This is a genomic window from Acinetobacter piscicola (assembly GCF_015218165.1).
GTDB classification, from domain to species: Bacteria; Pseudomonadota; Gammaproteobacteria; order Pseudomonadales; family Moraxellaceae; genus Acinetobacter; species Acinetobacter piscicola_A.
In genome coordinates this window covers 57,672-115,342 of record NZ_CP048660.1, presented here as the reverse complement: position 1 = coordinate 115,342, position 57,671 = coordinate 57,672, and the positions used below count along the sequence as shown (strand labels likewise).

The 57,671-nt window shown below is 38.0% G+C and carries 43 protein-coding genes, 19 pseudogenes and 2 other annotated features (2 of these 64 cut by a window edge); of the genes and pseudogenes, 25 read left to right on the top strand and 37 right to left on the bottom strand.

What is annotated here, in order from left to right; all coding sequences use genetic code 11:
- Positions 1-576, bottom strand: a pseudogene (locus G0028_RS19625) (IS3 family transposase) (its annotated part extends 86 nt beyond the left edge of the window); the annotation flags it as partial.
- Positions 577-612: 36 nt separating this feature from the next.
- Between G0028_RS19625 and G0028_RS19620 the strand changes: the two are divergent.
- Together G0028_RS19620 and G0028_RS19615 are read left to right on the top strand one after the other, a co-directional pair.
- Positions 613-918 (top strand): IS630 transposase-related protein, encoded by a 306-nt coding sequence (locus tag G0028_RS19620; RefSeq protein ID WP_087547287.1) that lies wholly within the window; start codon positions 613-615, stop codon positions 916-918.
- A 47-nt stretch (positions 919-965) separates the two neighbouring features.
- Positions 966-1,451, top strand: coding sequence for a transposase (locus G0028_RS19615; RefSeq protein ID WP_227554803.1), 486 nt, complete (start codon positions 966-968; stop codon positions 1,449-1,451).
- Positions 1,452-1,455: 4 nt separating this feature from the next.
- On the opposite strand, the pseudogene G0028_RS19610 reads toward G0028_RS19615, so the two are convergent.
- Positions 1,456-2,027, bottom strand: a pseudogene (locus G0028_RS19610) (IS3-like element ISAba34 family transposase); the annotation flags it as partial.
- Positions 1,636-1,752 (bottom strand) — a sequence feature (AL1L pseudoknot). (Overlaps the previous pseudogene by 117 nt.)
- 58 nt (positions 2,028-2,085) lie before the next feature.
- Here G0028_RS19610 and G0028_RS19605 point away from each other — a divergent pair.
- Positions 2,086-2,193: pseudogene (locus G0028_RS19605) on the top strand (IS3 family transposase); the annotation flags it as partial.
- Positions 2,194-2,237: 44 nt separating this feature from the next.
- Here G0028_RS19605 and G0028_RS19600 read toward each other — a convergent pair.
- A complete protein-coding gene (locus G0028_RS19600) occupies positions 2,238-3,500 on the bottom strand; it encodes a type II toxin-antitoxin system HipA family toxin (protein WP_227554839.1) in 1,263 nt (420 codons plus the stop codon).
- Positions 3,490-3,828 carry a helix-turn-helix domain-containing protein gene (locus G0028_RS19595; protein WP_111886070.1) on the bottom strand — a complete coding sequence of 113 codons (339 nt, stop codon included), beginning with the start codon at positions 3,826-3,828 and terminating at the stop codon, positions 3,490-3,492. Before G0028_RS19595 ends, G0028_RS19600 begins: the two co-directional genes overlap by 11 nt.
- 190 nt (positions 3,829-4,018) lie before the next feature.
- On the opposite strand from G0028_RS19595, the gene G0028_RS19590 reads away from it, so the two are divergent.
- Positions 4,019-4,819 carry a hypothetical protein gene (locus G0028_RS19590; RefSeq protein WP_152873596.1) on the top strand — a complete coding sequence of 267 codons (801 nt, stop codon included), beginning with the start codon at positions 4,019-4,021 and terminating at the stop codon, positions 4,817-4,819.
- 89 nt (positions 4,820-4,908) lie between these two features.
- Here the strand turns inward: G0028_RS19590 and tnpA (G0028_RS19585) are convergent, their stop codons facing one another.
- Complete coding sequence (tnpA, locus tag G0028_RS19585; RefSeq protein ID WP_152873595.1) at positions 4,909-5,307, bottom strand: IS200/IS605 family transposase; 399 nt, start codon at positions 5,305-5,307, stop codon at positions 4,909-4,911.
- A 54-nt stretch (positions 5,308-5,361) separates the two neighbouring features.
- Here tnpA (G0028_RS19585) and G0028_RS19580 point away from each other — a divergent pair, with 54 nt between their 5' ends.
- Positions 5,362-6,564 carry a transposase gene (locus G0028_RS19580; protein WP_227554838.1) on the top strand — a complete coding sequence of 401 codons (1,203 nt, stop codon included), beginning with the start codon at positions 5,362-5,364 and terminating at the stop codon, positions 6,562-6,564.
- Between the two features lie 96 nt (positions 6,565-6,660).
- Here G0028_RS19580 and G0028_RS19575 read toward each other — a convergent pair whose 3' ends face one another.
- Positions 6,661-7,533 (bottom strand): tetratricopeptide repeat protein, encoded by an 873-nt coding sequence (locus tag G0028_RS19575; protein ID WP_180047581.1) that lies wholly within the window; start codon positions 7,531-7,533, stop codon positions 6,661-6,663.
- Between the two features lie 113 nt (positions 7,534-7,646).
- Here G0028_RS19575 and G0028_RS21315 point away from each other — a divergent pair, with 113 nt between their 5' ends.
- The 3 genes from G0028_RS21315 to G0028_RS19560 all read left to right on the top strand — a co-directional run bounded on the left by G0028_RS21315 (position 7,647) and on the right by G0028_RS19560 (position 10,610).
- Positions 7,647-8,255, top strand: coding sequence for a calcium-binding protein (locus G0028_RS21315; RefSeq protein ID WP_218946374.1), 609 nt, complete (start codon positions 7,647-7,649; stop codon positions 8,253-8,255).
- A gap of 322 nt (positions 8,256-8,577) precedes the next feature.
- Positions 8,578-9,912 carry an ISNCY family transposase gene (locus tag G0028_RS19565; RefSeq protein WP_180047583.1) on the top strand — a complete coding sequence of 445 codons (1,335 nt, stop codon included), beginning with the start codon at positions 8,578-8,580 and terminating at the stop codon, positions 9,910-9,912.
- Positions 9,913-10,352: 440 nt separating this feature from the next.
- Complete coding sequence (locus G0028_RS19560; protein ID WP_078194516.1) at positions 10,353-10,610, top strand: helix-turn-helix domain-containing protein; 258 nt, start codon at positions 10,353-10,355, stop codon at positions 10,608-10,610.
- Positions 10,611-10,963: 353 nt separating this feature from the next.
- On the opposite strand, the pseudogene G0028_RS19555 reads toward G0028_RS19560, so the two are convergent.
- The 6 genes and pseudogenes from G0028_RS19555 to G0028_RS19530 form a co-directional block, all read right to left on the bottom strand.
- Positions 10,964-11,191: pseudogene (locus tag G0028_RS19555) on the bottom strand (GNAT family N-acetyltransferase); the annotation flags it as partial.
- Positions 11,181-11,447 carry a DUF1778 domain-containing protein gene (locus G0028_RS19550; RefSeq protein WP_130075521.1) on the bottom strand — a complete coding sequence of 89 codons (267 nt, stop codon included), beginning with the start codon at positions 11,445-11,447 and terminating at the stop codon, positions 11,181-11,183. The pseudogene G0028_RS19555 and the gene G0028_RS19550, both read right to left, overlap by 11 nt.
- Positions 11,448-11,704: 257 nt before the next feature.
- Complete coding sequence (locus G0028_RS19545) at positions 11,705-13,024, bottom strand: sensor histidine kinase (protein WP_130075522.1); 1,320 nt, start codon at positions 13,022-13,024, stop codon at positions 11,705-11,707.
- Between the two features lie 4 nt (positions 13,025-13,028).
- On the bottom strand, positions 13,029-13,697 hold the full coding sequence (locus G0028_RS19540; RefSeq protein WP_130075523.1) for a response regulator transcription factor: 669 nt from the start codon (positions 13,695-13,697) through the stop codon (positions 13,029-13,031).
- A 133-nt stretch (positions 13,698-13,830) separates the two neighbouring features.
- Complete coding sequence (locus G0028_RS19535) at positions 13,831-14,193, bottom strand: NirD/YgiW/YdeI family stress tolerance protein (RefSeq protein WP_130075524.1); 363 nt, start codon at positions 14,191-14,193, stop codon at positions 13,831-13,833.
- A 104-nt stretch (positions 14,194-14,297) separates the two neighbouring features.
- A pseudogene (locus G0028_RS19530) lies at positions 14,298-14,607 on the bottom strand (type II/IV secretion system protein); the annotation flags it as partial.
- 403 nt (positions 14,608-15,010) lie between these two features.
- On the opposite strand from G0028_RS19530, the pseudogene G0028_RS19525 reads away from it, so the two are divergent.
- The 4 pseudogenes from G0028_RS19525 to G0028_RS19510 form a co-directional block, all read left to right on the top strand.
- Positions 15,011-15,702: pseudogene (locus tag G0028_RS19525) on the top strand (IS3 family transposase); the annotation flags it as partial.
- 82 nt (positions 15,703-15,784) lie between these two features.
- Positions 15,785-16,682 (top strand): annotated as a pseudogene (locus G0028_RS19520) (IS982 family transposase).
- A gap of 13 nt (positions 16,683-16,695) precedes the next feature.
- A pseudogene (locus G0028_RS19515) lies at positions 16,696-17,132 on the top strand (transposase); the annotation flags it as partial.
- Positions 17,133-17,731: 599 nt separating this feature from the next.
- Positions 17,732-17,882 (top strand): annotated as a pseudogene (locus tag G0028_RS19510) (VF530 family DNA-binding protein); the annotation flags it as partial.
- Between the two features lie 44 nt (positions 17,883-17,926).
- Here G0028_RS19510 and G0028_RS19505 read toward each other — a convergent pair.
- From G0028_RS19505 to G0028_RS19475, 7 genes and pseudogenes are all read right to left on the bottom strand, one after another.
- Positions 17,927-19,198 (bottom strand): annotated as a pseudogene (locus G0028_RS19505) (IS3 family transposase).
- Positions 18,748-18,863: a sequence feature (AL1L pseudoknot), on the bottom strand. It overlaps the preceding pseudogene by 116 nt.
- Before the next feature lie 362 nt (positions 19,199-19,560).
- Positions 19,561-20,627 (bottom strand): annotated as a pseudogene (locus G0028_RS19500) (2,3-butanediol dehydrogenase).
- Between the two features lie 21 nt (positions 20,628-20,648).
- Positions 20,649-21,434, bottom strand: a complete 786-nt coding sequence (locus G0028_RS19495) for an acetoin reductase (RefSeq protein WP_130075506.1) — start codon at positions 21,432-21,434, stop codon at positions 20,649-20,651.
- 11 nt (positions 21,435-21,445) lie between these two features.
- Positions 21,446-22,846, bottom strand: a complete 1,401-nt coding sequence (gene lpdA / locus G0028_RS19490; RefSeq protein WP_180047817.1) for a dihydrolipoyl dehydrogenase — start codon at positions 22,844-22,846, stop codon at positions 21,446-21,448.
- A gap of 11 nt (positions 22,847-22,857) precedes the next feature.
- The gene (locus G0028_RS19485; protein ID WP_005105901.1) at positions 22,858-24,393 is read right to left on the bottom strand and encodes a 2-oxo acid dehydrogenase subunit E2; all 1,536 of its coding nucleotides are present in this window, start codon (positions 24,391-24,393) and stop codon (positions 22,858-22,860) included.
- A 1-nt stretch (position 24,394) separates the two neighbouring features.
- Positions 24,395-25,414, bottom strand: a complete 1,020-nt coding sequence (locus tag G0028_RS19480; protein WP_048881927.1) for an alpha-ketoacid dehydrogenase subunit beta — start codon at positions 25,412-25,414, stop codon at positions 24,395-24,397.
- Between the two features lie 15 nt (positions 25,415-25,429).
- A complete protein-coding gene (locus tag G0028_RS19475; RefSeq protein ID WP_180047819.1) occupies positions 25,430-26,392 on the bottom strand; it encodes a thiamine pyrophosphate-dependent dehydrogenase E1 component subunit alpha in 963 nt (320 codons plus the stop codon).
- 342 nt (positions 26,393-26,734) lie between these two features.
- Here G0028_RS19475 and lipA point away from each other — a divergent pair.
- The 4 genes and pseudogenes from lipA to G0028_RS19455 form a co-directional block, all read left to right on the top strand.
- Positions 26,735-27,709 (top strand): annotated as a pseudogene (lipA, locus tag G0028_RS19470) (lipoyl synthase).
- Positions 27,710-27,942: 233 nt separating this feature from the next.
- Positions 27,943-29,034, top strand: coding sequence for a transcriptional regulator (locus tag G0028_RS19465; protein ID WP_130075504.1), 1,092 nt, complete (start codon positions 27,943-27,945; stop codon positions 29,032-29,034).
- A gap of 242 nt (positions 29,035-29,276) precedes the next feature.
- A protein-coding gene (locus G0028_RS19460; protein ID WP_194088746.1) for an IS5 family transposase occupies positions 29,277-30,099 on the top strand; the annotation gives its coding sequence in 2 pieces (ribosomal slippage) (positions 29,277-29,657 and positions 29,659-30,099; 822 coding nt in all).
- A 162-nt stretch (positions 30,100-30,261) separates the two neighbouring features.
- Positions 30,262-30,594 (top strand): annotated as a pseudogene (locus G0028_RS19455) (hypothetical protein); the annotation flags it as partial.
- Between the two features lie 817 nt (positions 30,595-31,411).
- Here G0028_RS19455 and G0028_RS19450 read toward each other — a convergent pair.
- Positions 31,412-32,113 carry an IS1 family transposase gene (locus G0028_RS19450; protein WP_180047887.1) on the bottom strand — a complete coding sequence of 234 codons (702 nt, stop codon included), beginning with the start codon at positions 32,111-32,113 and terminating at the stop codon, positions 31,412-31,414.
- Positions 32,114-32,171: 58 nt separating this feature from the next.
- Positions 32,172-33,177: pseudogene (locus tag G0028_RS19445) on the bottom strand (IS3 family transposase); the annotation flags it as partial.
- A gap of 601 nt (positions 33,178-33,778) precedes the next feature.
- Between G0028_RS19445 and repM the strand changes: the two are divergent.
- The 4 genes from repM (at position 33,779) to G0028_RS21160 (ending at position 36,187) form a co-directional block, all read left to right on the top strand.
- Entirely contained in the window at positions 33,779-35,095 is a 1,317-nt protein-coding gene (gene repM / locus G0028_RS19440; protein ID WP_130075518.1) for a replication initiation protein RepM, read from the top strand.
- A 259-nt stretch (positions 35,096-35,354) separates the two neighbouring features.
- Positions 35,355-35,609 carry a type II toxin-antitoxin system Phd/YefM family antitoxin gene (locus G0028_RS19435; protein ID WP_130075519.1) on the top strand — a complete coding sequence of 85 codons (255 nt, stop codon included), beginning with the start codon at positions 35,355-35,357 and terminating at the stop codon, positions 35,607-35,609.
- Positions 35,606-35,863, top strand: a complete 258-nt coding sequence (locus G0028_RS19430; RefSeq protein ID WP_130075520.1) for a Txe/YoeB family addiction module toxin — start codon at positions 35,606-35,608, stop codon at positions 35,861-35,863. Before G0028_RS19435 ends, G0028_RS19430 begins: the two co-directional genes overlap by 4 nt.
- Before the next feature lie 186 nt (positions 35,864-36,049).
- Complete coding sequence (locus G0028_RS21160) at positions 36,050-36,187, top strand: hypothetical protein (RefSeq protein ID WP_227554846.1); 138 nt, start codon at positions 36,050-36,052, stop codon at positions 36,185-36,187.
- A 529-nt stretch (positions 36,188-36,716) separates the two neighbouring features.
- On the opposite strand, the pseudogene G0028_RS19420 reads toward G0028_RS21160, so the two are convergent.
- A pseudogene (locus G0028_RS19420) lies at positions 36,717-37,665 on the bottom strand (IS5 family transposase).
- 100 nt (positions 37,666-37,765) lie between these two features.
- On the opposite strand from G0028_RS19420, the gene G0028_RS19415 reads away from it, so the two are divergent.
- Positions 37,766-38,197 carry a PPC domain-containing protein gene (locus G0028_RS19415; RefSeq protein ID WP_111861135.1) on the top strand — a complete coding sequence of 144 codons (432 nt, stop codon included), beginning with the start codon at positions 37,766-37,768 and terminating at the stop codon, positions 38,195-38,197.
- A gap of 410 nt (positions 38,198-38,607) precedes the next feature.
- On the opposite strand, the gene G0028_RS19410 is transcribed toward G0028_RS19415, so the two are convergent.
- Positions 38,608-39,246: a glutathione S-transferase family protein gene (locus tag G0028_RS19410; protein ID WP_130075529.1), complete on the bottom strand. Its 639-nt coding sequence runs from the start codon at positions 39,244-39,246 to the stop codon at positions 38,608-38,610.
- A 16-nt stretch (positions 39,247-39,262) separates the two neighbouring features.
- Positions 39,263-40,282, bottom strand: a complete 1,020-nt coding sequence (locus G0028_RS19405; protein ID WP_180048031.1) for an NADP-dependent oxidoreductase — start codon at positions 40,280-40,282, stop codon at positions 39,263-39,265.
- A gap of 142 nt (positions 40,283-40,424) precedes the next feature.
- On the opposite strand from G0028_RS19405, the gene G0028_RS19400 reads away from it, so the two are divergent.
- The 3 genes and pseudogenes from G0028_RS19400 to G0028_RS21310 all read left to right on the top strand — a co-directional run.
- Positions 40,425-41,024, top strand: a complete 600-nt coding sequence (locus tag G0028_RS19400) for a TetR/AcrR family transcriptional regulator (protein WP_130075527.1) — start codon at positions 40,425-40,427, stop codon at positions 41,022-41,024.
- Positions 41,025-41,181: 157 nt separating this feature from the next.
- Positions 41,182-42,130: pseudogene (locus G0028_RS19395) on the top strand (IS5 family transposase).
- A 54-nt stretch (positions 42,131-42,184) separates the two neighbouring features.
- Positions 42,185-42,845: pseudogene (locus G0028_RS21310) on the top strand (RNA-guided endonuclease InsQ/TnpB family protein); the annotation flags it as partial.
- A 37-nt stretch (positions 42,846-42,882) separates the two neighbouring features.
- On the opposite strand, the gene G0028_RS19385 reads toward G0028_RS21310, so the two are convergent.
- The 5 genes from G0028_RS19385 to G0028_RS19365 all read right to left on the bottom strand — a co-directional run bounded on the left by G0028_RS19385 (position 42,883) and on the right by G0028_RS19365 (position 48,897).
- On the bottom strand, positions 42,883-44,238 hold the full coding sequence (locus G0028_RS19385; protein WP_130075526.1) for a hypothetical protein: 1,356 nt from the start codon (positions 44,236-44,238) through the stop codon (positions 42,883-42,885).
- Positions 44,239-45,128: 890 nt separating this feature from the next.
- Positions 45,129-46,052 carry an IS5 family transposase gene (locus G0028_RS19380; protein ID WP_130075525.1) on the bottom strand — a complete coding sequence of 308 codons (924 nt, stop codon included), beginning with the start codon at positions 46,050-46,052 and terminating at the stop codon, positions 45,129-45,131.
- Positions 46,053-46,125: 73 nt separating this feature from the next.
- Positions 46,126-46,899: an IS21-like element ISAba8 family helper ATPase IstB gene (gene istB / locus G0028_RS19375; RefSeq protein ID WP_180047922.1), complete on the bottom strand. Its 774-nt coding sequence runs from the start codon at positions 46,897-46,899 to the stop codon at positions 46,126-46,128.
- A complete protein-coding gene (gene istA, locus G0028_RS19370; protein WP_180047924.1) occupies positions 46,899-47,927 on the bottom strand; it encodes an IS21-like element ISAba8 family transposase in 1,029 nt (342 codons plus the stop codon). The genes istB and istA overlap by 1 nt, the downstream gene beginning before the upstream one ends.
- Positions 47,928-47,964: 37 nt before the next feature.
- A complete protein-coding gene (locus tag G0028_RS19365) occupies positions 47,965-48,897 on the bottom strand; it encodes an IS5-like element IS17 family transposase (RefSeq protein ID WP_174894013.1) in 933 nt (310 codons plus the stop codon).
- Positions 48,898-48,946: 49 nt separating this feature from the next.
- Here G0028_RS19365 and G0028_RS19360 point away from each other — a divergent pair.
- A pseudogene (locus tag G0028_RS19360) lies at positions 48,947-49,594 on the top strand (IS5 family transposase); the annotation flags it as partial.
- Positions 49,595-49,660: 66 nt separating this feature from the next.
- Here G0028_RS19360 and G0028_RS19355 read toward each other — a convergent pair.
- The 8 genes and pseudogenes from G0028_RS19355 to G0028_RS19320 all read right to left on the bottom strand — a co-directional run.
- On the bottom strand, positions 49,661-50,164 hold the full coding sequence (locus G0028_RS19355) for a tetratricopeptide repeat protein (RefSeq protein ID WP_180048033.1): 504 nt from the start codon (positions 50,162-50,164) through the stop codon (positions 49,661-49,663).
- A 342-nt stretch (positions 50,165-50,506) separates the two neighbouring features.
- Positions 50,507-52,111, bottom strand: a complete 1,605-nt coding sequence (gene tnpC / locus G0028_RS19350; protein ID WP_180048037.1) for an IS66 family transposase — start codon at positions 52,109-52,111, stop codon at positions 50,507-50,509.
- Between the two features lie 74 nt (positions 52,112-52,185).
- On the bottom strand, positions 52,186-52,521 hold the full coding sequence (tnpB, locus tag G0028_RS19345) for an IS66 family insertion sequence element accessory protein TnpB (RefSeq protein WP_043974827.1): 336 nt from the start codon (positions 52,519-52,521) through the stop codon (positions 52,186-52,188).
- A complete protein-coding gene (gene tnpA / locus G0028_RS19340) occupies positions 52,518-52,901 on the bottom strand; it encodes an IS66-like element accessory protein TnpA (RefSeq protein WP_004863613.1) in 384 nt (127 codons plus the stop codon). Before tnpA (G0028_RS19340) ends, tnpB begins: the two co-directional genes overlap by 4 nt.
- Before the next feature lie 386 nt (positions 52,902-53,287).
- The gene (locus tag G0028_RS19335) at positions 53,288-54,031 is read right to left on the bottom strand and encodes a tetratricopeptide repeat protein (protein ID WP_180047930.1); all 744 of its coding nucleotides are present in this window, start codon (positions 54,029-54,031) and stop codon (positions 53,288-53,290) included.
- A gap of 43 nt (positions 54,032-54,074) precedes the next feature.
- The gene (locus G0028_RS19330; RefSeq protein ID WP_163146125.1) at positions 54,075-54,953 is read right to left on the bottom strand and encodes a tetratricopeptide repeat protein; all 879 of its coding nucleotides are present in this window, start codon (positions 54,951-54,953) and stop codon (positions 54,075-54,077) included.
- Positions 54,954-54,968: 15 nt separating this feature from the next.
- A pseudogene (locus G0028_RS19325) lies at positions 54,969-57,449 on the bottom strand (RHS repeat-associated core domain-containing protein); the annotation flags it as partial.
- 114 nt (positions 57,450-57,563) lie between these two features.
- Positions 57,564-57,671, bottom strand: partial view of a hypothetical protein gene (locus G0028_RS19320; RefSeq protein WP_111886095.1) — the 3' end only. 342 nt of this gene lie beyond the right edge of the window; the window shows 108 of its 450 coding nt (coding positions 343-450); its start codon lies off the right edge, out of view; the stop codon is at positions 57,564-57,566.

Below are 57,671 nucleotides of genomic sequence, written 5' to 3'. Positions count from 1 at the left end.
CACGCTTTTTGTTGAACCAATCTACCCAATTTAATGTCGCAAGTTGTACATCCGCTAAACCTTGCCAGTCTGCTTTTAAATATTCAATCACCTCTGTTTTGTATAAGCCATTCACTGTTTCAGCCAAAGCGTTATCGTATGAATCACCGGTCGTACCGACTGATGCTCGTAAATTTGCTGCTTCTAAACGATTGGTATAGCGAATTGAAAGATATTGAACACCTCTATCTGAATGATGAATCACATTCTTAGGCATACCTCGGTCATGCAATGCTTGCTCTAGTGCATCGAGCACCATGTCTGTATTCATACGTGTTGATACTTTCCATCCAACAATCGCTCGTGAGAACACATCAATAATAAAGGCGGTATAGACCCAGCCTGAATGAGTTTGAATATACGTGAAGTCACCGACCTGAGAAGCATCGCTTCGCAAGGGTTTGGATAATCAGCAGTAAAATTACGTTTCACTAAATCATCCGCTCTTTTTTGATCATCTCGGCTACGGGTGGTGTATTTATTCTTCCCACGCCAAACACCCTGTATACCTAGCTTCTTCATCAAGCGAACCACTGTATAGCCAAATCCTAAAAACTATAGAACAATAGAGATATGGGATATTCAAAAGATTTTAAAGACAAAGTCATAGAAATTATGATTCGAGATGAAATGTCTGTGCGAAAAGCAGCACAGCATTTTAACATCTGTATACAAACGATTCAGAACTGGAAAAAGTCCACTACAAACAAACCTATTCCTGGCCGTCCAGCTAAAATTAGCAGAGAGCAAATATTGAAGGATGTTGAACAATATCCTGATGATTATCAGTATGAGCGAGCTGAACGTTTAGGAGTAAGCACTCATGCGGTATTTAATGCATTACATGCCGCAGGAATATCGCGTAAAAAAAGACGTTAAAGCATCCTAAAGCAGATCAAAATCAACGTCAGCAATTTCAAAATCTCATAGAGTGTTTAGAAGGGAAATTGCCTCTGATTTACATAGATGAAAGTGGTTTTCAAAGTGAAAGTACCAGAACTCATAGTTATAGCCTTCAAGGAACACGTGCTGAAGGTGAATTTAACTGGCAGTTGAAGAATTGCAGTAATGCGATCGGTGCAATTATCGAAAATAGATTGTTGACAGTTGGTGTGTTTAATTGTTCTGTGAATACAGAAGTATTTGAATGTTGGATTGAACAGGATTTATTACCTAAGTTGAAAGAAAGCAGTGTTTTGATTATGGACAATGCGACCTTTCACAAAGGGAAAAGACTTCAGGAGTTGATACGTTGTGCAGGCCATTACATTGTGTGGCTTCCTAAATATAGTCCAGATTTAAATCCAATAGAAAATATGTGGTCACGAGTCAAGGCGATTCGAACTAAGTTTAGAGTTAAAGATATTGATAAATTATTTAAAGATTACTGTAATGATTTATTTGGTATTTAGCTATACAGCGTGCAATAACATAACCTTCACGTTTCAGTTGTTGCCAAACTTTACGTACACCATATCGACCTGAACTTTCTTTCCAAATTCGTTTAATTTGTTCAGCATGATGCAAATCATGTAGATCTCGCTTTGCTCGATGTTCTGGGTTTTCAGCAATATCTAGTGTTCGATAATAGGTAGAAGCTGAGATCGGTAAAATCCTACAAATCGCCTCAACACCATATAACGCCTTATTGTTATGGATGAAATCCACCATTATTTGTGTGGGCGGTCGAGCTCCGCCTGGGCGAAAAAAGCGGCTGCTTTACGCAGAATTTCATTGGCACGCTTTAATTCTTTGATTTCACGTTCCATTTGCTTCATTTTTTCTTGATCAGAGATCTGTTGTACTTTGATAGGATTTTGCTCATCTAAATGCTTTTGATGCCAAGCACGAAGTGTTTCAGGAGTACAACCAATCTTAGGCGCAATAGCTGTGATCGCAGCCCAATTAGATGGATAGTCTTTTTCAGATTCAATCAATAATTGAACCGATCTTTCTCTGATTTCAGGGGTATATTTTAATTTGGTCATCGGAACATTCTCTCAGAATACTGAGTCTCCGACAAACCCGGTACGGTTCACCTCAATGATGCAACGGACAATTCATGATTACATCTATTATTATAATCATGAAAGAATACAACTAAATTTAAAAGGATTGAGCCTTGTTCAATTCAGAACTCAATCCTGTTGTTAACTAAACTGTCCAAGATTTGGGGTTCAGTTCAAATGGGCGGTTTTTTAGTTGCCTAGATTGTAGTAATGGTCCAGTTGTCTCATTTGGTAGTCGCTCATTTCAGCATCCTTAAAGAATTCATCTCTTGACTCAAGTACATCTCGAACATTCTTTATGATCTCTTTTGCCTGAAACTCGGTTAACCCAAAGGCATTGCAGCGACTCAATAGATTTTGCGCCGTTCCGATTCGGCCTTCTTCTCCCACGGCGATCGCATGTTCTTTTGGGTAAGATGCGCGAGATCCGTGCGGTAGAACATCAAATAGAGGGCTGAGTGAATAATGATGATTTTTCATGTCATGCATTAAGAAGCCATGGTTTTTTAAATGATCATCTGTATTACTGATCATCACATTCAAGACCATGCGCTTATATAGCTCTAATTGATTGCTGATTGCGTCATGGCAAATTTGACTGCAGATCTTAGACAAATGCATATAAGACATCTTTAAGTCGTCTACGCGCACTTTACGGATGTTCATAAGGCTGTGTGCGCTGATGTAGTGTTTCTTTCGCTCAGGGCAGTTACGATCAAAGCGCTCAACAAGCAAAATAGGGTTGCCTTCAACTTCTTCAAGCTCGACATTGCTGACATTCAAACCTAAAGCTTGCGCCATCTTCATTGATGCATATTCAACTTTTGCATTATCAAAGAGGTCATCGGATTTATTGAATTTCGCAATCCACTCAATGCCTTTGTGCTGTACGACCACTTTAGGTCGCGCACCCCCCATTGATGACCCATGGTGAATGAGTTTTGATAAATAATTATCGGTCATCATGCTGATCATGTTCGGGTCTTGGTGCTGATCAACTGCTTTAGATAATTTTAAGTAAGCCTGTAAGTCAGAGAATTTAACAAAGGATTCTTTGCCAACGGTTTTGACCGCTTTAGAAGACAAACTCGCCACTAAGCACCCAACTGCATTACCACGTGCCGCAATAAGCCATTCAATTTGATTGAGTGGTACGCGAGTGTGCTGGGTTAACGTAAGCTTACGACCCCAATTGTCGGGCGTAGCATCTGCAAGTACGCCAAAGCCATCTTTAGCTGCAGTGGTGTACGCCGTGTTGGGTGTAATAAATGGTAGGTTAATTGGATCAAGCTCAAATGAGTTATTGAGATCCAAATAGCTCTTACCATAAATAAAATTATAGATTGAATCTTTGAGCGCATATTGAGCAACAACTTGCGGCGTATCGCCTGTATCCAAAAAAATGTAGCAGCTCTTAATTTCTTCTTGCATGGATAGGTTTTTAGAAGTCATCACTCATATCCTCTGATTTATTATTAGCGCGGACTCGAACTTTTTTGGTAGCGAGTGCTTTTCCAACTTCGTCATTTTGTGGGTTCGCAATACTAAGCAAACTGTCTTCCAAGCCAAATACAACGAGAATGGAAATAAGATTTTTTAGGTTAGAGCTGGGTTTGCCGCTTTCAAGTCGTGAGATTGTCTTTTCATCCACATGCACACGGTTAGCCAATTCGCTAATCGTCATATTCCGGTTCATGCGTGCTGTTTTGATGTTACTCCCGATCTGAACCAACAGATCTTCAACACCCTCAAGCATAAAATCACTTGCTGCTCTTTTCATGAAAAATCTCCTCAATAAGGTCATTATATACCGATTAACCGACTTAAGCAGTATTTTATGGGTGTTTATTCAAGGTATATTTTAAGGGCTTTTATGCTATTGAGCCTATTTGCAGGGTTGGTGCATAATTTAAATTGACTTGAGAGGAAGTGCGCTGTGTAAGTGCGAGAAATAAAAGAAAGGTAAAGTAATGGATCAACCGAAAATTCTTTTGGAAATGGAGCAATTTTGTAAAACCAATAACCATGTAAGGTTAATGGTCAAGGAGATATGTCGTTATCCTGTGGGTGAATGCGTCATGGAGCGTATGTCATTAAAAACGCAGGCCATACAGCGCATAGATGACATAGTAATGTTTCACAGGTTTGCGATGTCCGCGCATAAAAATAATGGTGAAGTTGTTGACTCTGTATTTGAACAATTTAATTCAGATTGCGGTAACTTGTTTGATGATATTGAGGATGATCTAGAGATGGTATCTGGGTTTAGAATGGTATCGCCAAACTTTAATCACAAAGAGCAAAATCGCCGTGTGGGTTCATTGGCTGATGAGAGTTTAGTGATTAATTTGTGGGCCACAATTGAGCAATTCACTAATCGCTGTTTAGGTTTGTATTATCCGGGTAGGCGTTTATCGCACAAATGGCATGAGATTGAGAACTACTTACGTGATCGTGGATTAAATGTGTCTAATGCACTTTCATACCAGCTGATTGATGAGCTTCGGGTTTTAAACAATGTGATCAAACATTCTTATGTTGTAGATAAAAAATTGGCTAATTATAAAAATTTTGCAGGACTACAGGGTAAAACAATAGATAGGGTTAGGTTGAAGACATTTGATTACACTTTGGCTGCATATAGTTTTATTAGTTTAGTTATCTGCCGTACTGCTGAAAGTGAGTTTTATCCAATAACCGATCAAGATGATATTGAAGAAGCTGAATACTCAAAATTACTGAATTTTAATAATCGCGTGGCATTAAATTAATCCCTAAACATTGATTTTTTGTTTAACTAAATGTGCGGAATTCTCCATCTATAATCTGTGATTTAGATGGAGATGGATAGCACGCCTTTTCAGTCGGGTCTTTCTTGGTTTTGGATGTATTCTCGAATTACATCAATTGTCGCTCCACCTGTTGTAAGTAGACAGTATGCCCTCGTCCAAAGCACAGGTTTCCAATAATAAGGTTTTAGTTCTTCACCGAACTCCTTGCGTATCAGTCTGCTTGATACAGTTTTTAGATTATTGATGAATTTACTTGGCATGATATTCGGGTGCATATCTAACAATAAGTGAATATGATCAGCTTCACCATTGAACTCAATCAAGTCAATCTCCCAATCAGCACAGTTCTTTTTTACAATTTCTTCAAGCCGATTGATCATCTCATTTGAAAGGCATTTCTTGCGATATTTTGTTACCAACACTAAATGATATGTAAGTTTATAAACACAGTGATAATGTGACTTCATTACATTTACACTAAGCAATTAATTTGCTAAATTATAACCATGAAACAACCTTTTTTGAAAGCGTATAAATATCGCATCTATCCTACTTCTGAGCAGAAAGTGCAATTTGAAAAGCACTTCGGATGCACTCGCTTTATTTTCAATTGGGCTTTAGCACTTCAAACTAAAGCTCATTCTGAAACTCAAAAATTATTATCAAAAAAGGATATTCAAGACCAATTAGTTGCCATGAAAAAACAACCTGAATTCGAATGGTTGAACGAGGTGAATAGTCAATCACTTCTTAGTGGGTTACTTCACCTACACACTGCTTACAACAACTTTTTTCAGCGATTAAAGAAAGGCAAGGTTGAATTCAGAAAGATCAAAGGATATAAACCAAATCCTGATGAAAAACGCCCATTAAGTCATCTTGTCGGCTACCCACGGTTCAAATCCAAGAAAATACCGCAACGGTCTTATCAATGCCCTCAGCACGCAACAGTGAGCTTTGAGAACGGATTACTTCATCTACCTAAAATTAAAGGGATAAAAACTGTATTTAGTCGGGTATTTAATGGGAAAATCAAAACTGTCACCATTAGCAAAACAGCGACAGGTAAGTATTATGCTTCGATTTTGGTCGAGTCAGAGTTAGAACTTGTTGCATCAACAACAATTCAAGCTGATCAAACCATCGGAATTGATATGGGTTTGAATCACATGCTCATTCAATCCGATGGTAATAAGGTTGAAAATCCAAAATACTTGCGACAGGCTCAAAACCGACTATCCATACAGCAGAAGATATTTGCTCGAAAGAAGAAAGAATCAAAGAATTATCAACGTCAAAAATTAAGTGTTGCATTCATCCATGAAAAAGTGCGCCTGCAACGCTTAGACCTACATCACAAACTCACGCATTACTTGATCTGTGAAAACCAAGCGACCACGTATGCTGTAGAAGATTTAGGGATAAAAAACATGGTAAGAAATCGAAAATTAGCCAAGTCCATTTCGGATGTGGCTTGGGGTCAATTTCTTACGATATTGCAATACAAGGCAAAATGGTTCGGTAAGAATGTGCTACAAATTGGAAGATTCGTTCCAAGTTCTAAAGCATGTTCATGTTGTGGTTATACTATGACAAAATTGCCACTAAGCATAAGAGAATGGCAATGTCCTGACTGTGAAACAGTGCATGATCGTGATTTGAATGCAAGCTTGAATATACGCAATTTCGCTTTAGCTGATGCACTAGGACATAGTGCTGTATAAAGAGTTCCTGTACCGCCATACTGTCAGCGCAGTGCGGTATCGAAAGGTGCAATCTCTAAGATTGCATGGGTCGCAAAGATTCCCCCACCATAGCTCTTAGCTTGGTGGTGGGAGTATGTCAAGAAACCACTCAAATGCTTTGGTATTGTCTTGTGCTACACCAAGTCCATTTTGATATAGCTTTGCAATGCTGTTTTGAGCTGCAGCGTATTCATGTGCTTGCATATAGTACTCAAAGGCTTTTTGATGGTTTTGCGGAACAATGATGCCTTTTTCATAAAAGTAACCAAGATAGTAAATAGTTCCTTCAGAAGGGTGCTTCTTACTTAACTCGGTAAAAATATTAAATGCCTTTTGATAATCTTGTTTCATTCCAAGACCGGTAAGGTACATAAATCCAATTTGTTCTTGGGATGTTATATCGCCTTTATCGGCCGCTGCCTTTAAATATTTATATGCTTTCTGAACGTCTCTTTGTGCGCCAAAGTAGCCATTTAAGTATTGAAGACCGGCATAAGCTTGAGCTTCAGTGTGTCCTTGTGCTGCAGCACGCTCAAGATATTGTAAGCTTTTCTTGTAGGACTCTGGTTTACCAAAATCTGTTGCATAGATAAAACCTAAAAAAAACTGAGCGTCAGCATTGTTTTGATTGGCTGATTTAGTTAACCACTCAACGACCGTTGGTTGTTTGTCGCTACCCTTAATATTTTCATCATAAAGTGCCGCGCCTAATTCATATTGAGCATCAGCATTTCCTTGTTTTGCTGAGTACAATAGCCACTCAATACCACGTTCCTCATTCTCTGGGACACCTTCACCATAGTAATATGCATACCCCAATTCATATTGGGCTTTGGCATCACCTTGGTAAGCTAATTTTTTTGTTTCTTCCAAATTGAAAGCGCCTGCAAAAGCCGTACTAACAAATAGAGAAAGTGAAATTGAAAGTATTGTTTTCTTGAAATTCATAGGTTCGATTAGGTTTTAACCGAGGTGAGCTAGTTATTGAGGGTTACAACGAAGGCGATAGCGTCAGCATTGCAAACTTTCAGTCAAGAACGGATTACGCTATTGAGCATTTTGTGTTTGCGGATCGCGCATTTACGCTAAGTGAACTTTTGGCTCATTACCAAGTAAGCGGCACTGAAAGTGGCGATAATATCAGCTTGCCATCGCATCTAAATGGTGATTTAAGCTTTGATCTTAAAGGTGGTGCTGATTCATTTAACAGTACAAATATCTCAAGCAACGTGACTGTGGATGCTGGTGATGGCGATGATTACGTTCTCACAGGTTCAGGGAACGACACCCTGATTGGTGGAGCAGGGAATGACTCACTGTATGGTGGTGCAGGTAATGACACACTAATTGGTGGCGTAGGTCGTGATATTTTACATGGTGGAAGTGGTGCTGATACGTTTGTTTTTGATCTAATAAATATTGATGGAAATATTGATGAAATTAGGGATTTTAATGTATCTGATGGTGATTTAATTGATGTGTCTAGCTTGTTGGATGGTGCAAATCAAGATTCATTGGCAGATTTTCTTGAGGTAACTAATACTGGTGGCAGCGTCACTATTGGTCTAAAGGATGGTAATGGTGTTGGGACTGACTTCCTTGTGCTTTCAAATTGGAATTCTGCCAACAATCTGGATGACTTAATAGCAATGAATGCTTTAATCATATAGTCCAGTTGAAAGTTAAAAACCAAATATAAGGCTCGCCACAATCGTGGCGAGTTTTAAAATTTAAAATTTTAATTTTTGTGCTTCGGATTAATGCCGAATTTTTCTAATTCCTAAATAGTCAAATCCCAACAATTAGCTAGTCATGATAAAGAGATTAAATACAACCTTTTGATTTCAAAAGATTAATATTTCTTTACATTTAACATAATCTATATTATGCGAAATCGCTCTGTTAGAACCCATTTAAAGTGTCTATATTCTCACCAATAAAAATGTCTAGTTTATGATGGTTTTTATCACCATGGACTGGATATAAATATAGATGCTGATCACTATGTCTGACAAAGAAATTCAACGGCTTGCAGTTCTGCAAGACGTTCGAGATCATCGTATTACCCAGGTCCGTGCTGCTGAAATCCTAAATCTTTCCACCCGTCAAATTACCCGGTTATTGCAGAAGCTCAATCAAGATGGTGTCTCAGGTATGGCACATGCCAGTCGTGGTCAAGCTGGCCATCGTCGCCATGATGACTTGTTAAAATCAAAGTGCCTTTCCATTATTGCTGAACATTTGCTGGGCTTTGGACCCACCTTGGCGCATGAGAAGCTCAGCAGCATGTTTGACCTGAATATCCCGGTAGAAACGCTTCGGCGCTGGATGACGGCCAATGACCTGTGGATTCCGCGATCCAAGCGCCTGAAGCGCCCATATCAGCCACGTTATAACCGGGATTGCTTCGGTGAACTGATCCAAATTGATGGCTCATATCATGACTGGTTTGAAGGTCGAGCTGCAAAATGCTGCTTGTTGGTTTATATCGATGATGCTACTGGAAAGCTGTTGCATCTGCGCTTTTGTGAGGCTGAAACGACCTTTGACTACATGCTTTCAACCCGAGCCTACATTGAACAATACGGCAAACCTCTAGCCTTTTATAGCGACAAGCATTCGGTATTCAGAGTTAATCAAAAATCCAGGCAAGACAGCCAGATTACGCAATTTGGGCGGATTCTGAATAATTTGAACATCGATATTATCTTTGCCAACTCACCCCAAGCCAAAGGTCGTGTGGAACGTGCCAACAGAACCCTTCAGGACCGTCTGATCAAGGAGATGCGCCTGGAAGGCATCGGTTCGATTGCAGAGGCCAATATATGGTTACCCTGCTTTATTGAGCAGTTCAATCAGAAGTTCGCCAAATGTGCGCGAAACTCAAAGAACCTGCATCGGCCATTAAGCGAATCTGATCTTGAACTGGATGATATTTTTACCTGGCAGGAACCGCGTAAGGTCACCAAGAATCTGACCCTGACCTATGACAAGTGTATTTATATGCTTGAACCGACAGAGCTGAATCATAAGCTTGTTGGGCAATACATTTCATTTCTGGAGTACCCGGATGGTACTGTGGCAATCATGCATGAAGGACGGAAGATCAACTATAGCGTCTTCAATAAACTGGCTGGACTACAGCAGAATGAAGTGGTTGAGAATAAAAGATTAGGTTCGGTCCTGGCCCATATCCAGCAGCAACATGAGGAATTGGAGAAACAGAATAAACGTTCCCGTCTCAAGAAAAGTATGCCGAGTCGTAAAGCTCAGAAAGTTGTTATTGAACAAAGAAATTTAAATCCTGTACTTGACTCTTGTAGTTAAAAACAGGACATTTTAATTGGTGAATAACAGCTTGAATTTTTCCTATAAACATCAATATCTTAATTAAATTCGTTCCAGTAAACAGCGCACTGGAACGGATTTTTCGTGATTATTCACGTTCCACGCCTGTTCTTTAATCAAAGTTCCACATCTTTGTGTAGTTTCATTTAACCCTAAAGCAGAAAAAAATGTCCAGATAAAACAAGAATAGATGTCCAAGTATTATTGATTTTACATCAAGAGACAGGCTAGCCTAATTCTAAAGGATTAAAAATCCTATACACATATGAGCTCTATTCAAATAATTTAAGGCAAAATCGAACCCTATAAATTCAAAGGTATTCAAAAATCACTATAAAAGTTTGCTATATAGCGAATATTTGCCATAATTTATCAAAAGTTTGCTATATAGCGAACAAATTTCTAGGGGTAGAATTGATATGGCTTCAAGAGAAGAAATAGGTAAAGAAATACGTTTGGCAAGAAAAGCTCTGGGCTATACACAGAAAAATCTTTCAGAAAAAACGAACATCAATAAAACAACGATTTCAGAAATAGAAAATTGCCACTTTACAGGCTCATTTAGCACATTTGAATGTGTACTTAATGCAGTAGGCCTGCAATTTGAAGTGGATAAAAAGAAGTATAAATTTCCGCATTGGAATGAAATTGAAACAATGTTTGCGGAAGATGATTAATAAAAGTTTAGCGGGCTAGATTATCAATCAAAGTACAACAAAGATGAATTTTTAGATAAGAAAGTAGAAAGGCTATATTTATACGTCTTACGCCAAAAGGCAAAATAGAAATCGTATAGCCTCAACACCAAATTATACCAATCAGTAAAAACCCCCTTAGATTCAGTATGTATATGTCGGTTATTATTGCTGATTATCACAATAATTCTGGTGACCAAAAACCAAAGTACCTCACCCTACGTTAAGTTACACCACACAAAATAAAGACTTTATATATATGTTATATATAGGATTTATTAAAATACAATATATGTAGTTCTAGGTATTTTATGTCGGTGACTATTGCCAAGGTTGGGGTATCGTTTAGTAAGAACCGCATCAACTACATCAAATCCGATAGAGGTACTTGATAAACAATAAAATCCACTCACCTTTGTATCATTATCAACAGCAACATACGTTTTACTTGTTCCAGATTTCTGATGTTGTGATGCGTATTGTTTTAAAAAATTATTTAAATCATCTTGCCCACAATTAAATGATTTTTTCTGATGATGGGTTTGTAAAACCTCAATTTTCATCTAACAAACTCATTAAATTTTTCATTTCATCATTTGCAGGACGTGGGTTTTCAAGCATATTCATTAACATATCACGATCAGCATTATTCACTTTTAACTCATGATTAGATTTAAGTAATTCTTTTGCTCGTTCAAATGAAGATTGGATCATAAAAGAACTGACACTGAGACCTAATAAATCCGCAGCTTGTTCAATCACATTTTTTGCATCTATTGTTGAACGAACATTGATTCGTTCTGTTGCTAAGTTAGCCATATTTTTTCACCAATTTGTACGTCATTTTGATGTACAAATTATAGCAGATAAAAAATAATTCACCAAAATTCAAATTTTTAAATTTTGTTATAAAAATAATAATTATCAGCGCAATAAAAATAATCGTGGACACAAGCAGTAAGCCATCCGCTTACTACTTTTTAAGTTTTATAGCTACTCAAACTTAATTTAAATCGCAACACTCATCTTCCTCTCACAACACACTATCGCTAAATTCCATAGGGCAAATCATGTTTTTAACAGATTGGAAAAGTGAGTTGTACCTTTAAGCCGCCCAGTTCAGAGGCGTTCACACTTAATTGACCTTGATGTAACTGTACAATTTTTTGGGCAATTGAAATACCTAAACCTGAACCTTGTGTCTTTGTTCCCAATACGCGGTAAAACCGCTCGCCAATGCGTTGCAATTCTGCAACTGTCAGTCCTGCACCTTGATTTTCGATCGTCCAAATCGCCTGCTGTGCTGTTACCGTTAAATCAATCTTGACCTGTCCTTGCTCAGGACTATAACGAATAGCGTTATCGACTAAATTTCGCAGACAGCTAAACATTAACTCTGCGTTCATCGCAAACTGTACAGACTGGGTCTGTAGCTTCAATTCGATCTGCTTTTCTTCAATAAAAGGCTGTAAAGCATCAAGGACTTGTAAACTCAGCTGTTCTAAGTTGTTCTGTTTTTTATCTAATTGCTCCGATTGCGTCGGGTCAAGCCGCGCCAAAATCAGTAGATTTTCTAAAACCCTTGTCCCTCGATTAACATCGTGCTGTATGCTCAATAAATCGTGCTGAATGTCAGGATATTTCCGTTTTAATACCTGAAGTCGCATTTGAATCGCAGACAATGGTGAGCGTAATTCATGTGAGGCATCGGAGGTAAAACGCTGTTCCGCCTCTAAGGCTTGATCTAATCGGTTTAATAAAAAATTCAGCTGTGTTTGGATCGGCTCTAGTTCCTGCAATACAGGTTCAGGTAAGACGATGGCTTGTAAATCAGCTACATTTTTTTCAGCGATTTGTTTTGAAAATAGCTGTAAAACTTTCAATTGACGTTTAATCAAAATATGTAGTAATAGCCATTGGATCAACCAGACAATCAACAGAATCCCTGCGTAGCCTAGTACGCTTTGCAGCGTTTCTCTCAGCCGTGTTTTCATTGGCTGAACGATTTGTACGGTTAATCCATCGTCCTGAAGTGCATAGCTACGCCATAGCGCACCATCTCTCCATTGATAGTGCAGTCCCTGTTTTAAACTAGGCTGATGTTCAAATGCTGTGTGTTGTTCCGATGTGGTTAAGACTTGCGACCCTTGCATGAGTTGATATTGCATATCAAACTCTTTACTCAGCTCATCTATTTGTTCGTCTTGCTTCAGCGTGAGATCAGTAGCAGTGAGCATGTCAGCCACTTCGTCCATCAGGGCATCGTGTACACTCATGATGTGATACAGACCAAATCCCAACATCAGACACAGAGAGATTGCTCCCGCCCAAATTGCACCGAGCAGTGAGGTTTTAATCAGTTGCGACTGTAAGGAAATGCTTTTTTTATCACTCATAAACTTAACTTTTTTGCGGAAGATTCATGCGATAACCCAAACCCCTTAAGGTTTTAATGTAATCACTGCCAATCTTCTTACGCAATTGGTAAATAAAAACTTCGATCGCATTACTTTCCACTTCATCCCCCCAAGCATAGAGTGATTCTTCGAGTTGGCTACGCGTCATAATATGCTCTGGATTCAACATCATCTTATGCAAAATTTGATATTCACGCGAAGTCAACGTAATCAATTCCGCATTTTTACGCAGCGTTTTGGCTTGTACATCTAAACTTAAATCCCCGAAAGTCAGAGAATTATCACGCTGTTGATGATGCAAGCGTAATTGGGCACGCACCCTTGCTGACAACTCTTCCAAGCTAAAGGGTTTTACCAAATAATCATGGGCTCCCAGATCTAAACCTTCAACACGATCTGCACTACTGTCCCGAGCAGTAATAAATAAAACTGGTGTAAGCGGATGCAACTGTACGATACGTTTTAAAATTTCATCACCAGTTACTTTTGGTAAGCCACGATCTAATAGTATGCAGTCATATTGATGTTGTTCTAAAGCCAAAATAGCGTGATCGCCTCGCTCAACCCAATCGACACTATAGCCATCCATTTCAAGCCATGTTTTTATACTGTCCGCTTGGGATGCATCATCTTCTGCCAATAAAATTCGCATCTTACCTACCCTATTACTATAGTCACGACTTCAGTGTACCGAACTTTTGCACATATCTGCTCATATCATAAAAAAACCACAGCAAGCCGTGGTTTTTTTCATGGAGCAGCACTGTATTGAATGACAGGCTAAATTAAAATTTTACTTGATCGACATCAACTTCAACGCGTTTTGTTGGTTTGTAATCAATGTCGATTTCACCAATGAGCGTTACCGGTGTTTTAGCTGAAATTGCTTTGCCTTGCCAAAGTTCATCATCAATATCCACTGTAATGCTGCCTGTGCTATCGCGGAACTGATATTTTTCATCACCCATCGATTTCACAACATAACCTTTCAATTGAACTTTACTATCATCTTTTAAGCCTAAAGCATGTTTCACCGATGTGGTTTTCATCGGTGAAACTGCCGTTTGATTGACTGCTGTATTCGCAACTGCCACTGATGCCACACCTGCGAATGCTAAACCACATACCAATTGAGTGAATGTTTTCATCTTCGGTCTCTCTTACTTTGTCTATTTCGATAGCGCTATTTAAACAAAGCAAGATGAGGCGAATCTTAAGCTGCAAAGACGTTTTTATTTATTTGATCGAACCATTAGTTGAGCGGTACGACACGCAGGACTTCTTCTAAAGTCGTCACCCCTGCAAGTACTTTACGCGCACCTGCAATTCGTAATGGTTCGACATGCTCTTTACGCGCCTGTGTACGTAATTGGGTTAAATCTGCATTGGCACCAATCAATTGCTTGGTTTCAATACTGAGCGGCATAAACTCATAAATAAATCCCCACACGGCCTTTATAACCCGTTTGACGATATTCATCACAGCCCACCGCCTCGTAGACAAAATCAGGCATTTGAATCGTATAATCAAAGGTCAAATGTTTCCACTCTTGTTCATTGATAAAAATGTGTATACAGTAGAAATAGACTTGTAGAAATAGATTATCAAAGAAATAAGAAAAAGCGTGTCATATTCAAAAGCGTGTCATAAAAATAATATTTATATATAAATCATATTCTTAAATACATGATTAAGGTGACATGCTTTTAGACATGCTTTTGCATGTCAGTAAATGCAAATCCATATTTAAAATAGCATGTCAGAATAGTGTGTCATCAATAAATATATAATATATATAGTTATTTATTTTTTATGACATATACTTGAAAATACAAGTCACAATATAATTAATATAAAACATATACTTATATAAATTAAAGAGGTGGATCAGAAATTTGAACAACTGCTATAAGTGATATTCTGCTCCTCAAATGATGTTATAAACATCAATATATGGAGTATTTATGGCACGTAGACCAAGAAGAAATCATTCAAACGACTTTAAGGCTAAGGTAGCACTTGCTGCGATCAAAGCAGAAAAACACTTGCTGAATTGAGTTCTGAGTTTGATGTTCATCAAAACCAAATTATTGACTGGAAAAATCAATTGATCTCAGCTTCCTCGCAAGCTCGATCAATCAAAAGCTCCATCAGAACCTCCATTGATCTTAAAAGTTACATGCAAAAATCGGTGAGCAGGCATTAGAAATTGATTTTTTAGAAGGTGTGTTGAAGAAACTGGGCCGCTTCAACCACAAAGTTAATCGACGACTCACTTCAGATTTCAGTATCTAAGCAAGCTAAGCTGCTGAAAGTCTCGTGGTTGTTATTATTATCGCCCAAAACCTGTTAGCTCATCAGATCTGAAGCTGATGCGGTGTATTGATGAATTACATATGCAATATCTTTTGCAGGTAGCCGTATGATGCGTGATTTGTTGAATCGTCAAGGACATCATATAGGACGACGTCATACACGTACTTTAATGAAGAAAATGGGTATTCAGGCGTTATATTGCAAACCAAATTTAAGCCAGGCTAATCAAGCTCACAGTAAATATCCATATCTGCTCAAAGGATTGGCAATTCAGCGCAGTAATCAAGTGTGGTCTACGGATATAACGTATATCCCTATGACAAAAGGCTTTGTTTATTTAACGTGAATTCGGGATAAGAAATTTGATAAAGAATAGGCATTTGAGTCACAATTTAATCACGACAAAAACTGAATAACCTCAAATGCCTATCGATACACAGCTTACAACACTTTTGTTTAATTGATGATTTTTGTGCTGATATTACCAACAATGTTGAACAATATAGGCTTACTTCAGGACAAGCTAAGCGATTGCGCCAAAGTAAAATCAGTGCTTCTGAAGTTCTCACTTTATTATTGTGGTTTCATCTAACAGGAGTAGAAACTTCAAGGCTTTTATCTTTATTGGGCTAAGCCTTTTCTTTGCTCTTACTTTCCAAACTTACCTAGCTATAACCGATTCATTGAATTAAAAGCAAAATATGTGATGTATTTTGTCGCTCTTATTGAGAGTTTAAAGGTGCAATCCTCTGGAATTGCTTTTATTGATTCTACCAAATTAGCTGTGTGTCATAATAAACGTATTCAGCAACACCGTGTATTTGTAGACAGCGCAAGTCGGGGAAAACCTCTGTAGATTGGTTTTATGGTTTCAAAATTCATTTGATTTGCGATCATGTTGGACGCTTAGTTTCTTATTGTATAACAACAGGTAACGTTGATGACCGTAAAGTATTACCAGAATTAATAGAACACTCAAAATTAAAAGGTAAGTTGTTTGGTGATCGTGGCTATATTGGTAAGAATTGGAAGGATCGCCTTGCAGAAGTTGGTGTTCAACTGATTACACGTGTAAAAGAAATATGAAACCACAAGTTTTAGATCCATTTGATCATGCTGTATTAAAAACGTGGAATTATTGAAGCACCATTTAATTTGATGAAAAGTCAATTTGATCTTGAACACACTCGCCATAGATCAAAAATAGGATTATTGACGACAATATTCTCAGCTTTAACCTTATATGCGTTGGTACTTGTGAATGGATATAATTCAGGAATTCAGCAGATTTTAAAACCTATTGAATTAAAATCTGCTTAAGCCGAATTCACGTTATTTATGTGCTGTGATTGATTGGCATAGCCGCAAGGTACTTGCGCATAGGGTATCGATTAGTATGGAGGTGGATTTTTGTATTTCGGCTTTAAATGAAGCGATTGAAAAATATGGATCACCTGAAATATTGAATACAGACCAAGGCAGTCAGTTCACCAGTGATGCATTTATTGATGTATTGAAATCAAATGGCATTCAAATCAGTATGGATGGTAAAGGTCGATGGGTAGATAATGTGATGGTTGAACGATTATGGCGGAGCGTTAAATATGAAGAGGTGTATCTCAAAGCTTATAGCAGTGTCACAGATGCGAAAAAGCAATTGAGTGCATATTTTGAGTTTTATAATTTGAAACGACCTCATTCGAGTCTAGACAAAATGACACCAAATGAGTTTTACTATGATCAGCTACCCAACAAAACAAGGTGGCTTAACTAGAGCGGAATATCACTTATAAATATGCTTTTAGTTGTTCAAACAAGTGGGACCACCTCTGTAGACACCTTTTAATTAGTGCGGACTGCCACCACTTTCATAGGCAAATTTAGTCTATTCTTAAGACCTTTTAGTAGAAAAATATGTATTCATAGCTAAGTTCATGAACCAAATATTTTATAAGTTATCATTTTAGTAATCTAAGTAATTAAATTTATTGTTTATTAAATATAATTTAAATTATGAACTAGATTTTAGATGAACATAAGTTAATTAAATAACACCTGCTAATTTGTTCATTATTTCTGATATAGATTAAATCAGGTTTTATTATCTGTCAAATTAGTAATGCACTTTTATGTTTGCTTCAGTTAAATAGGTTTCTTTAAGGTCTTATTCTATAAAAGAAAGGTCTACATTTTAAGACACCAAATCAAATGGCAGAAGATTTTTACAAGTCGGCTGACTAGAATCTCACAAGTGAATGTCTCCTGCTATTTCAGCACACATCAATGTTAATTATGTTTAAATTTCAACCCTCCCATTTTCAACTAGCTCAGGTTAAAATAATAGCCTCCAAAAATATGGTTTATTTATTATGAACGCCTCCAATGACCTCTACACGGCAAAAACTTGCTGACATTTTGGATGAGTTATTGGATTACTATGGTGGCTTTGAAGGCTTAAGTCGTAAAATTGAAATTAGATGTTTTTGTATAGATCCAAGTGTTAAGTCATCATTACGGTTTTACGTACTGAACCGTACCGGGTTTGTCGGAGACTTTTATTTAAGTTAGGCCACGTGACCTAACGGGTTAATCTTATCATAGTACATTGCTTCAAACTCAAAGGCGATACATAACCCAATGCGCTGTGTACACGCTTTTGTTGAACCAATCTACCCAATTTAATGTCGCAAGTTGTACATCCGCTAAACCTTGCCAGTCTGCTTTAAATATTCAATCACCTCTGTTTTGTATAAGCCATTCACTGTTTCAGCCAAAGCGTTATCGTATGAATCACCGGTCGTACCGACTGATGCTCGTAAATTTGCTGCTTCTAAACGATTGGTATAGCGAATGGAAAGATATTGAACCCTCTGTCACTATGGTGAATCACATTCTTTGGCATGTCTCGAGCATGTAACGCTTGCTCAAGTGCATCGAGCACCATATCTGTATTCATCCGTGTCGATACTTTCCATCCAACAATTGCTCGTGAGAAGACATCAATAATAAATGCAGTATAAACCCAACCTGAATTTGTTTGAATATACGTGAAGTCAGCGACCCATAGCTGGTCAGGATGATCAGCACTAAAATTGCGTTTCACCAAGTCATCTGCTCGTTTTGATCCTCTCGGCTACGGGTAGTTTGTTTATTCTTACCACGCCAAACACCTTGTATACCTAGTTTTGCATCAATCGAGCAACTGTACAGCGAGCAATAACATAGCCTTCACGTTTCAATTTTGCCAAACTTTACGCACACCATATCGACCTGAACTTTCCTTCCAAATTCGTTTAATTTGTTCAGCATGATGCAAGTCATGTAGATCTCGCTTTGCTCGATGTTCTGGGTTTTCAACGAAATCTAGTGTTCGATAATAGGTAGAAGCCGCGATCGGTAAAATCCTGCAAATCGCCTCAACACCATATAACGCCTTATTGTTATGGATGAAATCTACCATTATTTGTGTGGGCGGTCGAGCTCCGCCTGGGCGAAAAAGCGGCTGCTTTACGTAGAATTTCGTTAGCACGTTGCAGTTCTTTATTTTCACGTTCGAGTTGTTTAATACGTTCTTGATCTGAAAGTTGCTGTACTTTAATTGGGTTTTGTTTATCTAAATATTTTTGATACCAAACACGTAGAGTTTCAGGAGTACAACCTATCTTGGGAGCAATAGCGGTGATCGCAGCCCAATTCGATGGATAATCTTTCTCGGATTCAATCAATAATTCAACCGCTCTTTCTCTGATTTCAGGGGTATATTTTACTTTTTCATCGGGACATTCTCTCAGAAAGCTTGGTCTCCGACAAACCCGGTACGGTTCATACCACACCATGGGCACGTGAAAAGTTGAAAGCTTATATTTGTATGTCTTACGTCAAAAGCCAAACAAAATCGTAGCTATCAAAACTCAGCATAATATTTTATACCAAACAGTAAACTAAAATTATTGAATAGCCAATGATTTTGTAGACACCTTTAATTAGTGGTGGACTGCCATCACTCTCCTGGCAAAATTTAGTCTATATCCCTATGGTTTATTTAAAACTTATTTTCTATCTTTACTAGGCTGTATGATCAAAATCATACTGGCACTCAACACTTAAATTTGAGAATGAATCTGTACGTACAGACTCATTCCCTATCTATAAAGATATTAGAAATAGCTACATAGAGTTTATTTCTAGTTTATTCAAATTAGGCTTTACTATGGATGAACAATAATTTTACAGCCGATTCATTATTATGAATCAACGTTTCAAAGCCTTTAGAAACAAGATCATCTAATGCAATACGTTGGGTAATAAAGGTTCTAGATTAATCTTACCTTGCTCGACTAAACGGATAGTTTCCTGATGATCATTTACATAAGCAATCGTGCCACGAATATCTAGCTCTTTCATCACCACACTATGCACATTAATTGTGGCAGGATGGCTCCAAATAGAAACGATAACGACTACACCAGTTGGTTTCATTGCTGCAACGAGTGTATCCATGACTTTATTGACACTACTACATTCAAAAGCGACATCTACACCGCGGTCTTCTGTAATTTTCATTACCTCAGCAACTACATCAACCTTAGATGGGTCTAGTACATAATCGGCAACACCCGCTTCTATCGCTTTTTCTTTACGCTTTGCACTCAATTCAGTAATGATGACCGTGAGACCTTTAGCCTTTAAAATGGCTGATAAAAGTAAGCCTATAGGGCCTGCTCCACCAACCAGTGCTATATCGCCAGCTTTTGCACCACTTCTGACATAGGCATGATGACCGACAGATAAAGGTTCTATCAATGCGGCCTGATCTAAGGGAATATCATTTGAAATAGGATGTACCCAACGTCGTTGAACTGCAATTTTTTCAGAAAGACCGCCGCCACGTCCGCCTAAACCAATAAAGTTCATATTTTTTGATAAATGATACTTATCATTCAGGCCAGTCGGGACATCATCCGCAATAATATAGGGTTCAACTACGACATGTTGTCCAATTTGGATATCGTCTACACCCTCACCAACTGCATAAACTACGCCTGAAAATTCATGTCCCATTGTTACAGGTGCAGATTCTCCCGAAATTGGATGTGGATGACCACAAGGTGGAATAAAAATAGGGCCTTCCATGAATTCATGTAAATCTGTACCGCAAATACCGCACCATGCAACTTGAATTCCAACTGTGCCTGGAAGTACTTTCGGTTCAGGGATATCTTCAATTCGAATATCCCCTCGATCATAAAAACGAGCTGCTTTCATTGTGTATTCCTCATGTTGATATTAACGGTAAACCATTCCACCATCTGTCAAAATAGACTGACCTGTAATATAGTTTGCATCCTCGCTGGCTAAAAATGCAACTAATGCAGCCACGTCATCTGGTGTTTCAGCACGTCCTAAAGCAATACCATCTACATATTTTTTATACGTTTGACCAATTGGTGTACCTGTAATTTCAGAGAACCGCTGATCTATTTCGACCCACATGTCTGTACCAACAACACCCGGACAATAACTATTTACAGTAATTTTAGCACTGGCATATTCTTTAGCCGCAGCTTGCGTCAATGCACGAACTGCAAATTTAGTTGCCGAATAAACACCGAGCAAAGCAAAACCTTCATGACCTGCTATTGAGCATGCATTAATAATTTTTCCAGCCTGTTGGCGTTGTTTAAATTTATTTGCTGCGGCTTGAATCCCCCAAAGTACACCACCGACATTGATGTTCATAATTTGGGTAAATTCACTCGGCGTTACTTCTGCCAAAGCTTTGACTTGTGCAATACCTGCATTATTAATCATGATATCAAAACCATTAAGTGTCGATTCTGCATGATTAATAGCGTCACTGATTTGTATTGGATCTGAAATATCCGCAATAAATGTGGTGGCTTTTACGCCAAAGGCTTCAACCTCTTTTTGAACAGTATTTAACTTTTCTTGATGAAGATCGACCAAGGCAATATGAACACCTTCTTGTGCTAAACGTAAGGCAATACCACGTCCAATGCCTTGTGCCGCACCCGTAATTAAAGCAACTTTGTTGTTTAAACCTCTAGGCATGTTGCGACTCCTTAAATATGGATTGCACGTTGCATCGCCGACAAGACCGACTCATGCATCGCCTCAGACAAAGTAGGATGAGGGAAAATGACCTGCGCTAAGCTTTCATCTGTAGCTTCTAGGTATTTCGCGATGGCAAAACCTTGAATGTGTTCGGTGACTTCATGTCCAACCATGTGAGCACCCAACAATTCACCCGTTTCCTGACTAAAAATGGTTTTAATAAATCCTGCGCTATCGCCCAAAGCCAATGCTTTACCATTCGCTTGTAAAGGAAACTTACCCACATTGATATTCAAGCCCGTAGCTTTCGCTTTCTGTTCTGTCAAACCAATACTGGCCACTTGTGGATGGGTAAAGATACAGCCCGGAATTTGTGTACGATCTAAAGCATGTACATGACTTAGGCCTGCAATTTTCTCCACACAAAGAATGGCTTCATGACTGGCTTTGTGTGCCAAACACGGTGCACCTGCGACATCACCAATTGCATAAATGCCCACTACATTGGTTTTACACCATGAGTCGACTTTAATAAAACCATTCTCAAATTCAACTCCCAAAGCTTCTAGGCCAAGATTTTCAGCATTCGGTTTCACGCCAATAGCTGAAAGCACCTTTTCAACAGTAATGATTTGCACACCTGTGGCAGTTTCAATATGACAATGTACTTGAGCCTGATCAGTTTCTATTTTTTTTACAGTCGCTTCGGTTAAAACCTGCATACCCTGCTGTTCAAATTGCTTTTGTACATACTTCGCAACTTCAATGTCTTCGCTAGGGAGAATCTGCTTTGCAATATCAACCAAGGTAACTTGGCAGCCTAAGTCTTGGTATAGGCTTGCAAACTCACTGCCTATAGCCCCCGAACCAATGACCAGTAAAGATTTTGGTAATTGTTCCGGAACTAAAGCCTCTTTATAACTCCAGACCTGATGGCCATCTACAGGAATATGAGGAAAATTGGCCGCACGTGCACCTGTTGCGACAATAATATGCGGTGCAGAAATCTGCTGTTTTTGACCATTCGCATCTGTAAGCTCTAATTGCTCTTTGGCAATAAACTGGGCTGCTGCGTTAAAAACAGTGATTTGATTTTTTTTCAATAGTTGACCGATACCTTGCACCAGTTGCTCAGAAACCTGTCTGCTATGATGGACCAGTTTTTGAATATCAAAATCAATCGCGTTAAGCGTAAAGCCAAACTGCCCTGCATGTTTAAACTGCTGCGCAAGCACAGCCCCGCTCAATAATGCCTTGGTTGGAATGCATCCCCAATTAAGACATACTCCGCCTAAGTGTTGTTTTTCAACGATTGCCGTTTTTAATCCCAGTTGCGCTGCGCGAATCGCAGCGACATATCCTCCAGGACCAGCACCAATAACCACAAGATCAAATTGTGTATCTGACATGACTATTCCTCCTACACCAAAATTAATGCAGGATTTTCGACAAACTGCTTAAATGCCGATAAGAATTGAGCACCCAACGCACCATCAATGACACGATGATCACAAGACAATGTTGCGGTCACCATTTCACGAACAACAATCTCATCATTTTCAACTACAGCACGTTTCTCTGCTGCACCTAAGGCTAGAATTGCACCTTGAGGCGGGTTAATAATGGCATCAAACTGTTGAATACCCAGCATTCCCAAATTGGAAATACTGAAACTGCCCCCTTGAAACTCATCAGGTGCCAATTTTCCAGTTTTGGCACGTGTCGCCAGATCACGCATATCATTGGAAATTTGCGCCAAAGATTTACGGTTCGCTGCTTTAATAATTGGCGTGATCAGTCCATTTTCGATGGCTACAGCAACCGAAATATCAGCCTGTTCAAACTGTAAAATCTGCTGATTCTCTTCATCAAACTGAACATTAACTTGTGGAACTTTAATCAGTGCAGCAGCAGCAGCTTTAATCAGCATATCGTTAATGGACAGTTTGACTTGCGGTACAGTACTGTTAATTTGCTGACGCAAAGCCTGAACCGACTCAACATTTAAGTCTATCGTTAAGCGAAAATGTGGTGCATTGCGTTTTGCCGCTTGTAGCCGTGCAGCGATTGCTTTACGCATACCATTCATAGCTACGGTGGTGAATTTTGCTGACTCTGTTGGATGCGCATACTCAGTATGTTGAGCTTGTACAGGGTTTTCACGTTGATATACAGCTTCAACATCTTCCTTACAGACTCGTCCACGTGAACCCGATGCACGACAATCATGCAAATTAATGCCCCATTGTTTTGCCAAACGGCGAGCAACAGGTGTTGCTAGAACATCACTATCATCTGCTTTAGATTTCGCGGCTTTCGTACTAGCTTGATGACGTACATCTGGCCAAGAACCACCAGCAGCTTGAACTGCGGCCTGAATATCTTGAACACTGATACGGCCTTCACGTCCAGAACCCGTAATCTGAGCCAAGTTTACATTATGCTTTTCAGCCAATTTCAAGGCATGTGGCGTTGCAAAAATATCATCGCTTTGTTGGTAGCCTTGTAACTCATCAGGAATAGAATATCCGCCCTGAGTCACCGCTTTTGATCCATTACCAACACTGTTCTGTTTAGGAGCAGCTTGTACTTTGGTTTCAACTTGAGCCACATCGACTTTTTCAGGAACCGCTGCTACCGCTTTATTTTCTGTTACAGCAGGTGTTCCACCTAAAGACTGTGCAAATGCTTCAACTTCTGCATCGGAAACTTGGGCGTCTGCACAAATTGCAATGATTCCACCTACGACCAGTGTGTCACCATCGTTAGCAATAATTTTTCGTAGCAGGCCATCAAAAGGTGCCTCCAATACATTGACGATTTTTGTGGTTTCAATTTCACAAATTTCCTGTCCTTTACTAAATTGGGTACCTTCCTGAATCAGCCATTGGGCAATCGTACCCTCTTCCATGGACAACCCCCATTTTGGGATTTCTAAAGTTTTAATTTCGCTCATCCTAAGCCTCCAACGTCTTGCGTACAGCCTGTTCGATGCGTTCTACACTAGGTAGCCATTCTTTTTCTAGTACTGGTGAAAATGGTACGGGTGAGTGTGGTGGAGTGACTAATTCGATTGGTGCTTTAAGATAATGAAAGCCTTTCTGGGCAATAAGCGCAGCCACATCATGTCCGAAACCACAACGTGCTGCTGATTCATCTACAATCACCACACGACCTGTTGAAGCTACTGACTCTAAAATGCCATCTTCGTCTAATGGTGAAATGGTTCTAGGGTCAACCACTTCAACCGAAATGCCTTCTTTTGCGAGCTTATCAGCGACTTCATTGGCACGATGCACCATCAAACTTAAGGCAATAATGGTGATATCTGTGCCTTCACGGGTGTAATTTGCGACACCAAAAGGAATAGTGTAGGACTCATCTGGCACTTCGCCCTTAATATCGTACAACAACTTGTGTTCACAAAAGACTACTGGGTCGTCATCTCGAATGGCTTGAATCAACAACCCTTTTACATCATAGGCACTTGAAGGCACCACCACTTTTAAACCAGGCACTGAGGCAAACACGTTATATGGCGACTGAGAATGCTGCGCTGCTGCGGAAAAACCTGCACCAATCATGCCACGTACAACGAGTGGCGCTTTGGCTTTGCCGCCAAACATGTAGCGAAATTTAGCTGCTTGGTTATACAGCATGTCATAACACACGCCGTAAAAATCCATAAACATTAAATCTGCCACAGGTCTTAAACCCGTTGCAGCAGCACCTGCCGCCATACCAATAATCGCTGATTCTGTAATTGGAGTATCAATGACTCGTTCAGAACCAAATTCAGTCCATAAGCCTTTGGTTACACCAAGTACACCGCCAAAACCTTCCAGCTTATTATCATCGGTATTTTTACCACCATGTCCACCACGAACATCTTCACCGACCACAATGACACTTGGGTCTCGGCGCATTTCTAATTCAATTGCTTCTTTAATCGCGTTTCGATAACTTTTATTTGGCATTTTTCTACTATTCCTTTAGTAAGAGACGTATACATCGGTAAGTAACTGAGAAACTTCTGGGTACTTAGCTGCACGTGCCTTTGCAACGGCATCGTCTACATTGGCTTTAGACTGAGCGTCAATCGCATCGAGCTTGGCTTCGTCAATTTTGTCTTTGACTTTTTCGCGGAATATTTTCAATGGATCTTTATGTTCTTTGACATAATCCAGTTCTTCTTTAGAACGGATAAGCCCTGGATCACCTTCAAAATGTCCATAAAATCGGTGGGTTACCGTTTCAATCACACTCGGACCTTCACCACGGCGGGCACGTTCAATGGCTTTTTGTGCAACTTCATACACAGCAAAAAAGTCTGTTCCATCTACTTTTTCAGCGGGTAAGCCAAAACCTGCTGCTCGGCCTGCAATATCTTTACTGCCTACGGCATAATCATGTGCAGTACCTTCACCAAAACCGTTATTTTCAAAAACAAAAATGACAGGAAGCTTTAACACAACAGCCATATTAATGGCTTCAAAAGTTAAGCCCTGATTTGAACCGCCATCACCGGTAAAAGATAGACCAATCCCACCATTTTTGAGTGTTTTAGCACTTAAAGCTGCCCCAATAGCCAAAGGTGGACCACCACCCACAATACCGTTTGCACCGAGCATGCCTTTATCTAAGTCCGCAATGTGCATTGAGCCGCCTTTACCACGACACAAACCATCATCTTTGCCAAAAATTTCTAGCATCATGGCGTGAATGTCACAGCCCTTTGCAATACAATGTCCGTGACCACGATGTGTTGAGGTAATGAAGTCCTTATCTGTTAAATTTTCACAGATCCCTACGGCAACAGCTTCCTCACCGCTATAAAGATGGATGAAACCTGGGATATCACCTGTATTGTTTTCATCGTGAAGTCGATCCTCAAATTCACGAATGTCGCGCATTCTTTTGTATGCTGCTAGCAATTGCTCTTCCGTTAATTGCATATATTTATTCCTTATTAACTACGCTTAAAAGAAAATCCCAAATTGAATAACTGGATTTTTAAATCGTATATTTATATAAGAATATTTTTATTTAATTTCATATTAGACTAAAAAAATATAATGCATAAAAACATAAGATAAACATTAAAAACAATGGTTTATAAAATTAAGAAATTTTTAAATTTTTTAATATTATTCAGCTATATACAAAAACAAACCTTTAACCAACCTTTGTTTTATATGATAATTTTTTTGCCCTGTTTTAATATTATTAATGCATTTAAAGCAGCTTATTTAATATCAGGCTCAATATTAATTATTTTAAACGACGGAGTGTTTGAAATGGATTTAAATAACCCAGTATTAACTGGAAAGAAGCTACGTGGCGCTAAAAAAATGGCGCGTATTCCAATTAAAGTTGTTCCAACGGAAACGATACCGAAAAAGCCAGAATGGATCCGGACTAAAATTAGTCGACCTGAGGAAGTTTAAATCATTAAGGATTTATTACGACAACAGAAACTACATACGGTTTGTGAAGAAGCGGCCTGTCCTAATTTGCCACAATGCTTTAGCGGAGGGACTGCAACGTTTATGATCATGGGAGATATTTGTACTCGCCGCTGTCCATTCTGTGATGTCGCACATGGTCGTCCTAATATCCTAAATCCTAATGAGCCAAAGCATCTGGCTGAAACAGTCAAGAATCTAAACTTAAAGTATGTCGTGATTACTTCTGTTGATCGAGACGACTTAAAAGATGGTGGCGCACAGCATTTTGCAGATTGCATTCGAGAAATTCGTCAAACCAGTCCAGAAACTCTGATAGAAATTTTGGTTCCTGATTTTCGTGGTCGTGCAGATATTGCCCTGAAGATTCTGAGCCAAAACCCACCCGATGTTTTTAATCATAATATTGAAACCGTTCCACGTCTGTATAAAGCCATGCGACCAGGCGCTGACTATAAGCACTCATTGGATTTACTCAAAAAATTTAAACACTACTGTTCTGAAATTCCAACGAAATGTGGTTTGATGGTAGGTTTAGGAGAAGTCGAGGCTGAGGTTATTGCATTATTAAATGATTTGAAAGATTATCAAGTGGACTATGTCACAATCGGTCAATACTTACAGCCATCTAAATCTCATGCGCCAATTCATCGTTTTGTTACGTTGCAAGAGTTTAAGCATTATCAAACACACGGAGAGCGCTTAGCGTTTAAAAATATTTGGAGTGCGCCATTAGTACGATCAAGTTATTTTGCAGACCGTCAGTATCATGGTGAAGCTGTGCCTAGCCCTTACATGAGCGAATGAATTTTCATCCTATTTACGTTTATTAACATTTCAGATGGAAATAGCCATTTTCAGCTCATAAGAACACTTTTAAAGTAACTCAAGGACTGGTAAAGCCAAAAGATATGATTTAACCAAGCAAAGATAAAAGCATTTAAAATTGAAGCAAGAAGAAATGACGTAAATGACTATAAATTTGGAAACTCATTTCTAAAATTTAAAAATATTACAGTCTGATCATAAAGGAATATGATATGAACCTGTTCAATACCGCATCTGCAAAAAATCTGCAAACAACCCATTTAATTAATCAACATACTGTACATGCCGCCCCTGTTTTAGCCTTACCTCCAGAAGATAAAACGTCTTTATTTCGCCGCTCTATCCAACATAATTATGCTGACTTACTCAAAATAGCGGAAGATTCAGATATGGCTATTGGTCTTACAGACCATCACGGGACTCTCTTATGGACATGGAGTAGTTCTGCAATGCTTTCTTCTGCCGAACAGGTTCATTTTATTGAGGGTGGGCATTGGTCTACACAGGCTGTTGGGACCAATGCGATTGGTATGACGTTGAACAGCCAAATATCAAGTTGTGTCTATTCTCATGAAAACCAAATGGACAGTGTTCGAGATTGGGTTTGTTATGCCGCGCCGATCTGGGATCCGACATCAGGGCAATTTCATGGCATTATTAACCTTTCCACAAAATATAAAAAACATACTCCTTTGGGGCTGCTTGCAGTTGAACGCTGTGCGGATTTAATACAACGAGCCATAAAGTTTGAACAGCAGAATTTTTTATACATTAAGGCGCTAGGCTCGCCTTGGGTTCAATTTAATGGGCATACCTTGAACTTGAGTCACCGTCAAATTGAAATACTTTGCATTTTAGCTTTGCACCCCCATGGCATTGGTTTAGAAGAGTTACACTATGCCCTTTATGGTGAGCGTAGTGTCAGCTTAAAAACCCTAAAGGCTGAGCTTTCACAACTTCGTAGCCTATTACCTCATTCAATTGAGCCTCGGATTTATAGGCTTAGCTGTGAAGTCCAATGTGATTTTTTAAGTGCTAAACAATCATTAAATGCAAATCTTATTTCCAGTACATTCTCGCTATATAAAGGTAGCTTTCTCTCTAAATCAGAAAGCCCTTTACTCAGCACTTGGAGACATTGTTTTGATGCCCGTTTAAGCCAGTTGATCTATCAAATAAAGGATATCGATCAATTATTAAGAATTATTGGGCAAACACATGACCGAATTGATGCGGTACAGCGTTTATTAGAGTTATTACCACAGGACAGTATCCACCGTAATTATTTTTCAAATCTGATTTAGATTTGATCTGTTGCTTTGAATAGTCACTGATTTGTAGACACCTTTTAATTAGTGGTGGACTGCCACCACTCTCCTAGACAAATTTAGCCTATTCTTAAAACCTTTTTAGTAGGAAAATATGCATTCATAGCTAGGTTCATGAACCAAATATTTTATAAGTTATCATTTTAATGCTCTAAGTAATTAAATTTATTATTTATTAGACCTCTTGCGAAAGTAAAAACTGCCTCAATATAGATTTCATGAAATATCAGAAATTAAACCGTTTTTCAGATTCTGAATTCCAGCGCTTGGTTGGCGTACCTCGACCAGTTTTTAGTGAAATGGTCGAAGTTTTAAAAGAAGCAGAATCACTTAAAAAGAAATCTGGGCGTCCTCATACTTTAGCTATAGAGGATCAATTGTTATTAACACTCAATTACTTACGGAATTACAGCACTCAATTGGAATTGGCTGTAAATTACCATATCGCTGAAAGTAATGTGAATCGAACTATTAAAAAGGTTGAAGATGCATTAATGAAATCAAGACGTTTTACCTTGCCCAAACGAAGCATTACCACAGCAAACGAACAATTTAACTGGGTCATTATTGATGCTACAGAATGTTCAATAGAACGCCCGAAAAAAAAATCAGAGTAAGTTCTACAGTGGTAAAAAGAAGAAACATACGTTAAAAGCTCAAGTGATCTATCATCCGAAGAGCAAACAAATCATAGGAGTAGATATATCGTCTGGCAGTCAGCATGATATTAAATTGGCAAGAAAAACAGTTAAGAAATTCAAACATTGTGACTATGTTATAACCGATTTAGGGTACTATGGGTTAGAGCAAGATGGCTTTAAATTATTGATGCCAATAAAGAAAAAGAAGAATTTCCCCTTATTTGATGCTGAGAAAAATTACAATAAAATGATTGGAAAAATACGAGTTGTAATCGAACATATTAACAGTCAATTGAAAAGATTTAGAATACTAAGTGAACGCTATCGAAATAGACGAAAAAGATTCGGTTTACGCATTAACTTAATCGCTGTACTGGTAAACCGAATGAACTTGCAATAACGACTTTCGCAAGAGGTCTATTATTTGTTTAGTATTAGGATTTTGTATTTCTAAACTAATATTTAATAAAGAAAATACAGAATTTAAAATTAAAATAAAAAACATGGAAGAAAAGGTCACTGAAGTAGATTCATTAAAAAAACAATTAGAAGATATTCAATCGAAATACCGAAGTTGTCGGAAGTTCACTTATTGGAACAACAAGTTCACATGCTTCAAAAACAGCTTGAGGAAGCCAAAGAGCGAGAGCAATTTCAGCGTGAAGAATTGAAAGCTAAAAATGGTCAGTTGTCTGTTAAAGATGAGCAGATCGAATTACTACAGAGGTTACTTGGTACACCGAAATCGCAGCAACAGACGGAACATGTGCAGAAAAATAAAGAAACACAGCCACTAGAGCAAGAAAAAGAGCGTAAGCCAATTGTTCAAGAGAAAAAAACTAAGAATAAAGTGGGGTTATTTGGACGTGTAATACGTACTGTACTTGATTATTAGTACTTCTTATTTACATTTTAACTGAGTGTCAACTAATTTTAAAATTCTGATTTATATTAAATATTTTTAAATTATTTTGAATATTAAATATTTTAACTAAAGATGTTGAGTTTTCCACATGGTTGTAAACAATCAATATTTCAAATCTTAACTTGTTATCTCTTTGTCTGATAAGAAGATATAAAAATACTACTACATAGTAGAAATTATAATTTTAGATTTAAGAAAAAATTTATCGAAATGTAAACTTGATATCTGTCAAAAACTACAGTTATAGTGATGTTTAAGTTAAGCAGTTATTGAAATTTTTATACTGTGAAATGAGGTAGCTACTCCCTCGTCCTCGACTAAAATTTCGAGTGGAGCAGCTGAATATCCGAATATCCATTTAGCATTGGTATTACTATGAAGATATTTGAGCAGATAGCTAAGCTAACTTAGCTTACGTTAATTAAACATCATCGTGGCTACGATATCAATGCCCTAATTTTGGGGGCATTATATGAATACAATCGTATTCTATGTTCTGCAACTGATTAGCTTTGTTGCCGATCTGATGCAGATTGCTGATTTTATTTTGCGATAAAGTCAAAAGAACCGTTTGCAACCGCAGGCGGTTTTTTATTGGTTGTATTAAGTCTTTTTACAATTCGCCTTTGTATATGCCTGATATACAAACCCTCACAATTGAAGTCACCCCCTGTAAGGCTCGATATTACATAACGAACCAATACACACTTTCAGTCCTAATAAATATCTCAACAAACACAAACTGAGGACTTCAATTATGGGAGGTGTTCCAAAAAGTATGCTGCTATTAAACGAATCCATTGTTGATATAAAAGAACACTAAATCAAAGGCCTTAAAATGATTGTCCAGCTTTTTTGAGAAGTTGCAACTCCTCCTAAACCCTCGCCTAATCCGATGGCGTAAGCGACAATTATTGCCCTCAATACCCACAGTAAAAAACTTACCTATCAATTGTTTACATTTTTTAAAGGTCGTAACAAAGCTATCCCAATTGTCACTTGATATATAGGTATAGCTCACACCTAGCTGCTTTAATTTTAATTTAAGTCGTTTTGCTGTGGTTAAATCTCGTTTACCCCATACATAAGCAACGATTTCACCTGTTTCTCGATGATAGGCGTAAATCAACCATTGTTTATTTTGCTTATTACCGACAAAAGTCAAAAACTCATCTACTTCAAGGATTTCATAATGAATTTGCCGTGCTTGAAGTTGATATTTTGATTGGCTGAGCGTACGTAAAACCTTACCAATACTCAATCTCTCAACTTCGGCAATATCTCTAACACCACTGCCTCGCACCATCAGATGTAGTATTTTGCTTTTGATACCAGAGTGACAGCCTTGATAACTCAATGCATGATCACCGATAAATTGACGTTTGCATATTTTACATTGGTAATTTTGCTTACCATATAGTTTTATGCCATTTTTCTTTATACTGTCGCTCAGGCAGGTAGGACATTTGATTTGTAGAGTTATTTGCATTTCCCTATCGTATCAAATTCTTGCCTGTCTTTCTTTCAGCATACTTTTTGAAACACCACCAGATTTTCTTCTTGATCCTCTCTCGCTTTAACAGCTGAAAAAAGCTCTCAGCAACAGCATTATCATAGCAGTTTCCACGCCGACTCATACTGCTTTCAAGGTTGTGATGCTTGAGAAATGTCTGCCATTCATCACTGGTGTATTGGCTACCTCGATCAGAATGAATCAGGACTTTGTTCTTTGGGCTTCTTCGCCACAAACCCATCAGTAGAGCATCTAAAACCAGATCTGTTGTGATTCTCGACTTCATAGACCAGCCAACGACTAGCTGTGAGAAGAGGTCGATTACTACTGCAAGATACAATCATCCTTCATGAGTGCGAATATAAGTGATTTCAGTCACCCACAACTGGTTGGGCTAGTTGGGGTTAAACTGTCTGTCTAAAGTATTTCGAGCCACAATGGATGGAGTACTAACACTAGCTCTAGGTTTGCAATAGCCATGCTGTGACTGGAGACCATTCTCCTTCATGAGTGATGTACTCGATTGATACCGCAACTTTCGCCAACATCTTTCAAATCACAATGAATCTTGCGATAACCGTAGACGCCGCCAGATTTCAACCAGAACTGTTTAATTAATCATGAAAGCTGTTGCAGCTTCCTCACAGTTATACTGATGGGTGTCTTTAACCAGGCGTAATAACCACAGTGATGAAAATCTAATGTTGAACATAAACGACGAACAGACCATATATGTTGGTTGTCCCGAATAAAGGCGTACCTCATTTGGACTGGCTTGCGAAGTACACCGCGGCCTTTTTTAATATGTCCCTTTCTTCAGTAACCCTTTGCAGCTTTTTTTTTAATTTCGCTAATTCTGTAGTTGGATTACTAGATTCTGTTGTCTTGGGTTGCTGTGGATCATAACGTTTGATCCAACCATACAGACTATGTGTAGTCGTTCCTAAACGTGTGGCAACTTCAGCCACACTATGACCTTTTTCAGTGACTTGTTTTACTACTTCAATTTTGAATTCTTCAGGGTATCGTTTACTACTCATAAGCACCTCGTTAATTAGCCATTTTATCTAACTAAAAGGTGTCTACAAAATCTGTGTCTACTCAATTTATACAATAAATTCAATGCGATAATTCATTTTTATTTTAGAAAGTAATGATTTTTTATAGATAGAATAAAATTCTTATTTAATTTTATAAATTCATCTATGATTTATTACTAATTTTTTAAAAATTTTAATTTTATAAGACGACATTTTCATAGTTAAATTTTCCAACCTTAGCTTTTATAATAATTGATGATTTTTTGCTTTTTAAAAGATTTAAATTTTTTAAAAAAAATTGTTTTATTTTTAAAAGAAATTTTGTTTTATTTTTTATTTTAAGAAATTTTTAATTATTGATTTTTAATGACTTTATTAAGGTTGAAACGACATTTTCATAGTTATAAGACGACATTTTCATAGTTATAAGACGACATTTTAATAGTTATAAGACGACATTTTCATAGCCTAAAAACGACATTTTCATAGTTATAAGACGACATTTTCATAGTTTAAGACGACATTTTCATAGTCACTATATTGATATAAGACGCAATTCTTGATAGCCTGCGTCATATACACTAAAGACGAGCAACATAATATGTTGGATAACGATAAAATCGTAAAAAGTAATTCTTTGATTAATGCTCGATATCAAATGGAATTATCAGAACATCGTCTTATGTTGGTAGCAATTGTAAAGACACGAGGGACAAACAAAGGCTTTGATAAGGAAAATCCTGTAGAGATCGCTGCAAAAGAATATGCTGAATTTTTTAATATAGCCCCTGATAATGTTTACAGCATGATGAAAGAGGCTCAGGATAAATTAAAAAGACGTACTTTTGATTACTCTGAAGTCTATAAGGGAAAATATACCGAGCATGTGAGTGAACCTATTTTTATCAGATCATCTTATGTTGATAGTCTAGGATTAATTCGTTTATCATTTTCTCCTTCTATTCGTCCTTTAATTTCTGAACTAGAAGGAAAGTTTACAGAATATGAATTAATGCAGATTAAAGAGCTTACAAGCCAATATGCTATACGTTTATATGAGTTGTTGATCCAATGGCGAACAGTTGGAAAAGTACAGGAAATACCATTGGATGACTTTCGACTCAAGCTTGGTGTTGGTAAGAAAGATTATGAGCGTTTTTATGATCTAGAAAAAAGAGTCATTGATGTTGCAATTAATCAGGTGAAAAAACACACTGATATTAAAAATATAAAGATGGAAAAACACAAAAATGGACGTGTTATACGTGGTATATCATTTACTTTTACAGCATCTTTTAAGAAAGAAAGAGATGTAATATCTGAAATACCATTATCTCAGGAAAATTCTAAAATTATTTTAAATGATAAACAGGCAAATTTATTTGCAAGTATGATTGCAAAAAATGTTTGTGATTGTATTGAAGGGTTTGGTTATTTAAATAACATAGTTGATTCTAATCAAAATGAAAAATTACTTGCTAAAAAAATCGAAAATGATTTTAAAAATGGTGATGTTGACCAGTATGAAAAAGCATTAATTTTATGTGGTTTCATTGATCATAGTTATAAGAAAAAAGCTAAATCAACTGAGCAAGAAATAGGAGAAAAGCCATTAGTATCTCAAGATGTGCCTATAACTAAACCTAAAAATACGAGAACAAAAAAATCAACAGAAAAAACTTCTATAAAGTCGATAGAAACGCCATCTATTAGTGATGTATTTATCACTGAAGAAAAGCGTATTGAAAAAAATACTTATGATATACCTTCGCATGTTATGGAGAGATATATTATTAATGGGGGCACAATGACAGAAGCTGAATTAATTGCCTGTGCAAAAGAAGAAAAAAAGCCTTCTGTTTCATTTGTAATGAGAGAAATTGGTGTTTTGATTGAAAAGAAAAAACAAAATAAATAGAGATCGTTTATATTTTATAGCATGTATTTGTGACGGCGTGATCTGATATGAGCGCAAAATGAACTCTTACCTAGACACCCATTTTTGTGTTAGTTGGATATAAAAATGAATACATAATTTGATCTAACTGCTGAACTGAAAAAGAAAATATTTAATTTAGATATTGAAAAAATAAAATGCAATTTCTGATTTGTATTGATGCAATTTTTATAAAATTGGTTGAATAAGACTAATATTTTTGCTTATTAAAGGTGCATAAATTAAAGTTGTAACTTATTCTTATTTAAGGAAAAATCTAGCAAATGTACTCGATGGTGTTATTGATGATCATTCCCCTGTACTTGTGACTCGGCAAAATAATCAGACTGCTGTTTTGATTAGCCTCGAAGATTTCAATGCCTATGAAGAAACAGCATACTTAATGAGTAGCCCAGCCAATGCAACTCATTTAATGAAATCTATTGCGCAAGCTAAGTTAGGGAAAATTAGTCAACATGAGTTGATTGAGGAATGATTTTGAGTTGGACAGATGAAGCTTGGAATGATTATCTAACTTGGCAATCTACTGACGAACAGACTTTAAAACGAATTAATTTACTAATTAAGGATGTTATAAGATCACCATTTGATGGTATTGGAAAACCTGAGCCACTTAAACATAATTTAAGTGGCTTATGGTCAAGACAAATAGATAAAATAAATCGTCTTGTCTATGAGGTTTTAGATCAGCAAATCCTGATTATATCTTGCTGTTATCATTATGATTGAGATTCATATTTATGAGTTGAATTTTTTCGAATAATTTAATACCTGAAATTACTGTCCAAGTAGAAGAAGAATCAGTGTCCAGTATTACATGCCACTAGGTGTTCATTTGAATAAGAATATGCAATTACGAAGTGAACAAGGGGTTGGGCACAGATTCTTCTTTTACTTGAACTAATGTATGTCAATATGCCGCACATAGTATTTGAATATTTTAAAGATTGGGGTGGGTACATGATTGTTCGTGAGCGTATAGAAATACGTGTTGATGTTGAGACAAAGCAATTAGCAGAACGAGCTGCTGTACATAGGGTTGTTCTTCATTAACTGAATTTATTGTACGTTTGATTCGAGAAAAAGCATAAAAAATTTTAAAAGAGCAAGCAAATATTGAATTAAGTAATGCTCAGTTTTACCGATTTGTTGAGGTCTGCAATGCACAGCATACCATTCCTACCCATTAAAACAGACTGCTCAACTTTTAGATAAAGAAGGCTTTTAAAATTGTAATTAGGAACAACTTTTGAAGTTGCAAATGCTTTATTCATAATTTAAAAAATTCGATGGTGATAAATAAAGTCTTAATGACTATCCAAATCGATGCCAATCCAATGAAAATAAAGTTCGGATAGCCACTATTTCATCTTAGCAAGTCGTTCTGTAAGCCGTAAATCCTTATCTGCATACTCTATTCCTATTTGTACTCTACCATTCATTCCTGTTCCGAGTAGCGAATCAAATATCCTCAAAACATACGAAAATTTAAGCCTTGATGCTATATCTTAATATTTTATAATTTGTACAGGCTTTGTTGCACAGATATTCAAAAACTAAACTTTCCCCAAGTTATCCAAATTTAAGTGACAACTCGGGTGTGAGGTCGACCCAACTCCGTAAATTTATTTAATACTGCCACACGTGCATGCATCTCTTTGACTTGGCTTTGGAAATTTCTTGCACTGAGTTTATCGCCTGAGAAACACTGTTTCGTAAGATTTGATGCAATGCATTTTGGTTTCGACCAAACTTCGGCAATGATAGCCTGACCAGTTTTTACATAGTGTCCTGCCTAAACGTTTAACTGTTCGAAGTAATTCATTTCGCTCTAGCGAGCTGGTCTTTGTATCTTTCCAAGGTTTCGCATTTTTTCTTGGTGGAATCACCGCATGCGCTTGTCGCTCTGTGATGACCTAACGCCATTGCTTGGTGTCATAAGCCCCATCAGTATAGACGGAGTCAATCTGTTCTTCTTGTGGAATCTGATTTAGTAAATCACCAAGCACCTGTGAATCACTCACATTGTTGGTTGTGAGCTGAATAGCACGTATTTGAAGGGTTTCAGCATCGATACCAATATGTAATTTATGCCATTGGTGACGATATTTAGGCTGATGTTTTTTACGTTTCCATTCGCCTTAACCTAAAAACTTTAAGCCAGTAGAATCCACAAGTAAATGGAGACCATTACTGCTTTTTTGATAGTTAATTGCAATATCAATATGCTTTTGTCTTCTACAAATAGTGGAATACGAATATCGCTGATATTCGAGGCTATCCAATCTAATCTACAAAGATGAATGAGACTTTGAACAAAGCCTGTGACCATACGTAAAGACAGACGGAATAGAATTTAATCATCAGACAGCATTGGATAGCGACATCAGAATAGATTTGATTTCGACCATGTTTGCCTTTTGGTTGAGTTTTGGGATCAAACCAAATAGAGATTTTCCTCGATTTATTAATGCTCTGTTATAACAAGACCAATGGGTTGTACGATAGATTTTAGGTGTGGGCTTATTCATTTGAGAATTATAATGTTGAATAAGCCTTTAACTGTAGGTTTGTGCAACAAAGCCACTTATATTACTATGTCAGGGACGATGCAAGAATTAAGGTAACCTTGTGAAAATAGCGAATACGAAATTACTAGCTGGTACTTTTATGGCCCTAACTTTAACTATGCTTAGCCCTGCCGTACTTGCAAATGATAACAATGATATACGAAAGACTGTTGTAGTTAAGTTTGCAAAAAAATCTTACTCTGCAAATTATTACGGAAGGATAGATGGATACAAGTATGATTCCTACAAATTTTATGCTAAAAAAGGGCAAAAGTTAAAAGTGAGGTTGACTGGAGGAAATGTTGAAACTTACTTATGGGGTAATCAATTAAAAGACTCAATCAATCTTGGAGAATATTCTCCAGAGCTTGATGATAATGGTATTTATATTTTACCTGCTTCAGGTGAGTATGAAATTAGAGTATTACAACCTAGATCACAGGCAAGAAAAGATAAAAAACCTCAATACTGGATGAGTATTAACATTAAATAAAGACTTGCTAGATTCGTTTAAACTTTTATACAAGGGTTCAAAAACTATTGCCAGTTAAACGGGGCCTGATTTTTACGTGTATGTGTTTATGTTAGTAAAATGATGCAGTTTACTTGTTTAATACCCTGAGGAATAATTTAATCTTGCTGTGCGTTAGTCACGTTTCTTTCAAAAGTTGATTATATCTTTCAGCCTAAACGTCGTGATATTCAAACTCTTCTGATAGGAATTTGCAGTGAAAGAATAGGCGAAACTTGTCTTAAATAATGGTAATTCCTTATCTTTAAAATAGAGAACGCCCGATGAAATTCATTGGGCGTTTAATTTAAATAAGTGTCAACTTATTTTTAAGTAGATTTACTTGAAAATCACGATTGTTTTTCTAAATTGCCTTTAAAAAATTAATCTTGCTATTTTTGACTTTTCACACCATTTTGTTCAATTTGTACTGCGGCTTGCCAGCTAGGTAGTTGGCTTAAACCTGCTACATAACGTTGGATATGAGGATACTTTTCACCTTGTCCCATATGATGAACTAAAGCATGTAGTCCAAAGCCCATCATAAAGTCAGCACCGGTTAAACGGTCTGCCACTAGAAATTCTTTATCTTTTAAATATTCATTTAAATAGCTAAATACTTTATTGAACTCAACTTGAGTATAATTTTCTAGAAATACCAACTTCGTGCCCTGCTTGGTTTCTATCGCATTAAACGTTTTTAACAAAAATGGCAGCATGGCAGAGCTTTCTGAGAAATGAATCCACTGTAGATAATCGACATAGGTAGGTTCATCCATATCTGGTGCTAAATGCGGCGCAAGTTGCTGAATTAATAACTCAACGATTGCGCCTGACTCTGCAATAACTTTGCCATCCCATTCCAATACTGGAGATTTCCCTAAAGGATGAATGGTTTTTAAAGAGTCAGGGGCCAAATGCGTGTTTGAGTCACGATAATAGCGTTTCAGCTCATAAGGCTGCTTGATTTCTTCAAGTAACCACAAAATGCGAAAAGAACGTGATTGATCTAAATGATGTAGTATAATCATGATAATTCCTATTTTTTTAAATTTTTACAACCACTTTGCCAAAGTTTTCGCCTTTCAACATACCATTGAAAGCATTGATCGTGTTATCTAAACCTTGCACCATATGCTCTTTATATTTGATTTTTCCGTCTTTCAACCATTCAGACATTTGCTGATAGAATTGCGGATACTGACTGCCATAATCATCAAAAATAATAAAGCCTTGCATGCGAATACGCTTTTTTAAAAGGGTGGAAATAAAGCCCGGTAAACGGTCTGGGCCTTGTGCTTGCTCGGTAGCATTATACTGGGAAACCACACCACACACCGGTACACGTGCCGCAGAGTTAAGCAATGGCCATACCGCATCAAACACTTTACCCCCTACATTCTCATAATAAATATCAATACCGTTGGGAACAGCTTGTTGTAATTGTTCTGCAAAATTTTCATCATGATGATTGATACAAGCATCGAAGCCGAATTCTTCTACTGCATAACGGCATTTTTCAGCCCCACCTGCGACGCCAACCACGCGACAACCTTTAAGTTTGCCAATCTGTCCAACCGTAGCACCAACAGGTCCCGTTGCAGCGGCAACGACCAAAGTTTCACCAGCTTTAGGCTGACCAATGTCCAACAACCCCATATAAGCAGTAAATCCTGGCATTCCCAAAATACCTAATGCCCAAGATGGATGTTCAGGTTGCATACCTAAGCTTTGACATGCAGTCCCATTAGAAATTGCGTAGCCCTGCCAGCCATTTCCGGAAAGAACCCACTCGCCTTCTTTGAATTTTGGGTTTTTAGAGGCCACCACTTGACTGACTGTTCCACCGACCATCACTTCACCAATTTCAACCGGTGCCGCATATGAAGGAGCATCATTCATGCGACCACGCATATAAGGATCGAGTGACAAGTAAATGGTTTTTAACAATATCTCGCCTTGTTTAAGTTCATTGATCTCAACTTGCTCAATACGAAAATCGCTGTGTTTTGACTCACCCACTGGCCGTTTAGCTAAAACGATGCGTTGATTAATAACTGTTTTCACACATATAACTCCATGTTTTATTTAGAAGTATTTCTCTTCATAATTAAAAATTAAGATTAAAATTTCTTTACATCCATTGTAGATGAGTTATAATAAAAAAAATACGACTGGTCTATTTTTTACAATAGAGTAAATAATTAATATGAAGCCTACTCCTATTAAAAAGTCTGAAGCGAAGCGCTTACACATTCTTAACACCAGTTCAGACCTGATTTTGCATAAAGGTTTTACCGGTGTAGGATTACAGGAAATTTTACAGAGCTGTGAGATCCCTAAAGGCTCGTTTTATCATTATTTCCAATCCAAGGAAGCTTTCGGATGTGAATTGGTACAGCATTATGTAGATAATTATCAAGTCCGTTTAAATGATGTATGGCGTAGTGATAAATCCCCTTATCAAAAGCTGATTGAGTATTTTAATTTATGGATAGAAGATCCTGAAACACAGTGTGGTTGGGCGGATAGCTGTTTAATTGTGAAACTTGCCGCAGAAGTTGCCGATCTATCTGAAGATATGCGCTCCATTATGTCCGCTGGCGTCGATGATGTAATCGAACGTATTGCTGGTTTAATTGATTTGGGAAAACATGATCAGTCTATCCAAGCAGATACTGAGGCCTCGACGTTGGCACAAGTACTTTACCAAATGTGGTTAGGTGCAGCATTATTGAGTAAGTTGCAAAAAGATAAAACACCACTACATCAAGCTCTGAGAGCAACTAAATTTCTATTAAAAAATTGAATATTCATAAAAATTAAATTAAATATCAATAACATAATCAATAATAGCAGTCCAATGATTACTTATTAATGTGTTGCTATTAGATCAGTTTGCAATCCATGAGGGCTTTGTTGCACAAACCTACAGTTAAAGGCTTATTCAACATTATAATTCTCAAATGAATAAGCCTAGACCTAAAATCTATCGTACAACCTATTGGTCTTCTTATAACAGGGCATTAATAAATCGAGGAAAATCTCTATTTGGTTTGATCCCAAAACTCAACCAAAAGGCAAACATGGTCGAAATCAAATCTATTCTGATGTCGCTATCCAATGCTGTCTGATGATTAAATTCTATTCCGTCTGTCTTTACGTATGGTCACAGGCTTTGTTCAAAGTCTCATTCATCTTTGTAGATTAGATTGGATAGCCTCGAATATCAGCGATATTCGTATTCCACTATTTGTAGAAGACAAAAGCATATTGATATTGCAATTAACTATCAAAAAAGCAGTAATGGTCTCCATTTACTTGTGGATTCTACTGGCTTAAAGTTTTTAGGTTAAGGCGAATGGAAACGTAAAAAACATCAGCCTAAATATCGTCACCAATGGCATAAATTACATATTGGTATCGATGCTGAAACCCTTCAAATACGTGCTATTCAGCTCACAACCAACAATGTGAGTGATTCACAGGTGCTTGGTGATTTACTAAATCAGATTCCACAAGAAGAACAGATTGACTCCGTCTATACTGATGGGGCTTATGACACCAAGCAATGGCGTTAGGTCATCACAGAGCGACAAGCGCATGCGGTGATTCCACCAAGAAAAAATGCGAAACCTTGGAAAGATACAAAGACCAGCTCGCTAGAGCGAAATGAATTACTTCGAACAGTTAAACGTTTAGGCAGGACACTATGTAAAAACTGGTCAGGCTATCATTGCCGAAGTTTGGTCGAAACCAAAATGCATTGCATCAAATCTTACGAAACAGTGTTTCTCAGGCGATAAACTCAGTGCAAGAAATTTCCAAAGCCAAGTCAAAGAGATGCATGCACGTGTGGCAGTATTAAATAAATTTACGGAGTTGGGTCGACCTCACACCCGAGTTGTCACTTAAATTTGGATAACTTGGGGAAAGTCTAGTTTTTGAATATTTGTGCAACAAAGCCGTTACGGACTAAGCAATTACAACGTCAAAACAGGTTCATTTGTAGAAGATAGTCGGGGCGTTGGTATGCTTGCTTTGTGGTTGATGATATTCAACCAGTAAAAACAACAATTAAAACCTCAATAGGCATGGACTTGGGCTTAAAAGATTTAGTCACTTGTTCAGATGGCGTAAAGCTCAAAGCTCCTAAAATCTATCGACAATATGAACAAAAACTTGGCATTGCTCAACGTGCAAAAAATAAGAAGCGTATCAAAGCGATTCACGCCAAGATTAAAAATCTACGTCAAAACATGCTGCATCAATTCAGCCATAAACTAGTGAATGCCCATACAGCAATCTTCGTTGACAATATGCATGTCAAAGCATTAGTAAAAACTAAATTGGCTAAATCTGTGCTAGATGCAAGTTGGACAACTAAGAACCATGCTCAAGTATAAATGCGAGAACGAGATGTATGGTATGAAGAAATTAATGAAGCGAACTATCCAAACGTGTTCGTGCTGTGGCTCACGCACCAGTAGTTTGAAAGGTAGAGGGCAGGATTATAAGTAAGAGAATGACAGTGTCGTGAGTGTGGTAGTTCATGGATCGGGATATAAATTCACTGAATATTTTTGCGCTCGGACATGAACTTCTCGCAGGAGGAATCTACGTCTTTTAGCACGGTGAGAATGTCAATCCCCAAAAGATAGTTTTCTTTATACTAATTCTAATTGTTTAGATTTAGTCTGAGCGTAAGGTTCAGTCTTAACTGCGACAATATTTTCAAACTCATCATTCATCCAACGAGTCAACAAGTCTCTCATACGTGCGCTAGGCACATAAATATTGATTGGATTACCTTCACGAATAGCTGAACGCCATATCCATTGTACCATTTCTGAAAGAGCAAATACATCTTCGTTAACTGGGAAGCCTTTCATAGCTGAAGCCTTAACCACCATAGGGTTAGGGAAAAGATTTAAAAGGTACGCCAAATTAGTCTTGTCTTTATATTCATTCGTAGCTTTTGTATTGAATGCTAACCATTCATCTTTATAGCGTGAGCCTGCAATAAGTGAATGACATTCTTTGAAAGAAGTCCACAAACGATCACCTTTCTTAGCTTTAACTTTATTACGAAAGTAGTTATCTAAGTTTTTAGATAGTTGCTCACATAAAGCCTTTTTATTAGTCTTAAATTGACTAGAGCTTAAAGCTGTTTTTTTCGTACCTATATCATTGATAAATTTGTCATCAGAAATAGTGACTAATTCCTTAATATGAGAAGGCTTGTTACCAAAACGAATTAGTTCATAATCAACACTATACGACTTCAGATACGCACTCATTTGCGAACCTTCAAACATATATGTAGCAATCCAAACTTCTTTGAAAGCTTTTAGGGTATCAATACTCAATTCCCAAACAATCAGCTTTTGATCCACATATAGGAGCTGACCAAGATCACACATAGTTGCTAGATTTTCGTATTTTGTTCCTGTTGGATCACCGCCATTATCACCAAAGTTTTCACGCTGGAAGCGTAAGGTAACATTGTCACTATCATCTAGTTTAATCCATCCTAAACGGAACAATGCTTCTAATTCAGTCGCTGTATATTCGGTATAAACGTCATAAACCTGAATTGTTTCATCGATGACTAAAACGTAATCTTTAGCATCTTCAAGCATTGCAGGAGTCAAGTTCATAAATAGTTGGTGTGTACTAACTACATTCTCTTTGTTTTTGAGCAAGTACTGTAAGCTTTCAGCTTTGTTACCGCCTTTATAAAATGGATGTTTGAATCGTTTATTTTTAAGGGGTGCATCTGGCAGATAAGCGTAATGTACGCTGGTATCGTCTTCTGTAGTAATCAACGGACGTTTTAAGTGATCATCTTCATCATAAGTTGTACCTGAAATACGATGGCATTCATCAAGTAATGGAGTGATATATAAAAAGTTTTGAGATGTTTCTGCTGTTCTAATGTTTTCTATAATTTGAGTAGTCTTACCGCTACCCATCATTGCGTCATATACTTTAAACACGGTGCTAATTTTTCCTATTTGCACGATTTCTTTTTCCTTTTGTTTTTGATTGTTCTAGAAGTTTGCCAAATACAGAACTTCTTTCCTTAGACAGATTATACTAATTCAAGACAAATAATGTCAATGGATTGTCTTAAGGCTATATTTTTGTCTTAAAACCCTTATTTTGTCTACTAAAGTCTTGTTTTGTTTTAAATTTAAAATTGTGGATAACTAAGACAGATTTCAGTCTTGAGTTAATCCTAGAAATAGTACGGCTTTCGCCTAAATTTGATACACAAATTAAAGTGAATTTATAAAGTTTTTTTAAAGGAGCTATGACAAATCTTTGTCTTGGATTGGTTGTAATATGTTGAAAATAAATAAGAAAAAATAGAAAACCTTAAAACAAAAAATAAGTATTTTAGTAGCCACATACATACACCTATGCAACACCTAATCGTGATCATTTCCTGACCGCCCTCTGTAACTCTCATTGTGTAATTAATACTGGAAGTCGGTTGGTTGCTCAAACAATTACTTCAGCATAGCTCTCGTTTCACTCAGCTATACTTTGTAATGTTTCGAGCTAGATACGATCTTTATAAAATAACGAAAGACAAAATTTTGTTTTTAGAAAAAAATGTCATATTTTCAAATTTATCTTAAATAAAAAAATACATATAAATATTTAATAAATATTATAAAATTTAAAAAATAAATATGTATTTAAATAGATAACTAATCAATATTTTAATAAACAGTGAAAAGTATTCCACTTTAGGGTGAAAACTCTCCACTTTAAAATATATGGTATTGTTTTTAAATAAAAAATAGTAGTTTATAATTAAATTACTATTTTTTATTAATTAAGCCAGTTATAGGCTTTGTTGCACAAAGTTTTGAAAGGCAGAGTTACCCTAATTGAGCCAAATTCAAGTGACAACTTGGGTATGAGGGCGACCTAATTCTGTAAATCTGTTGAGTACCGCTACGCGTGCATGAATCTCATTCATCTGGCTAGAGAAGCTCCTTGCTGTTAATTTATCGCCTAATAATTTGATGCAATGCATCTTGGTTTCCACCAAACTTCGACGATGATAACCAGACCACTTTTTCCAAAGGGCTCTTCCTAGCCGTTTAACTGTTTTCAATAACTCATTGCGCTCTATAGACCTGAGTTGCTGATCTTTCCAAGGCTTTGCATTCTTTCTTGGTGGAATGACTGCATATGCATCTCGATCTAAAATGACTTGTCGGCAGTGCTTTGTGTCATAAGCACCATCTGTATAGACTGAATCGATTCGTTCATCCAAGGGAATTTGAGCAACTAAATCTTCGAGCACTTGTGAATCACTGACATTATTTGTGGTGAGTTGTACAGCACGTATTTGAAGGGTTTCAGCATCTATAGCAATATGAAGCTTACGCCATTGACGACGATATTCCGGCCCATGTTTCTTACACTTCCATTCACCTTCACCTAGAAACTTCAAGCCAGTAGAGCCCACGAGTAGATGGAGACCATCACTACTTTTTTGATAGTTAATTACAATATCAATATGCTTTTGTCGACGGCAAAGGGTTGAATAATCTGGTGCGGCCCAATCTAATCCACAAAGTTTAATCAGACTTTGAACAAAGCCTGTAACCATACGTAAAGAGAGTCGAAATAGAGATTTAATCATTAAGCAGCATTGAATAGCTGTATCGGAGTAAGTTTGATTCCGACCTTGTTTGCCTTGTGGCTGAGCATACCATTGAGTCTTTGGATCAAACCAAATGGAAATATTGCCTCGGTTGATTAAGGCTCGATTATAGGATGACCAATTGGTTGTACGATAGATTTTAGGTGTTATGTCAACGGCATTCTAAAATTGACCCCTTTTACCTTACAAATGGCGAAGTAAAATTGACCCCTTTGATCTCTTATTAAGTTTCAACCTGAGGCTGAATCCCAATTCTTTTTTTATCCTTCAAACGATAACTCTCACCCGATATTTGTACCACATGACAGTGATGTAATAGCCGATCTAACATCGTAGCGGTCAACGTAACATCATCCGCAAATGACTTAGACCATTGGCTAAAGGGTAAGTTACTCGTCAATATCGTACAGCCTTTTTCATAACGCTTGGCAATCACGTTAAAGAACAGATTCGCTTCTTCACGACCAAACGGTAAATAACCAATTTCATCGATAATCAGTAACTTTGGTCCCAGTACCGCACGTTGCATATAGGTTTTCAGTTTACCTTGCTGATAGGCTACACTCAGTTGCAGCATTAAATCCGCTGCGGTAATGAACTTGATCTTAATGTTGTTCATGATGGCCTTATAGCCTAATGCCATAGATAAGTGCGTTTTTCCTACTCCGCTAGCCCCCAGAAACACCACATTTTCTGCTCTAGCAATAAAGCTCAGATTGAACAGTTCAATCACCTGTGATTTAGGGGCCCCTAGCGCATAATTAAAATCATAGTCTTCCAGGGTTTTGACTTGAGGCAGGCCTGAGAGTTTCATCAGTACCTGCTGACTGCGCTGTTGCCTGGCAGCATATTCATGCGTCAAGATAGCTTCAACAAAGTCGGCATAACTTCCATCCTGACCTAATGTTTGTTGTGCATGATGTGACCATTGTGATGCGATGGCAGGCAGATTGAGCTTTTGGCAAAGCTGCTCTATACGGTCGTATTGCAGATTCATCAGGAAACTCCCAGCAACTGGTCATATACAGATAAGGGATGCTGCAAACTCTCGTAGGGCATGACATGCTGTGCTGCTGCAACAGGTACAGTGACAGAACCTGTATCTGATTGCGGTAATGGCGTAAATTTTTGCTGCTCCTGTTGTAGTCGAACAGCCGGTTTTTCTTGCGTGGTGGCATGAATCCGCTGATTGGCGGTTTCATGCAGCCACCGGCCAATGTGGGCATTGGCGACATCAACATCTAACAGTAAACCCGAAGTCTTCAGGCTTGCTTTCAATGGCACAATAAAGCTTGATTTGAGGTATCCATTAAAGCGTTCAACTTTGCCTTTGGTCTGTGCACGGTAGGGCTTACATACGCGAGGACGAAAGCTGTACTTCTTGGCGCAGTCGAACAGTTTGGGGTTCCATTTATGCTGCCCCTCCTGATAGGCATCCCGTTCAATCATGATCGTTTTAGCATTATCAAACAGGATTTCTTGAGGTACTCCTGCAAAGAACTGAAATGCATTTTCTAGACCATCGATCCATGCATCCGTACGTTCATGATCATAAAATTTCACGAAAGTCGCTCTGGAATACCCTAATGTTGTGACAAAGGCTTTCAAAGTCGTGTTGTTGCGTCGAATTGTGGTGAAATCCACCTGCATTTGTTGGCCAGGTTGGGTTTCAAAACGAATGATCGGTTCCGGTTGAGCAACTGGTTTTAATGTTGCAAGATATTCCCTCAAGATCCTGATCTTTCCTGGATATCCCAACCCTAAAATTTCCTGGTAGAGCACAACAGCAGGAATCCATTCAGGATGAGCTGCGTTTACACGTTGGAGTAAATAAGGTTTATATGGGTCAAGGATACTTATTCTAGGCTGTATACGCTGATACTGAGGTGTGGTGTTTTGCCATAAATATTTACGTACGGTATTTCTGGACACCCCCAGTTCACGAGTAATAGCTTTAATAGATTTACCTTGCTGATGAAGTATTTGGATTATCACTGCTTGCTCCAAAGTGGCTTTGTTGCACAAAGATTTGAAATGCAAAGCGCCCCTAATTGAGCCAAATTTAAGGCGTAACTTGGGTAAGTGGTCGACCTAATTCCGTAAATCTGTTGAGGACTGCTACACGTGCATGAATCTCATTCACCTGACTAGGAAAGCTTCTTGCCATTAATTTATCGCCTAATAATTTGATGCAATGCATCTTGGTTTCCACCAAACTGCGGCGATGATAGCCTGACCATTTTTTCCATAGTGTCCTGCCTAAACGTTTAACTGTTCGAAGTAATTCATTTCGCGCTAGCGAGCTACTCTTTGTATCTTTCCATGGTTTCGCATTTTTTCTAGGTGGAATCACTGCATGCGCTTGCCGATCTGCAATGACCTGACGGCATTGCTTGGTGTCATAAGCTCCATCGGTATAAACAGAGTCAATCTGCTCATCTTGTGGAATTTGATCGAGTAAATCACCAAGCACTTGTGAATCACTCACATTATTTGTAGTGAGTTGAATAGCGCGTATTTGAAGGGTTTTAGCATCTATACCAATATGAAGTTTACGCCATTGGCGACGATATTCAGGTCCATGTTTCTTGCGTTTCCATTCGCCCTCACCTAGAAACTTCATGCCTGTAGAGTCTATGAGTAGATGCAGCCCATCGCTACTTTTTTGGTAGCTGATTGCAATATCAATATGCTTTTGTCTTCTACAAAGCGTACTGTAATCTGGTGCGGTCCAATTTAATCCACAAAGTTTAATCAGACTTTGCACAAAGCCAGTGACCATACGTAAAGATAGACGGAATAAGGATTTAATCATTAAGCAGCATTGGATAGCTGCGTCGGAGTAGGTTTGATTTCGCCCTTGTTTGCCTTTTGATGGAGCATACCATTGCGTAGCAGGATCAAACCAAATGGCAATATTTCCGCGACTCATGAGTGCTCGGTTATATGCGGGCCAATTGGTTGTACGGTAGATTTTGTGTGTAGGCTTCTTCATTTGAAAATTATATCGCTGAAAAAGCCTTTACAGATAGGTTTGTGCAACAAAGCCTATTGATATTGCAATCAGCTACCAAAAAAGTAGCGATGGGCTGCATCTACTCATAGACTCTACAGGCATGAAGTTTCTAGGTGAGGGCGAATGGAAACGCAAGAAACATGGACCTGAATATCGTCGCCAATGGCGTAAACTTCATATTGGTATAGATGCTGAAACCCTTCAAATACGCGCCATTCAACTCACTACAAATAATGTGAGTGATTCACAAGTGCTTGGTGATTTACTCGATCAGATTCCACAAGATGAGCAGATTGACTCTGTTTATACCGATGGCGCTTATGACACCAAACAATGTCGTCAGGTCATTGCAGATCGGCAAGCGCATGCGGTGATTCCACCTAGAAAAAATGCGAAACCATGGAAAGATACAAAGATCAGCTCGCTAGCGCGAAATGAATTACTTCGAACGGTTAATCTTGCGAAGCAGTGCTTCTCAGGCAGGACATTATGGAAAAAATGGTCCGGTTATCATTGCCGAAGTTTGGTGGAAACCAAGATGCATTGCATCAAATTATTAGGCGATAAATTAATGGCAAGAAGCTTTCCTAGTCAGGTGAATGAGATTCATGCACGTGTAGCAGTCCTCAACAGATTTACGGAATTAGGTCGACCACTTACCCAAGTTACGCCTTAAATTTGGCTCAATTAAGGGCGCTTTGCATTTCAAATCTTTGTGCAACAAAGCCGTAAATAGACCAAACTACTTATCACTCTCCATAAGAAGTTTTGTATCATCTGGTATTTCATTATTTTTTATTTTCTGTAAATAACTTTTAGCAATTTCTTCATTATTACTTGCAGCAAGTGTTAGCCACTTTTCTGCTTTTACCAAATCTTGAGTTACTCCATTAGTTCCAAAAAAATAGGCTGTACCTAAATTAAGTTGAGCAAGTGAAGACCCCTTAGATGCAGCTAACTCTGACCAATAAATAAATTTCTCTCCACTTTTTGGTACGCCCTCACCAAATGCATATAATCCAGCCAATTCATTTTGGGCAATTACATCCCCACTTTCAGCAGACGTTTTTAAAAGTTTTAAATAATTTTCCTTATCGCCAGCTTCAGAATATTTCTGTATTTTTTGATATGAATCTTGCTCCGTTGATGTAATCTTTTCTGAATCAGGAAGTGTATTCGTTGATGTACCATTACTACAACCACTTACCATCAATAGGCTGAAAAAGATAGAATAAGAATATTTCATTTACTAACTCCAAAAATTAAAAACTTGACGGAAACCATTGAGAACTCGGAGGTACATTTAAATACACAGGATTTTCTTCTTGATATCTTTTCCCCAGTTCTTGTAATCGCTTCATTTCAGTACATTTGCCACTTGAGTTGCATTAGGCATAACTAATGCAGCGGTCTTTTGCTTCATCCAATAATGTAGATGCGCCGACAGGACTTGTATTAGTATAGACTACCCACCCATCGAAAATGCTTATGGTGAGGCAGGTAAACTATAATTAGCTAATGCTGGTACTGCTACTCAGCATGCTGAGTTATATTTTCTGTAAGCGTCCGCTGAATCCCATACCAATTTTTAATTCGGTTCAGGTTTCCAGCAGTGCGGCAGCAATTCTTCAATTTGGGTCACTTTGTGTGTCGGCAGCCTTTTCAGCACATCACTTAAATAGGCATACGGATCCAAGCCATTCAGCTTTGCTGACTGGATTAAAGTCATGATATTCGCTGCTCGCTGGCCACTGCGCAGCGAGCCAGCAAACAGCCAGTTCTTGCGTCCTAAGGCCCAGGGACGCATCTGATTCTCTACCCAATTATTGCAAATCGGTAGATTGCCATCATCCAGATAGCGGCTTAAAGCTGGCCAACGCTTCAGAGTGTAATTGATCGCCTTGGCGGTGGGAGAACTCGATGGCACCGTCAGATGATGTTGGTTGAGCCATTCATACAGTTGTTGCATCACCGGTTGACTATGCTGTTGCCGGTATTCGCGGCGCTGTTCTGCTGTACTATCGGTCTTTTTCCTGAGTTCTGCTTCTATGGCATACAGTTTCTGAATCAGCACTAATGCCTGTTCAGCAACCTGACTTTTTTTGGTCACATGCAGTTCATGGAATTTACGACGTGCATGGGCCATGCAGCCCACCTCAATGACCTGGCCTGATTTAAAGCGTGCTTTATAACCACTGTAATCATCACAGACCAGATGACCCTGCCAGCCTTTCAGGAACTCTTCAGCATGCTGACCTGAACGGCTATCCTGAAAGTCATAGATCACCGCCTGAATTGGATTGTACTGTGTGGTGGCATAGGCCCAGACATAACCTTTCTTCGGTTTTTTCTCATTCTCACCCATCCGCATAATGGTGACTGGTGTTTCATCTGCATGCAGCACCTGCTGTTGCAGCACCACCTCTTTTAAGGTATTGGCCAGAGGCTCCAGTTCCACACCGCAGCGACCAATCCAGTCAGATAAAGTGGATCTGGACAGATCAATGCCAGCCCGCTGATAGATCAGGCGCTGACGGTACAGCGGCAAATGATCGGCATACTTCGATACCAGCACATGGCTGAGCAGTTCAGGTGAAGCAATGCCTTTATCAATCACATAGGCAGGCATCGCTTGCTGAGTCAGGGTGTCACACTGACCACAGACCCATTTGCCACGAACATGCTGTTCCTTGTAGAACTGTGCCGGTCTGAAATGCAGTTTTTCACTGATATCTTCGCCGATACGACGTAACTGGCAGCCACAACTGCATTGGGTTGATGCAGGTTCATGCTCAATACGGATGGTGTGTAGATGATCTGGCAGCAGTCGACGTTTAGGTTTATTGGTTTTGGCTTTCTGTGTCGCTGCATCGGTTTTATCTGCATTTAATCGTTCTAATTCCAGATCAACGGCTGCGATATCTTCTTCGACCGCTTCGTCCCATAGATGGATTTGTTTTGCCGTTAAGTGTTCATTCTTTTGGGCGAATTTATGCTTTTTAAACAGCGCCAGTTCATGCTCGTATTTTTGATTGAGAATAGAAAGATGCTGAACTTTGGCATCCAATTGCTGGTTTGATTTTTCTAATTCTTGATTTGATTGTGCCAGAGACTGATGCTGCATCGCCAACTGCAGGGTAAATTCCAGCAGTTGTTCATGGGTCAGTTGGCTTAAGTCAGGCAGTGTATTCATGACCGCAGTATGCCTGAGGTCATGACGCAGAGGAAATAGAACGTTTGGAGAATAGTAGAATGTAGCAGCCTAGTTTAGAGCATTGTGACCACTTGCTGTCGTCCAATGCGCTGCCAGGGCAAACCCTGAATGAGTGCCTGTAACTGTTCTGGACTGAGAGCTACGTTTTCACCCTGGTGAACTTTAGCCCAGTGGAATTTTCCCTGTTCCAGCCGCCGGGCACACAGCCAGATGCCCAGTCCATCATGTACCAGCACTTTCATGCGATGGCCACGTTTATTACAGAACAGGTAAGCACAATGCGGTTTGATGTAGCCAAAGGCTCTCACCACCTGAGCCATGGCAGTATCCATTCCTGCACGCATGTCCATGGGCTGAGTAGACAACCAGATTTCATCAATGCGGATCATGTTGCAAGTGCCTTGAGTAATTCTGCTAAAGCAGATATTTCTGATACTTGCCATTTCAAGCCAATTTCTGCTTTTGAGTTGGGTAAAGTAATTTGAACTTTTAACATGTCAGTAGGAGTAGGATCTAATGGTGCAGAGCAAGATAAGGCAATAAATGCAGGTTTATTCGGTAGTGGTGAGCGATCACTCCCTGGCTTAGCATCAATTAAGCGAATCCATTTGGATACAAGATTTGTATTCAATCCATGTTGCAAAGCGACTGAAGCAATTGAAACGTCCGGTGCTTTACAAGCCTGAACGATCTGCTGTTTAAATTCAGGACTGTATGTTCTTCGTTTTTTCGCAAGAGATGCGATGGATGTCTGATTATTTGTAGTCATAAATTTAAGTCCCCACTTGTTTCTAAGTGGGGACTAAATTAAGGCTTATAGGATGAATTCATAAGGTGTGTTCAGCGGACGCTTACTATTTTCTTGCACACTGCTTTTTTGGTCATTATCACTACACCCAGTTAACCCCAATAAAATTGCTAGTAAAAGTATTTCTTTCATTTATTTTTCCTTATTTTCAGTTATTTTACTTTTTAATAAATGACTATAATTGGTAAGAAATAAAAAAACCTGCTAATACTTTTCTCTTTAGTTACAAAAACAAGAAAATAATTTTATTTAAAAAACCTATCAAACAGTATCTTTTCATATAACCCCGGAAAATAAAGCTTCATTATTATAAAAATGATTACATAATGAAGCCTTTCCATTTATTTTTATCTAAGAATATTTAAATTATTAATTGCGTTCAAATGTCCTTGCTTAGCTGCTTTTTCATACCAAAACTCAGCTTGCTTTTTATCTTTTTTTACATACACGCCTTGCTCAAAGAAAACCCCTAAATTATATTGTGCTTCAGGATTACCTAGTTCAGCAGCTTTTCCAGAGAAACTAAATGCCTTTTCATAGTTTTCCTGATCCAAGTACATTTTTGATAACCCCTCATATGCCCGTGAAGGATTATCTTGGACTCCTAATAAATACCAACGCTCTGCTTTTTCAAAATCTGGTGATCGACCAAAATCTTTAACTCTATATAGTTCTGCCAAGTTCAATTTAGCATCTTTGTTACCATACCTATTTGCTTCTAAAAAACATTCTTCAGCCTTTTGAAAATCCTTATCTTTTCCTAACCCAGCAAAATAAATCATACCTAATGAATTTATAGCTTCATGGTTATTAGCTTTTGCAGCCTTTTCAAACCAATAGTAAGCTTTATCATAATTAGGTTTGATATTATCTAACCCATTTAGATAGACCCATCCCATTAGATTCTCTTTTTCATCTAAGGATAAATCTTTTAAATTAAGAATTTCACACTGCTTACTACTACTTCCTGCTAATTTACACTCTTCCTCGAGCGTAGGGAACTTGTCCTGTTTATTCAAATTTGTACAAGCAATTAAGCTACATATAACAATGCTTATAGCGGAAGTAAACAGAACTTTATTTTTGAGCATTATTATGCTATCTCTTATAAATTACAGAAAATTATTTGAATACTTACTGTTTTATCTTTTCTTTAGCACTTGAGATGCCTTGCTCATATGCTTTATTAAAGTAAAATTGAGATAAACTTTCATTTAACTTATTATAATCTGGAGATGAATATATGACCCCTAAGTTATAAGATGCTTGTCCTTTACTCATTTTACTAGCTAATTCAAAATACTTAATAGCTCGATCCACATCTTTAGTGATACCATTACTATTTATCAAATTAATACCCAAATTTAAAGCAGCCTCAGCATTATTTAATGATGCAGATTTTTCCCAGTAATTATTACAAATTTTATAGTCTTGTTTAACAACCACACCTTCGCAATATATCAACCCTAACTCAAATAATGAAAGAGCATCATTTTTTTCGGCTGCACTTTTTAAATAATTTAACCCTTCTTCAATATTTCCTTCTTCAATATAAATAGAGCCTATAGAGCCCATTGCATCAACATCATTCAACTTAGCAGCTTTAAGATAATATTTTTTTGCATTTTCTATACTTTTTTGAACTCCAGTTCCAGTGTAGTACTTAAAACCAGTATTATACATAGCGGAGACATTTCCATTATCTGCCGATTTTTTTGTCCACTCAAATGATTTTTTAGTATCATAAGTTCCACTCAGCGCTTTAAAATAAATATCTGCCAATATTAGTTGAGCATCACTATTACCCTCTTTTGCCAAGTTTTCATAAATAGGTTCGAGTCTTTTATAATATTCTTTCTTTTCATCAGAGTTTGATGGTGCAGCTTCTGCTTGTGATCTTAACTGCTCAGCTTGTTCAAATGTCATATTTAAATCAGATGATGTATTTGAAGCATTACAAGCAGTAATACATATACTTACAGCTAGACTCACTAATAATTTCTTTTTCAGCATTTTGTACATAACCTCTTAAAAACTCATTTTGTTAAAAATGTCATTAATGTTGACATTATTTGGCGGAATATGTGCATGAGAGCGAGGATCATACTCAGGAATGGTTTTGGGATCGATATATGATCGAGGCTTTGGTTTAGGTACACTTTTTTCACATCTACCATTTCGACCATTACAAATGGGCCCACGTGGGTCATTTGTAAAACAAGCTTCAACCTTATAGCTAGATAAACTAGGTATAACATGTCCACTTGAAACTCCAGCACTAGCAGCGACTCCTCTATCATATGTCGACATTAAGCCATCACTAGATGCTTCACCTAAACCAGTTTTACCAAAACCTATACCTCTAAATAATACAACACTAGCACTTACATCTCCCCACCCACCATTCAATGCGTCTTTATAAACACCATCATATGGGTCATGAAAAGTTACTGATCTACTTCCTGCCGCTCCTAAAGTGCCCCCCCGCCCATATGAGCCACCACCAACAACTATTGATGCGACACCTCTTTCATTATTTAGGCATTGGGATCTTAAATCATATTTAATTCCTGTTCCGGCAAGAACACTAACTTGATAACTTGAACCAGTCCATTCAGTTAACCCCATCGGATCAACCCACTGATTCGGATCACTCACATACGAAGAGTTATTCAACCCACCAAACAATCCAATCGGGTCTTTACTTACATATCTTGCACTATACGGCTCATAATAACGGTAACGGTTATAATGTAAGCCAGTTTCGTCATCGTAATATTGGCCTTGGAAACGAATATTAGTGTCTTCAAGCAATGCATTAGTGGCTTTTATTTCTATAGCTTCACCCCATGCATCCTGTTTTATTTCCCAAACACACTCACCTAACTCATTAGTCAATTTTTGTGGCGTACCCACTTGGTCACAGTGATAAAAAGCAACTCGTTCCAACTCAGCTTTATTCTTTCGGGTTTCTGTTTTCCAAATCGGATCTTTATAAACCGAATAATCCTGATGCTGAAATTGGGCATAGTCAGGCGTTTCTAAAAGCTTGATAAACCCTGTATAACCCGTTTGCAGCAGCGGTACAAAACTCTGCGGTTCATAGACATAATGCTTAGTGTAGTTTTCTTCAACGTCATTAGATTGCTGTGACTCCCAAATCATCAGGTCACCCTCCCAGCCGAATAAGGTCAGGGTTTGCGCATTTTGATTTTTCTTGTATAAACGCCTTCCAAATACATCATAACCATATTCAGTCGCCTGACCATTAAGCTCACTTTGGATCAAACGGTTCAGGTTATCCCACGTCAGTTTTAATGTTTTACCTGCATGGCTGCTTTCAATCACATTGCCTTGCGCATCGTATTTATAGTTTTTACCCTGATATTGAGCGATCAAATTACTTTTCACTTGAGACGCCTGCGTGGCAATCGGGTCAATCAAGTTCCCTGCTGGGTCAAAAGCAAAGCTTTCAGTTTGGTGTGGGCTTTGAATCTGTGTTAAACGGCCAATTGCATCATACTGATACGTCAGCCTACCTAATCGACTGTCATTCACTTGGGTGAGCAAATAATTTTGATCATATTGATAATGCCGTTCTGCTCGATGCTGTACACGACCTGCAGTTTCTTGTTCTGGTCGAATAATTTGTGAACTCAGCAGACCGACATCATTATAATTTTTGCTTTGAATTAAGCCATTGGCCAACATACGAGCTGTTTCACGGTGTAAGTCATCACGTTGGAACGCGACCATATCTTGTTGATTAAATGCAATACCATAGATATGCCCTGAACCATAGCTTAGATTGGTCTGAACTTGCCCATCGGGACGAATCGTTTTCGTTAAATTACCTAACTCATCATACTCATAACGCAATACAGCTGTCATCGGCTTTAAATTTGGCACGTTGTAATGCTGATGCTCACGTACCAATTGCCCAAGCGCATTTCGATAGAAATCACTTTGGCTTTCTTTATTTTTTGCTTTGCTCAGTTGGTTATTCAGATTATATTCAAACTCTTCGGTTTGGCTATGACGCGTTTGCACATGGGTATAAGTTTTTGATGCAATCATGCCATCAGCAAAGTAGGCAAATTGAGTAAAAACATTCGGCTGGCGAATTTGAAACAATTGACCATTTTCATTGTAGCTATAGTTCTTTTCTTCCCCATCAAAAGCTTGTTCATGTACCAATTGCCCAAAACGGTTATAACTAAATAAATATTCCGCATGGTTTTGATTGGTAAGCTTTTGAATACGCCCTTGATTGTCCCATTGGTAGCCAATTTGATGGCGGTTCGCATCTATACACTGTTCGAGCAAACCCGCAGCATTATAACGGTACTGCGTGTTTAAACCTTTGGTATCCGTATGCTTCAGCAAGCGTCCTTCTTCATCATGTTCAAATTGTTCTTTTAAACCATCAGGATAAACAATTGCTTTAAGCTGGCCTTTGTCTTTTCCCTCTGAACTGTTGATATATTTGACTTGCTGCGCATCAGCAGACGCTTACTTAATGAGAGTTTGTGGAGTACCTACACAGTGATAAAATATAACCCGTTCTAATTCATCTTTCTCAACCAAATAAAGTTAAATTATTCTCAGCGAGTAAATGGCGTTTTAATTTCTGTAATATTCCATACATGTATTAATCCCTAATTTATTGTAATAAAAAGCGAAATACCAATAATCATTACTAGTAAAGTTAACTTCATCACCATCTCTTGA

Excerpts from the sequence above, each read along its gene's own strand:
- G0028_RS19620 (WP_087547287.1), top strand. The coding sequence starts at position 613 with ATGGGATATTCAAAAGATTTTAAAGACAAAGTCATAGAAATTATGATT.
- G0028_RS19600 (WP_227554839.1), bottom strand. The coding sequence starts at position 3,500 with ATGACTTCTAAAAACCTATCCATGCAAGAAGAAATTAAGAGCTGCTAC.
- G0028_RS19595 (WP_111886070.1), bottom strand. The coding sequence starts at position 3,828 with ATGAAAAGAGCAGCAAGTGATTTTATGCTTGAGGGTGTTGAAGATCTG.
- G0028_RS19590 (WP_152873596.1), top strand. The coding sequence starts at position 4,019 with ATGGATCAACCGAAAATTCTTTTGGAAATGGAGCAATTTTGTAAAACC.
- tnpA (WP_152873595.1), bottom strand. The coding sequence starts at position 5,307 with ATGAAGTCACATTATCACTGTGTTTATAAACTTACATATCATTTAGTG.
- G0028_RS19575 (WP_180047581.1), bottom strand. The coding sequence starts at position 7,533 with ATGAATTTCAAGAAAACAATACTTTCAATTTCACTTTCTCTATTTGTT.
- G0028_RS19565 (WP_180047583.1), top strand. The coding sequence starts at position 8,578 with ATGCTGATCACTATGTCTGACAAAGAAATTCAACGGCTTGCAGTTCTG.
- G0028_RS19560 (WP_078194516.1), top strand. The coding sequence starts at position 10,353 with ATGGCTTCAAGAGAAGAAATAGGTAAAGAAATACGTTTGGCAAGAAAA.
- G0028_RS19550 (WP_130075521.1), bottom strand. The coding sequence starts at position 11,447 with ATGGCTAACTTAGCAACAGAACGAATCAATGTTCGTTCAACAATAGAT.
- G0028_RS19545 (WP_130075522.1), bottom strand. The coding sequence starts at position 13,024 with ATGAGTGATAAAAAAAGCATTTCCTTACAGTCGCAACTGATTAAAACC.
- G0028_RS19540 (WP_130075523.1), bottom strand. The coding sequence starts at position 13,697 with ATGCGAATTTTATTGGCAGAAGATGATGCATCCCAAGCGGACAGTATA.
- G0028_RS19535 (WP_130075524.1), bottom strand. The coding sequence starts at position 14,193 with ATGAAAACATTCACTCAATTGGTATGTGGTTTAGCATTCGCAGGTGTG.
- G0028_RS19495 (WP_130075506.1), bottom strand. The coding sequence starts at position 21,434 with ATGCCTAGAGGTTTAAACAACAAAGTTGCTTTAATTACGGGTGCGGCA.
- lpdA (WP_180047817.1), bottom strand. The coding sequence starts at position 22,846 with ATGTCAGATACACAATTTGATCTTGTGGTTATTGGTGCTGGTCCTGGA.
- G0028_RS19485 (WP_005105901.1), bottom strand. The coding sequence starts at position 24,393 with ATGAGCGAAATTAAAACTTTAGAAATCCCAAAATGGGGGTTGTCCATG.
- G0028_RS19480 (WP_048881927.1), bottom strand. The coding sequence starts at position 25,414 with ATGCCAAATAAAAGTTATCGAAACGCGATTAAAGAAGCAATTGAATTA.
- G0028_RS19475 (WP_180047819.1), bottom strand. The coding sequence starts at position 26,392 with ATGCAATTAACGGAAGAGCAATTGCTAGCAGCATACAAAAGAATGCGC.
- G0028_RS19465 (WP_130075504.1), top strand. The coding sequence starts at position 27,943 with ATGAACCTGTTCAATACCGCATCTGCAAAAAATCTGCAAACAACCCAT.
- G0028_RS19450 (WP_180047887.1), bottom strand. The coding sequence starts at position 32,113 with ATGCAAATAACTCTACAAATCAAATGTCCTACCTGCCTGAGCGACAGT.
- repM (WP_130075518.1), top strand. The coding sequence starts at position 33,779 with ATGTTGGATAACGATAAAATCGTAAAAAGTAATTCTTTGATTAATGCT.
- G0028_RS19430 (WP_130075520.1), top strand. The coding sequence starts at position 35,606 with ATGATTTTGAGTTGGACAGATGAAGCTTGGAATGATTATCTAACTTGG.
- G0028_RS21160 (WP_227554846.1), top strand. The coding sequence starts at position 36,050 with ATGCCGCACATAGTATTTGAATATTTTAAAGATTGGGGTGGGTACATG.
- G0028_RS19410 (WP_130075529.1), bottom strand. The coding sequence starts at position 39,246 with ATGATTATACTACATCATTTAGATCAATCACGTTCTTTTCGCATTTTG.
- G0028_RS19400 (WP_130075527.1), top strand. The coding sequence starts at position 40,425 with ATGAAGCCTACTCCTATTAAAAAGTCTGAAGCGAAGCGCTTACACATT.
- istB (WP_180047922.1), bottom strand. The coding sequence starts at position 46,899 with ATGAATCTGCAATACGACCGTATAGAGCAGCTTTGCCAAAAGCTCAAT.
- G0028_RS19365 (WP_174894013.1), bottom strand. The coding sequence starts at position 48,897 with ATGAAGAAGCCTACACACAAAATCTACCGTACAACCAATTGGCCCGCA.
- G0028_RS19355 (WP_180048033.1), bottom strand. The coding sequence starts at position 50,164 with ATGAAATATTCTTATTCTATCTTTTTCAGCCTATTGATGGTAAGTGGT.
- tnpC (WP_180048037.1), bottom strand. The coding sequence starts at position 52,111 with ATGAATACACTGCCTGACTTAAGCCAACTGACCCATGAACAACTGCTG.
- tnpB (WP_043974827.1), bottom strand. The coding sequence starts at position 52,521 with ATGATCCGCATTGATGAAATCTGGTTGTCTACTCAGCCCATGGACATG.
- tnpA (WP_004863613.1), bottom strand. The coding sequence starts at position 52,901 with ATGACTACAAATAATCAGACATCCATCGCATCTCTTGCGAAAAAACGA.
- G0028_RS19335 (WP_180047930.1), bottom strand. The coding sequence starts at position 54,031 with ATGCTCAAAAATAAAGTTCTGTTTACTTCCGCTATAAGCATTGTTATA.
- G0028_RS19330 (WP_163146125.1), bottom strand. The coding sequence starts at position 54,953 with ATGCTGAAAAAGAAATTATTAGTGAGTCTAGCTGTAAGTATATGTATT.